The following is a 57,069-nucleotide window of genomic DNA, read 5'->3' on the forward strand; positions in this document are numbered from 1 at the left end:
GAAGCGGAGAAGATCCGGTCCCTCAGGACCCAACAGCGTGCATATGCAAACCCTCGAGCCGGCCACCGTTCCAATCCCCCGAAGAAGACGTACTTGCTGGCAGACTCTCACGTCTGCATCAATGTCAATGTTCCACCCATGAGCGCCACCCGAGAACATTCGTCTCAGTGTGACTTGGCAACGTAAACCTCGCTGTATACAGACGAGCGTTGCACATGCTCCTTAGAAAGGAGGTGATCCAGCCGCACCTTCCGGTACGGCTACCTTGTTACGACTTAGTCCTAATTACCGATCCCACCTTAGACAGCTCCATCCTTGCGGTTAGGCCACTGGCTTCGGGTGTTACCGACTTTCATGACTTGACGGGCGGTGTGTACAAGGCCCGGGAACGTATTCACCGCAGCGTTGCTGATCTGCGATTACTAGCGACTCCGACTTCATGAGGTCGAGTTGCAGACCTCAATCCGAACTGGGACCAGCTTTTTGGGATTCGCTCCACCTTACGGTATTGCAGCCCTTTGTACTGGCCATTGTAGCATGCGTGAAGCCCAAGACATAAGGGGCATGATGATTTGACGTCGTCCCCACCTTCCTCCGAGTTGACCCCGGCAGTATCCCATGAGTTCCCACCATTACGTGCTGGCAACATAGAACGAGGGTTGCGCTCGTTGCGGGACTTAACCCAACATCTCACGACACGAGCTGACGACAACCATGCACCACCTGTTTACGAGTGTCCAAAGAGTTGACCATTTCTGGCCCGTTCTCGTATATGTCAAGCCTTGGTAAGGTTCTTCGCGTTGCATCGAATTAATCCGCATGCTCCGCCGCTTGTGCGGGCCCCCGTCAATTCCTTTGAGTTTTAGCCTTGCGGCCGTACTCCCCAGGCGGGGCGCTTAATGCGTTAGCTACGACACGGAAACCGTGGAATGGTCCCCACATCTAGCGCCCAACGTTTACGGGGTGGACTACCAGGGTATCTAAGCCTGTTTGCTCCCCACCCTTTCGCTCCTCAGCGTCAGTAGCGGCCCAGAGATCTGCCTTCGCCATCGGTGTTCCTCCTGATATCTGCGCATTCCACCGCTACACCAGGAATTCCAATCTCCCCTACCGCACTCTAGTCTGCCCGTACCCACTGCAGACCCGAGGTTGAGCCTCGGGATTTCACAGCAGACGCGACAAACCGCCTACGAGCTCTTTACGCCCAATAATTCCGGACAACGCTTGCACCCTACGTATTACCGCGGCTGCTGGCACGTAGTTAGCCGGTGCTTTTTCTGCAGGTACCGTCACTTTCGCTTCTTCCCTGCTAAAAGAGGTTTACAACCCGAAGGCCGTCGTCCCTCACGCGGCGTTGCTGCATCAGGCTTTCGCCCATTGTGCAATATTCCCCACTGCTGCCTCCCGTAGGAGTCTGGGCCGTGTCTCAGTCCCAGTGTGGCCGGTCACCCTCTCAGGCCGGCTACCCGTCGTCGCCTTGGTGAGCCATTACCTCACCAACAAGCTGATAGGCCGCGAGTCCATCCTTGACCAAAATTCTTTCCAGCAACTCACCATGCGGTGGAAGCTCGTATCCGGTATTAGACGTCGTTTCCAACGCTTATCCCAGAGTCAAGGGCAGGTTACTCACGTGTTACTCACCCGTTCGCCACTAATCCACCCAGCAAGCTGGGCTTCATCGTTCGACTTGCATGTGTTAAGCACGCCGCCAGCGTTCGTCCTGAGCCAGGATCAAACTCTCCGTAAATGTTGAATTGCACGACCACCGAAGCAGCCGGCACATTTCGCGCACCATGCCACCGGAATAGGTGAACACGATGCAAGTTTGAAACTGACAGAACAAATCATTACTGACTTGCTTTGTTTTGTTTAAATGTTTTCCAAAGGAATCTCTTACAACATCAACCAACCGAAAAGGAAGGCATCAATTGCACGAGGTTTTTGGCATTTGACATTGTGCACGCTGTTGAGTTCTCAAGGATCGGATGCTCCTGCCTTTGGCCATCACGACCGCCCTGCAGGGCAACTTCTCTAACTTACCACTTCATCGGTTCTTGTCAAGTCGAACCAGGAGCTGATCTGAGTGGACCGGAGTCCGTCTGATCCTCACCGCTTCGATGACCCGAGAGCTGGGAAGTTCCAACCTAGTCTTGAAGTGAGACGATCTCAAGTGTGAATTTGACTCACGTGGAGATGCTCGGCTTTTGGCTGGGTATCAGTCCCACTTGAGGCCGGGAAGCTCTTCCGCTTCCCGCACCTTTGGGGTGACGAGTGATTACTTTACGCAGACCGCCAGGGGCTGGCAAATCATCGCTGCATCCCGGGCGTGTCGCCCGGATCCACGCGCTTCAGTCCCGATCGGCGTCACCGATGCCGAGGACGGCCGCTGAGCCGGAACCGGCCGCGACGACCGTCGCGACGGCGAGTGGGCTTCCGCCCCAGGCGGTGAACGAGTACTCGTCTCCGGCGGAGTCGACCGACCAACTGCGCTCGCCCGTGGTCGCGTCGATGCCGACGAGCGTGCCGTCGAGTGTGAGCAGGAGGGTCCGATCGCTGTATCCGACGAGGCTGCCCTCGGCGTCCTGCTCCTCGTATCGGATCTCACCGTTTCGAGCGCCGACCCCGGTGTATCCGCCTTCGCCGTCGCCGAGCATGATCGTGTCGCCCACGGTGTAGGCGCCGTCCCAGGTGCTCGTCAGTCCGCTGCGCCACTCGACCTCGCCGGATCGCGGGTCGAGGCGGCGGACCCGCTCCCCCGACTGGTCGGCGACGACCAACAGCCCGCTCGCGTCGAGCACCACCGGCAACGCCCCGGTCGCCTTCCAGCGCTCGGCGCCGGTGCGGTCGTCCACCCCGCGGATCGTGGTGTCGTTGCCGGAATAGTCGATCGCGACGAGTTCGCCGCCCACCTGCTGGTAGTACCAGGAGAGGTCGCCCTGCCAGTCGATGGTCGATCCGTCGTCGAGCGAGTACACCGCACCGTCGTAGAAGAGCTTGTCGCCCGCGGTGGTCGCCCGCTCGCCGGCGTCGCCGCTGACCTCCCAGACCGGGTCGGTCAGGTCCGTCGACCGATAGCGGCCCACCGTCCCGGTGCGGTCGGCCGTGGTCGACGAGATGAGCAGGTCACCCTCGAGACCCGGGACGAACGCCGCCGGCGCGGCGAAGTCGGCGAAGCCGATCCCCTCGACACTCGAGTGCTCTTGCGAGGTGGACACCACGTGTCCGTCGCGACGGCTCACGGCGACCATGAGGTCGCCCTGGCTCAGCACGATCGCGGCCGCATCCGGTGGGGAGACGACCACCGGTGCGTCGAAGCGGTCGAACTCCGGAGAGAGCTCGGTGACGCGACGGTCCCACAGGGTGTGGCCGTTCGCCGTGTTGACCAGGGAGACCACCGTCTCGCCCGGAGCGTCGTCGATGGTCGTCTGATCCAATGGCCGGTCGGTCGACCACACGAGCAGCGCGGTGTTGGGGCTCGCGGTGTACCCGTTCAGGTAGAGCTCGTCGCCCGCAGGCACCTCGTCGTCCAGCGGATGCGCGAGTTCCCACGTTCCGACGGTCGGTTTCGTCGGGAGGTCGCGGAGGAGCGCGAGCCCCTCGACGCGGTGGGGAACGGCCGCGACCACGATGAGCACGACCGCGACGATCGCAGCGACCACTGCCAGTGCGAGTCCGCCGATGAGGAACCATCGTCGGCGCGAGGGGGTCCGCTTGACCGTGGTGGGCAACGAATCAGGGTGCCAGAGGGCGCGGGGCGCGGTCTCGGTCGCGGTCTGTTCCCCCGGTGCCTCCCCCGCCGCGCTTGCCGAAGCCGGTTCGGCCGCAGCGGCTGTCGCCGGGAGTGGAGTCGACGCCTGCGTCGGCGTCGGGTTGGTGGACTCGGGGTCCTGGGCCGGTGCCGGCACCGCGCTCGGCGCGATCGACGTCGCGGTACCGGGGTTCGTGGGCTCAGTCGTGTCGAGGTCCGGCGACGGCAGTCGATCGGCTTCCGCTGCTGGGGCATCGGTCTCGACCTGGGGTGCATCGGTCTCGACGAGGTCGCCGTCGTCGGCCGGCGTGGGCCGGTCGTCCGTCGACTCCCGCTCGGGCTCGGCCGCCGGCTCCGGCTCGTCCGCCGCCTCGGCCTCGGCCAGGGTCTCCACCGTCGACAGCTCGCCCGTGCGCAGCGGCAACATGGCCCCACAACTCGGGCACACACCGTCGCGACGGTCGACGATCTCGGTCCCGCACGCCTCGCAGAGCTGCACTCGGAGCATCCCCTTCAGGTTCGATGACGACGACGATGCCGTCGTCGGCGGATCAGGCGGGCGCTCCGTCGAGGAACAGCCCGGCGAGGGTGCGCTTGCCGCGGCGCAGCACGGCCACCCCGCCCGTGAGGAACCGGTCGTCCAGGGTCGCGTCGACGTCGTCGATCTTGCGGTTGTTCACCGAGACACCTCCCTGGGCGACCGCGCGTCGAGCCTCACCGAGGCTCGAGCACAGCTCCGTGTCGACGAGCGCCTGGATGACGAGCGTCTCCGCTGCCACCCGCGCGTTCGGCAACTCCGTGACGGCCGACCGCAGCGTGTCCGCGTCGAGTGCGTCCAGATCGCCCTGACCGAAGAGCGCGGCCGACGCGGCGATGGCCGCATCCGTCGCGGCGACGCCGTGGACGAGCGCGGTGACGGCGTAGGCGAGGGTCTTCTGCGCCTCCCGCTTGAACGGTTCCGCCTCGGTCGCAGCCGCCAGTCGCTCGATCTCCACCCGATCGAGGAACGTGAACACCTTCAGCCGGGCGATGACGTCCGCATCGTCGGTGTTGACCCAGAACTGGTAGAACGCGTACGGGCTCGTCATGCTCGGGTCGAGCCAGACCGCGTTGCCTTCGCTCTTCCCGAACTTCGTGCCGTCCGAGTTCGTGATCAGCGGGGTCCCGATCGCGTGGACGGTCGCCCGCTCGACCCGGTGGATGAGGTCGGTGCCGCTCGTGAGGTTGCCCCACTGGTCGCTCCCGCCGGTCTGCAGGACGCAGCCGTATTCGCGGTACAGCTCGAGGTAGTCCATCCCCTGGAGGATCTGGTAACTGAACTCGGTGTAGCTGATCCCCGCCTCCGAGTTGAGGCGGGCGCTGACCGCGTCCTTCTTCAGCATCGTGCCGACGCGGTAGTGCTTGCCGATCTCCCGCAGGAAGTCGATCGCCGAGAGCGGTGCGGTCCAATCGAGGTTGTTGACCATGCGCGCGGCGTTCTCGCCCTCGAAGCTGAGGAAGCGTTCGATCTGCGCGCGGAGGGACTGCACCCACTCGGCGACGGTGTCCGGCGTGTTCAGTGTGCGCTCGGCGGTCGGTCGCGGGTCGCCGATGAGGCCGGTCGAACCGCCCACGAGCCCGAGCGGGCGATGTCCGGCCAGCTGCAGCCGACGCATGACGAGCAGCTGGACCAGGTTGCCCAGGTGGAGGCTCGCAGCCGTCGGGTCGAACCCGCAGTAGTAGGTGATCGGCGCTCCTCCGAGCAGCCGCTTCAGCTCTTGCTGATCCGTTGACACGTGGACGAGCCCGCGCCAGACGAGTTCGTCCCAGACGTCGTCGAAGGTCGGATCGTTGCGCTGGTCAGGAAGAGCGAGGTTCGACACGCTTGCAAGGCTATCAGCGCGGCATCGGCTGCTGGATCGGGCGCATCGGCCTCGGCGTGATCGCGGCGATCGTGACGTGCAGGAATTCCTCTCATTCTTCAGAGTTGTGGAAATACCTGCACGTTGCGAATAGGGTGATCGAGCCGAGCCATCGCCGAGAGGAGCGCCGTGTACGTGCTGACCGTCGATCAGATCGCGAGCCGGACCGGCCCTGATCGCGCCGCCGGTGTCATCGACGCGATCAACGACCGGTTCCCGGACCGCCTGCTCCTCCAGGCCGAACGCACGGCGGGCGACGAGTTCCAGCTCGCCACCGAGGACGCCGAGGTCGCGCTCGCCATCGCCTTCGACCTCCTCCGGGATCACGGCTGGAGCGTGGGCATCGGCCAAGGCGACGTCCGGCGTCCGCTCCCCGAGTCGACCCGAGCCGCGACCGGTCGGGCCTTCTACGCCGCACGGGAGGCCGTCACGCGGGCCAAGCGGGCGCCCTTCCGGTTCGCGCTCGAGGCGGCCGACCAGCAGGGCGGCGCCGATGTCGAAGCACTCATCGTGCTCCTGCTCCACCTCCGCGACCGGAGGACCGCCGGCGGGTGGGAGGTCGCCGACCTGCTCGCGGCCGGCGTGACCCAGTCCGAGGCCGCGGCACGACTCGGCATCACCGAGAGTTCGGTCAGTCGCCGAGTCGCGGCCGCCGGAGTCCGAGCCGAAGCCGCGGCGACCACCGCGCTCATCCGCCTCCTGGCGAAGCTCGACCAGGACGGCTCCGTGCACCACCCCGACGACCGAAAGGACGAGCGATGAACCTCGTCACGCTCACGCCCATCACCTGGCCGACCGTCATCGGCCTCCTCGGAAGCGCGCTCGTCTTCCTCCTGCTGGCCCGGGTGCTGAGCGCGCGTCTCGCGGATCGTCTCCTGGTCGTGGCGGCTGCCCTCATGGTGATCGGGGCCCTCCTGGTCGCGCTCGTCCCCTCGCTTCCGCCGACCGGTCCAGCACTCGTGCTCCTCGGCGTCTTCGTGCTCGCCGTCGCGGTCGCCGGTGGTGGTCCGGTCGCCTCCGTCGTCCTCGCCCTCGCGACGAAGGGCAGCGTCGCCCCCGGGATCCACGGCGGCATCCTCGTGGAGCGCCGGAACCCGAGCGCCCCGCAGGTCGTCGGACGTCCCATCGAGGTGCTGCGTGGCGGGACCGCGATCGGGATCCTCGAACGGCTCGCCCTCGTCGCCGCGTTGTTCTCCGGCTATCCGGAGGCGATCGCGGTCATCGTCGCGGTGAAGGGTGTCGGACGCTTCACCGAACTCGACTCGGCCGAGGCGCGCGAGCGGTTCATCATCGGCTCGCTCGCCAGTCTCCTCTGGGCTGCCGGGGTGGCGTCCATCCTGCTGCTCGCGCGAGGCTGAGTCGGCGGGTCAGTCCATCGCCCTGGGCGACCGGCGGTAGGGCGAGACGGTCGTCTCCCCCGGCAGCACGAACCGCCACGGGTAGGCGGCTCCCCCACCGACCCCGCTGACGCCCGTCCGCGGACCGGTCGCCGAGGCGAGCGGGCGCTCGGGCAGGAGCAGGTTGAAGGGCGGCTCGGCGAGGTCGTCACCCGACTGGTCGAGCGCGATCCCGAGCGCCACGGTGAGCCGCGCCGGTCCTCTGGCCAGGTCGCGATCCGGCACCCGTTCACCGCGTCGCATTCGCGCGAGCTCCAGGCCCGCGACGACCTCGCCGGCGCGCAGGAGGACGGCCGACGCCGTGCCGACAGGCGAGCACACGACGTTGATGCAGACGTGCATGCCGTAGCTGAAGTACGCGTACAGATGCCCGGGCGGACCGAACATCGGACTCGTGCGCGGGGTCGGACCACGGTGCGCATGGGATCCGGGATCCTCGCCGACCCCGAGATAGGCCTCGACCTCGGTGAGGCGGACCGACACGGTGCCCTCGGGCGTCGTGTGGGACAGCACCGCTCCGAGCAGCGCGGGCGCGACCTCGAGAGCCGATCCCGAGGTCAGCGCCCGCAGCGGACCGGCCGTCGTCATCGGACCCCGGCCCGTCTAGAGCGAGAGGGCCTGCGACAGCGCGCCCACCCGCCCGACGAGCGTCATGAGCTGGTCCTGGACCCGCTCAGGCGCAGTCCCACCGGCGCCGAGTCGGCTACCGATCGAGCCGTCGACGGTCAGGACGCTCCGCACGGCCGGCGTGAGATGTTCCGAGACACCCGCCAGTGCGGCGTCGTCCGGTTCGTCGAGCGCCAGCCCGCGCTCCTCGCAGTACCGCACGAGCTCGCCGCTGATCTCATGAGCGTCGCGGAAGGCGACACCTTGCTTGACGAGCCACTCGGCGACGTCCGTCGCGAGGGAGAACCCTTCCGGTGCCAGCTCGCGCAGCCGCGCCGTGTCGAAGCGGAGCGTCGCCACCATCCCGGTGAACGCCGGCAGCAACACCTCCAGCTGGTTCACGGAGTCGAACACCGGCTCCTTGTCCTCCTGCAGGTCGCGGTTGTACGCGAGCGGCAGCGCCTTCAGCGTCGCCAGCAACCCGGTCAGGTTCCCGATGAGTCGCCCGGACTTCCCACGGGCGAGTTCGGCGATGTCGGGGTTCTTCTTCTGCGGCATGATGCTCGAGCCGGTCGAGTAGGCGTCGTCGAGGGTCACGAACCCGAACTCACGGGTGTTCCAGACGATGATCTCCTCGGCGAACCGGGACAGGTTGATCCCGATCAGCGAGGTGATGAACGCGAACTCGGCCACGACGTCGCGGCTGGCGGTGGCGTCGATCGAGTTCTCGGTCGGCCGGTCGAGCCCGAGCTCGTGCGCGACGAGCACCGGGTCGAGGCCGAGGGAACTGCCGGCGAGCGCTCCGGAACCGTACGGCGAGGCGCTCGCCCGGGCGAGCCAGTCGCGGAGCCGCTCCAGGTCGCGGGTGAGCGGCCAGGCGTGCGCGAGCAGCTGGTGGGCGAGCAACACCGGCTGGGCGTGCTGCAGGTGCGTGCGGCCGGGCATCACCGCGTCCGGGTGTGCTTCGGCCTGGGAGACGATCGCGTCGATCAGGTGGATGACGTCGCGGGCGATCACCCGTCCGTGATCGATGAGGTAGAGGCGCACGAGCGTCGCGATCTGGTCGTTCCGGCTTCGTCCGGCGCGCAGCTTCCCACCGAGTTCCTTGCCGGCCCGTTCGACGAGCCCGCGTTCCAGCGCCGAATGGACGTCCTCATCGCTCTCGGCCGCGACGAACGTCCCGTCGGCCACGTCGGCGTCCAGGACGTCGAGAGCGGCGAGCATCCCGCGAAGCTCGTCCTCGTCGAGGTACCCAGCCGAGGCGAGCGCCTTGGCATGGGCGCGGGAACCCGCGATGTCGTATGCGGCGAGGACCCAGTCGAACTGTGTGGACTTGCTCAGACGGGCGAGTTCCGGCGACGGTTCGCTCGCGAAGCGTCCACCCCAGAGGGCCCCGGATTCGCCTGCTCGGTTCTGCTGATCTGCCACGATGGGCCTCCTGTACTGCTGACGCCCGGAGTGCTCCGGACTGGTCGGTCGGCCGCAGCCGGGGAAGGGTCAGGCCGCGGATCCGGCGTGCTGCTGCTCGAGCAGCCACACGAGCAGGGCCTTCTGCGCGTGGAGGCGGTTCTCCGCCTCGTCCCAGATGATGCTCTGCGCCCCATCGATGACCTCGGCCTCGACCTCGAAGCCGCGATCGGCGGGCAGGCAGTGCATGAAGACGGCGTCGGACGCTGCGAGCCCCATGAGCCTGCGGTCGACGCGGTAGCCGCCGAAGATGGCGACGCGTTGCGCCTTCTCGTCCTCCTTGCCCATCGACACCCAGGTGTCGGTGATCATCACGTCGGCATCCGCCGCCGCCGTGTCGGGGTCGGTGGTCACGAGCACGGAGCCGCCCGTCGTCGCGGCGATGCGCTCCGCGTCGGCGACGACGTCCGCAGCCGGGGCGAACTCGGCCGGGGCGGCGATGCGGACGTGCATCCCCGCCGTCGCGCCGGCCAACAGGTAGGAGTGGGCCATGTTGCTCGCACCGTCGCCGAAGAACGACATCGTCAGACCGGCGAGCTCGCCCTTGTGCTCGCGGATCGTGAGGAGGTCGGCGAGGAGCTGACACGGGTGGAAGTCGTCGGACAGCGCGTTGACGACGGGCACGGTCGTCCCGGCCGAGATCTCCTCGAGACCGGACTGGGCGTAGGTCCGCCAGACGATCGCCGCGACCTGACGTTCGAGGACGCGAGCGGTGTCGGCGGCCGTCTCCTTGCCGCCGAGCTGGCTGTTGGCCGTCGAGATGATGAGCGGTGACCCGCCGAGGTCGGCGATCCCCACGGCGAAGGAGACGCGTGTCCGCGTCGAGGACTTGTCGAAGATGACCGCGACGGTCTGCGGGCCTTCGAGCGGCTTGCGCGACCAGCGGTCGCGCTTCAGCTCGGTGGCGAGGTCGAGGATCTCGGCCTGCTCGGCCGGGCTGAGGTCGTCGTCGCGGAGGAAGTGACGGGTCATGGCTGGTGGTCCTGTTCGTGTGGGTCGATGGCCGGTCAGGCCTGGACGGCGTCGAGCGCCGCGCGGAAGAGGGAGGTGAACTCGTCGATCTCGGCGTCGCCGATGATGAGCGGCGGCGCGATCCGGATGCTCGTCGCGTTCGGGGCGTTGATGATGAGCCCACGGTCGAACGCAGCGGCCGACAGCTCCGCGGCCACCGGGGCGCTCAAGCCGATGCCGATGAGCAGTCCGTGTCCGCGGACCTCCTCGACGAGCGGGGAACCGATGACGGTGATGACGGCCCGCAACTGCTCACCGCGTGCGGCGGCGTTCTGCACGAGACCGGCGCGCTCGATCTCCTCGAGCACCGCGTTCGCCGTCGCGGTCGCGAGCGGGTTGCCACCGAAGGTGCTGCCGTGCTGGCCGGGTCCGAACAGCTCGGAGGCTGCGCCGAAGGTGACGAGGGCGCCGATCGGCATGCCACCGCCGATCCCCTTGGCGACGGTGATCGCGTCCGGGACGATGCCGTCACGCTGGAACGCGAACCACTCCCCCGTCCGACCGGCCCCGGTCTGGATCTCGTCGATGATGAGCAGCACGCCGTGCGCCTCGGTGAGCGCCCGGGCACGGGCGAGGTAGCCCTCCGGCAGGTCGATGACGCCGGCTTCGCCCTTGATCGGTTCGAGGATCAGCGCGGCGACCCGGTCGTCGATCGCCGCCTCGAGTGCCTCGATCGTGGTCGGGATGTGCTCGACGCCACCCGGGAGCGGGTGGAACCCCTCCTGCAGGGCGGGCTTGCCGGTCAGGGCGAGCGCCCCGAAGGTCCGCCCGTGGAAGGAGTTCTCCAGGGTGAGGACCCGGGTCCGCGATCCGTCGCCGTGGTTGAGTCGGGCGAGCTTGAACGCCGCCTCGTTCGCCTCGGCACCGGAGTTCGCGAAGTACACCCGACCGCCCTCGTCCGCTCCGGCGAGACGCTTCAATCGGGCCGCGAGCTCGAGCTGCGGCGGACTCGAGAAGTAGTTGGAGACGTGCGCGAGCGTGCTCGCCTGTCGCGTGATCGCACCGACGAACGCCGGATGCGCATGTCCCAGTGCGTTCACCGCGATGCCCGCGAGGAAGTCGAGGTAGCGGTTGCCCTCGGCGTCCCAGACATGGCATCCCTCACCGCGCGTCAGCATGGCGATCGGCGTGTTGAACGTGCGCATCATGTCGCGGTCGACGCGGCTCTTCCAGTCGCTCATGAGTCCTCCGGGACGACCTCGGTGCCTGAGCCGTTCTGGGTGAACACCTCGAGCAGGATGGAGTGGGGTACGCGGCCGTCGATGATGGCCGCCTTGGCGACCCCGCCGTCGACGGCGTCGAGGCAGGCGGTCATCTTCGGGATCATTCCCGATTCGAGCGAGGGCAGCATGGCTCGGAGCTCACTCGTCGTGATCTGCGAGACGAGCGAGTCGCGGTTGGGCCAGTCGCTGTACAGCCCGGCGACATCGGTCAGGATGACGAGCTTCGCGGCACCGAGTGCGACGGCGAGCGCCGCGGCGGCCGCATCGGCGTTCACGTTGAGCGTCTGGCCGGGCTGGTCGAGGTCGGGGGCGATCGAGGAGACCACCGGGATGTTACCGGCGTCGAGGTAGGCCTGCACCGAGGTCGGGTCGACGCTGACGACGTCGCCGACGAGCCCGATGTCCACGGTCTCGCCGTCGACGACGATCGAGCGACGACGCCCGCTGAACAGGCCCGCGTCCTCGCCGGACAGTCCTGCGGCGAGCGGGCCGTGTTCGTTGATCCGCCCCACGAGCTCGGGGTTGACCTGACCGGTGAGGACCATGCGGACGACCTCCATGGCTTCGGGCGTCGTGACCCGGTACCCGCCGCGGAACTCGCTGTGGATGTCGAGCCGCTCGAGCATCGCGGAGATCTGCGGGCCACCACCGTGCACGACGACGGGCTTCAGCCCCGCGTAGCGCAGGTAGACCATGTCCTCCGCGAACGCCTGCGCGAGCTCGTCGCTCACCATCGCGTTGCCGCCGAACTTGACGACGATCGTCTGGTCGCGGAAGGTCTTCAGCCAGGGAAGCGACTCGATGAGGGTGGCGGCCTTGATCGCCGCCTCCTCGGGAGAGTTGTCTCGATACTGGGTCATCATCAGCTCGCGTACGCGCTGTTCTCGTGCACGTAGTCGTGCGTGAGGTCGTTCGTCCAGATGGTGGCTCCCGTGTCACCGGCGTGGAGGTCGATGAGCACGTGCACGGCGCGCGGTGAGAGGTCGACGAGGTCGCGCGACTGATCCGGCTCGCCGGCGGTGCACACCTGGACGCCGTTCATGGCCACGTCGATCCCGTACGGGTCGAACTCGGCGCCCGTGGTCCCGACGGCCGCGAGCACCCGGCCCCAGTTCGGGTCGTTGCCGAAGATGGCCGCCTTGAAGAGGTTGCTGCGGGAGACCGCGCGGGCGACCTCGACCGCGTCGTCCTCGGACACCGCGCCGACGACCTCGATCGCGACGTCGTGGGCCGCGCCCTCGGCATCGGCCTGCAACTGCAGGGTGAGGTCGCGACAGACCTCCGTCAGCGCCTCGGTGAAGGCGGACAGCTCCGGGGTGACGCCGCTCGACCCGGACGCGAGGAGCGACACCGTGTCGTTGGTGGACATACAGCCGTCGGAGTCGAGGCGGTCGAAGGTGACACGGGTCGCGCTGCGGAGCGCCTGGTCGAGCTGCGCCGGCTCGAGCACGGCGTCGGTCGTGATGACGACGAGCATCGTCGCCAGCCCGGGCGCGAGCATGCCCGCACCCTTCGCCATGCCGCCGACGGTCCATCCGTCCGCGCTCCGCGCGGCCTGCTTCGGCTTCGTGTCGGTCGTCATGATCGCGGTCGCCGCGGCGAGGCCGGCCGCTTCGCTCGCACCGTCCTCGTCGGCGACCGCGCGGGTGGCGTCCCAGACGCCCGCGGTCAGCTTGTCGAGATCGAGCTGTTCGCCGATGAGCCCCGTGGAGCAGACGAGGACGTCGCCGGCCGAGATCGCGAGTCGCTCTGCGACGGCCTCCGCGGTCGCGTGCGTCGTCTGGAAACCGCGCGTCCCCGTGTAGCAGTTCGCGCCGCCCGAGTTCAGGACGATCGCCGAGACGATGCCGTCCTGCATGACCTGCTCGCTCCAGAGGATCGGGTTGGCCTTGCACCGGTTGCTCGTGAACACCGTCGCCGCGTGCTGCAGCGGACCGACGTTGTGGACCACCGCGAGGTCGAGGCCCCGGAGGTCTTGAGGCCGCAGGCGACGCCCGCCGCGAGGAACCCTGCTGCTGCTGTCACACTCACGGTGCCACTCCATTCACACTCAAGCCGGTCGTCTCGGGGAGCCCGAGCGCGATGTTCGCCGATTGGATCGCCGCGCCGGCGGTCCCCTTCACAAGGTTGTCGACGGCGGTCACGACGACGACCCGTCCCACCGTCTCGTCGACGGCGATTCCGATCAGCGCGGTGTTGGCGCCGAGGACGTCGGCCGTCCGGGGGAACGAGCCCTCGGGCAGCACCTGGACGAACGGTTCGTCGGCGTAGGCCGTCTCCCAGGCCTCGCGGACCGCTGCCGCCGTGGTGCCCGCGACGATGCGTGCCGTCGAGGTGGCCAGGATGCCGCGCGACATCGGGACGATGACCGGGGTGAACGAGATGGACGCGCGATCGGCACCGGCCGCCCGGAGGCTCTGCGTGATCTCGGGGATGTGCCGGTGGGTACCGCCGACGGCGTACGGGTTGGCCGTGCCGAGCACCTCGCTCGCGAGCAGGTTGACCTTCAGGCTCTTCCCCGCGCCGGACGGCCCGACGGCGAGCACGGAGACGAGGTCGAGCGGCTCGATCACCCCCGCGGCGATGCCGGGCGCGAGGGACAGGGCGACGGTGCTCGCGTTGCATCCAGGAGCGGCGATCCGCTTGGCGCCCACGAGAGCGTCGCGCCCCCGACCGGTGGACGTCTGGAGCTCCGGCACGCCGTAGGCCCAGGCGCCGAAGTAGTCGCCGCCGTAGAAGGCGTCCCAGTCGGCTTCGTCGACGAGCCGGTGGTCGGCTCCGCAGTCGACGACGAGGGTCTCCGGTGGAAGCGATGCCGTCACCTCACCCGACTTGCCGTGCGGCAGGGCGAGGAAGACGACGTCGTGTCCCGCGAGCACCTCCGGCGTCGTCGCTTCGAGGACGAGATGCCGGAGGGAACGGAGGTGTGGCTGGTGGTCGACGAGCGGTTGACCGGCGTTCGCGTGCGCGGTCACCGTCCGGACGTCGAAGTCGGGGTGGTCGGCGAGCAGCCGAAGCAGCTCGCCTCCTGCGTAGCCGGATGCTCCGGCCACCGCTACAGAGAAGGACATGGCTCTACCTTATTGAGTGGACGCTCGAGGGGCGGAGGCGGCGACTCCTGGACGACTGCACGGTCACCTGGACCGTGCGAGCACCTGGGTCGCCTATCGTCGCTCTGCGGTAGCGCGTGCGGACACGGGACGGCGGAGGGCGCGGAGCGTGATCGCCCGCGAAGAACCCTGTGCCTGGAAACGTGCCATGTCGAGAGCGTACTACGACGACGAGGATGCCGACGAATCCGCGCCCGGAGCAGCCCGCTCCGCGATGAGCGCGGCCTGCACCCGCGACCGTGCGTCGAGCTTCACGAGGATCCGGGACACGTGTGTCCGGGCCGTCGCCTCGGACAGCCCGAGCGCGGTCGCGATCCCCGCGTTGCTCAGCCCCTCGCGCAGCTGCTCGAGGACCTCACGCTCCCGCGGTGTCAGCGTGGCCAGACCGGGGTGCGCCGGAGCCGGTGCCGGCACGACCGGAGGTCTGGCCGCGGCGAGACGTTCGAGGACTCGGCGGGTCACTTCAGGGGCGAGCACCGCCTCGCCCGCGTGCACTCGTCGGATCGCATCGACGAGGCCGGCAGCGGAGACCGTCTTCACCAGGAAGGCGTTCGCCCCGGCCGCCAGCGCCTCGTCGACGTACCGGTCGAGCGCGAAGGTCGTGAGCATGATGATGCTCGGCGGTGGGGTGACCGCGGCGAGGATGGCCGGGATCGCGTCGATCCCGGAGGAACGCGGCATCTGGACGTCGAGCAACACGACATCCGGTCGGTGTCGCACGGCTTGCGCGACGACGGCCTCCCCGTCCGCCGCCTCGGCGATGACCAGGATGTCGTCCGGCTCGTCGAGCAGCGCTCCCAGACCCGCTCTGACGGCCGCATGGTCGTCCGCGATGAGGACCGTGATGGTCATGACGCCCCTCCTGCGGTGACGACCGCGGGGGTGGCCGGCGACACCGGGGTCGGCACGGTGAGCGCCGTCCGCCAGTCGGGACCGTCCGGCCCCGCGACGAGGTCGCCTCCGACCAGGCGTGCCCGCTCGGCCAGGCCGACGAGGCCGACCCCACCGGACCCGGCGAGCACCGAGGACGCGGTCGCCGTCGGCAGCGGGTTGCTGAGCGTGACGGACAGGGCACCGGGCGGGAGCGAGACCTCGACCCGCACGGAGGCACCCGGTGCGTGCTTCGCGGTGTTCGTCAGGCCTTCGACGAGCGTGCGGAGCCCGACGATCGAGGTCTGCGCGGGGACCTCGGCGAGCGCCGCGTCGTCCGGGGCCCGTACCTCCACCTCCAGTCCGTTGGCACGGGCGACCTCGACCGCGCGGCGGACCGACTCGGCCGTGAGTCGGTCTGGTGCCTGGGCCAGGTCGTCGGCCGACTGGTCACCGCGGAGCACGTCGATCATCGTGCGCATGTCGGCGAGCGCATCGAGACTGCTGGTCCGGACGAGTGCGAGGCTGCGCCGCAGCGCCACCGGATCGGTGCCGTCGCGTCGTTCCAGGGCCGCCGCCGACTGCATCGCGATCGCCGAGAGGTGACCGGCGATGACGTCGTGCAGCTCCCGGCTGAGCTCGAGCCGTTCACGGGTCACGGCGTCCTGCCGGAGCGCAGCCGCCGCCTGGGCGATCGTGTCCGCGCGCTCGCGCTGGCGTTCAGCCTCAAGACGGGGATACCGGACCATCCTGCCGTACCAGATCGAACTCGCCAGGATGACCGGGACGATGATGAGCGAGCCGAGGACCACTCCCCGACCGAGCCGGGTGACGGCCTGGACGTCGTCGGTGAACCAGATCACCGCGAAGACACCGACCGACACGACGGCCAGCGCGGTGCAGGCGAACGCGGCGATGTCCATGACCCGGGACCGCGAGTAGAGCGCCGCCGCATAGGCGAGGTCGGACACGACGATGAGCATCCCGAGGCCGCTGCCTCCGGTGGTGAGCGCCTCGGCGAGGGCGATCAGGACGCCGACGGCCAGCGTGGTCAACGGGCGTCGGCGGCGGAGCAGGTGCACCGCCAGGATGGCGACGAGGAACGCGAGGGTGAGGAGGAGCGGCGGTTCCGACACGGTCGTCCCCCAGGGGACATGGATCCCGAGGAGGGCGAACAGGAGTCCCATGGCCGCGCACACCGTGGTGATGACCGGCTCGCGGTGTCGATCCACCCATGCGCGCGGTCCTTCGAGAGCAGCCATGCCTCCATCACACCAGCTCGAGCCGCGCGGCGCGAGCGCCGGAGGGACGAGCCGGCGTACGCAGTTCCGCTGACCCCGTCGCCGGAGGATCAGCAGCACGGTCGATGTGGCACGGCATCCTCCCGCGACACCATCGGAACATGGACAGCTTCACTGAACTCTTCGGCACGAGCCCACTCATCTGGGCCATCCTCGGCGCGGAGGCCGCGTTCTGGATCCTCCTCTTCGGCGGGCTCGCGGTCCGCTACCTCCTCCGGCGGCGCCGGCTCAGCGCGATCATGTTGATCGGTGTACCGGTCGTGGACCTCGTCCTCCTGGTCCTGACCGCGATCGACCTCGCGTCCGGTGAGGAGCCGAACGTCACGCACCTCCTCGCGACCATCTACCTGGGCTTCACGGTGGCGTTCGGCCACGCGCTCATCACGAAGGCGGACGTCTGGTTCGCACACCGGTTCGCGGGCGGTCCAGCACCGCGGCCGAAGCCGAAGTCCGGGCCCGCGTACGTCCGGGCCGCCTGGTCGGAGTGGCGTCGGGTGGTCCTCGCCGTCGCGATCGCGGTCGCCGGGCTCCTCGCGATGCAGGCCATGGTCGGCTGGACCGTCCCCGCGTCCTTCGCCCTCGCGAACGAGGACGTCATCTGGGGCATGATCATCAAGCTCGTCGCGATCACCGGCATCTGGTTCGCCGCAGGCCCGGTGTACGCCGTCCTCTTCCGGAGCTCCGCGCCCGCGCCTGACACCACGGAGCGGGTTTCGGATTCCGTTCCGACATCTCAGGGGCGTCCCTAACGGCGATCTATCTCATATCTGAGATAGAGTGACGGCATGGAAGACACGGCAACGTTTGAACGAACGGACCCTGCGGCACCGCTCCGGCAGGTCGGAGCACTCATCCGCGGCGCCCGTCAGGGACGCAAACTCACCCAGGCCCAGCTGGCGGAACGCGTCGGCACGAGCCAGAGCGCGATCAACCGGATCGAGCAGGGCAGTCAGAACATCAGCATCGACCTCCTGAGCCGGATCAGCACCGCGCTCGAGAGTGAGATCGTCAGTTTCGGCGAACAGAAGAAGAACTCGCACCTCCGCGTCCAGGGCGGCCGACAGCTGCACGGGACCATCGCGGTGCGTTCGAGCAAGAACGCCTCGGTCGCGCTCCTGTGCGCCGCACTCATGAACCGCGGCCGCACCACGCTGCACGGCATCGCCCGGATCGTCGAGGTCGACCGCATCATCGACGTCCTGCGCAGCCTGGGCGTCTCCGTGGTCTGGTCGACCGACGGCCAGGACGTCGAGATCCACGTCCCGGACGACCTCTCACTCGAGAGCATCGACGAGGACGCCGGTCGCCGGACCCGCAGTGTGCTCATGTTCCTCGGTCCGCTGCTCGGCCGCTACGACACCTTCGCCCTCCCCTACGCCGGTGGTTGCGACCTCGGGACCCGCACCGTCGAACCGCACCTCATCGCACTCCGGCCGTTCGGCCTGTCCATCGAGGCGACCGCCGGCTGGTACCAGGCCACCGTCGCTCCCGACGTGCCCGAGGAGCTGAGCGTCGTGCTTACCGAGCGCGGCGACACCGTGACCGAGAACGCCATCATGGCCGCCGCGGTACGCGACGGCGTGACGACCATCCGCAACGCCAGCCCGAACTACATGGTGCAGGACCTCTGCTTCTACCTGGAGCTCCTCGGCATCACCATCGAGGGCATCGGGAGCACGACGCTCCGGATCACCGGCCGCAGCGTCATCAACGAGGACGTGGACTACTGGCCGAGTGAGGACCCGGTGGAGGCGATGAGTCTGCTCACCGCGGGGATCGTCACCGACTCGGAGATCACCGTCACGCGCGTGCCGATCGAGTTCATGGAGATCGAGCTCGCAACGCTCGGCGAGATGGGACTGCGCTACACCCGCTCCCCCGAGTACGCAGCCGCGAACGGCCGCACCCGTCTCGTCGACGTCACCGTGCACCCCTCGAAGCTGCACGCCCCGATCGACAAGATCCACCCCATGCCGTTCCCGGGGCTCAACATCGACAACCTCCCGTTCTTCGCGGTCATCGCGGCCTGCGCCGAGGGCGACACGCTCATCCACGACTGGGTGTACGAAGGCAGGGCGATCCACCTCACCGACCTGACGCGACTCGGCGCGAACGTCCGCCTGCGCGACCCGCACCGCATCGACGTCTCCGGGCCGACCCACTGGTCCGGCGCCGAGGTGAGCTGCCCTCCTGCGCTGCGACCGGCCGTCGTCATCCTGCTCGCCATGCTCGCCGCAAAGGGTACGAGCGTGCTCCGGAACGTCGACATCATCGCTCGCGGGTACGAGCAGCTGCAGGAGCGGCTCATCACCCTGGGTGCGTCGATCGAGACCTTCCGCGACTGAGTCCGTCCCGTCCGACGGACGCGGCCCCGCAGATCGTCGATCCGCGGGGCCGCTGTCGTCCGGTACGACCGGCTCAGTCCCGTATGCTCGCGCCGAAACGCTCGGCCGCCACTGCCGCGCCGGCGAGCTTCGCGTCGCTCGCCTCCGCCGCGGTGAGCGTGCGGTCCGGCGCGCGGAACCGCAGGGCGAAGGTCAGGCTCTTGCCGCCCTCGGGGACGCCCGAGCCGCGGTAGTCGTCGACGAGGCGGATGTGCTCGAGCAGTGAACCTGCTCCAGCGCGGACGGCATCGAGGACCGCACCGGCTGAGACCGTCGCGGGGACGAGCAGTGAGAGGTCCTGCGTCGCCGCAGGCAGCGTGCCGATGCCGACGGCCTCCGGCAGTGCGTCGCCGAGCGCGATGATGCGATCCAGGTCGAGTTCCGCGACCGCCACGACGCGCGGCAGGTTCGCCTCCTCGGCCACGGCCGGGTGGACCTCCCCCGCGTACCCCACCAGGACGTCGCCGACGTGCAGCGCCGCGGTCCGTCCGGGGTGCAGTGCCTGGTGGCTGCCCTGCGAGACGGTGATGTCGACGCCGGTCGCCACCGCGACGGCCTGGACGGCCTCGAGCGCGTCGGCGATACCGGCCGCGACCGCGGGCTGGCCCGGCTGCTTCGGGACGGCGTTGCCGACCGCGAGGAAGCCGAGATGACGCGGTTGAGCCGGGACGCCCGCCTCGAGCTCCTCGAGCTGGGCCTCGCTCGGACGGACCGCCGCCTGCGGGAGTTCGGCCTGGCCAAACGCACCGTGACGGGACGGACGGAACACCGCGCCGACCTCGAAGATCGAGAGGTCGGTCAGACCACGCGAGACGTTCCGGTGGGCCACCGCGAGGAGACCGGGCAGGATCGACGCGCGGAGGAATGGGGCCTTCGCGTCGAGCGGGTTCGCGAGCTTCACGGCCGGGAACTCACCTGGCTGCGGAGCGCCGAACCGCGCGTTCTCCTCGGCGGAGACGAACGGGTAGGCCAACACCTCGGTGGCGCCGCCGTAGGCGAGCGCATCGGAGACCCCACGTCGCAGCCGCTGCGAACGCGAGAGCCCGCGTCCCGGAGGCGCGACGGGGAGCACCGACGGGATGCGGTCGTATCCGAGGATCCGCGCCACCTCCTCGGCGAGGTCCTCCTTGCCGGTGATGTCGTGGCGCCAGCTCGGCGGCGTCACGAGCAGGCCGCCATCGGTCGCCTCGACGGCCGCGCCGATCTCGGCGAGCGCGGATCGTGTCTCGTCCGCTCCGAACGTGACGCCGATGAGGCCGTTGATGTAGTCGTCGGGGAGCAGGATCGGCTCGGGATCCGGCGCCGTGGTGACGGCGGAGCCGAGGTCGTCCGTCCGGCCGCCGGCCAGGTCGACGAGCAACTGCGCGACGCGACCGGCGGCCGCGACGGCGATCTGTGGATCGACACCGCGCTCGAACCGCTTGGACGCCTCGCTCGGCAGCTTGTGGCGACGCGCGCTCCGCGCGATGGACACCTGGTCGAAGTTCGCGGCCTCGATGAGGACGTTGCGCGTGGCATCGGTGATCTCGGTGTCGAGGCCACCCATCACGCCCGCGAGCCCGATCGGGCCCGAGTCGTCGGTGATCAGCAGGTCCTCGTCGTGGAGCTTCCGCTCCTGGCCGTCGAGCGTGACGAAGGTCTCGCCGGACCGCGCGCGCCGGACGACGATGCCGCCCGTGAGCTTGTCGAGGTCGTACCCGTGGATCGGCTGTCCGAGCTCGAGCATGACGTAGTTCGTGATGTCGACGACGAGCGACAGTGAGCGGATGCCGGCGAGCTTCAACCGCGCCACCATCCACGGCGGGGTCGGTTTCGTCGGGTCGACGTCGCGCACGACGCGCGTGACGAAGACGCTCGACCCGACGCGTCCGCGGATCGGCGCAGCATCCTCGACCGTGACGGGGAAGCCGTCGAGTGGTCCGGTGAAGGCTTCGGGAACGCTCGCCGCCGGGTCGCGGAAGGCCGCCCCGGTCGCGTGCGAGTACTCGCGTGCGACCCCTCGGATCGAGAACGCGTAGCCGCGATCAGGCGTCACGTTGAGCTCGACAGCAGCGTCGTCGAGACCGAGCAGGCTGATCGCGTCGGTGCCGACGGGTGCCTCGACCCCGATCGTCGAGAGGCGCAGGATCCCGTCGTGGTCCTCACCGAGACCGAGCTCGCGAGCCGAGGCGATCATGCCGTCCGACACGTGGCCGTAGGTCTTTCGAGCGGCGATCGGGAACGGACCGGGCAGCACGGCGCCGGGCAGGGTGACGACCACCTGGTCGCCGACGAAGAAGTTGCCGGCACCGCAGACGATGCCCCGTACGGCCCCGTCGGCGTCACCCTCGGCGACGCGGACCTGGCACCAGCGGATGGTCTTGCCGTTGGACTGCGGCTCCTCGGCGAACTCGAGGACCTCGCCGACCACGATGGGACCGGTCAGCTCGAAGCGGTGGACGTCCTCCTCCTCGAGCCCGACGCGCACGAGCGCGGCGTGGACGTCTTCAGGGGTGGTCCCCGGGGCGAGTTCGACGAACTCCCCGAGCCAGCTCAATGGAACACGCACGACTACACCACCATCCCGAACTGCTGGGAGAAGCGGACGTCGCCCTCCACCATCTCTCGCATGTCCTGCACGCCGTCGCGCAGCATCAGGCCGCGCTCGACGCCCATCCCGAAGGCGAAGCCCGAGTAGACCTCGGGGTCGATACCGGCGGACCGGAGCACGTTCGGGTTGATCATGCCGCACCCACCCCACTCGATCCAACGCGGTCCGTCCTTGAAGGTCGGGTGCCAGAAGTCGAGCTCGGCGCTCGGCTCGGTGAAGGGGAAGTAGCTGGGACGCAGGCGGACCTTCGCGTCGTCGCCGAAGACGCTCTTCACGAAGTGGTCGAGCGTTCCGCGGAGGTGCGCCATCGTCAGGCCCTTGTCGACGGCGAGACCCTCGAACTGCATGAAGACGGGCGTGTGCGTCGCGTCGAGCTCGTCGGTGCGGTAGACCCGCCCGGGGGCGAGCACGTACACGGGGAGTTCGCGCTCGAGCAGCGAGCGCACCTGGACCGGCGAGGTGTGCGTCCGCAGGACGAGGTGCGACTCCAGCGGCTCCACGAAGAAGGTGTCCTGCATCGCGCGGGCCGGGTGGTCGGCGTCGAAGTTCAGGGCGTCGAAGTTGAACCACTCGCTCTCGACCTCTGGCCCCTCGGCGATCTCCCACCCCATGCCGACGAAGATGTCGGACACGCGGTCCTGGAGCAGTGTGAGGGGGTGCCGGGCACCTGGCAGGCGTCGCAGCGGGACGGCGGTGACGTCGATCGCCTCGGCGGCGAGGCGTGCCTCCGTCTCGGCGGCGACGATCTCGCCCTCGCGCTCGCTCAACGCCTTCGAGACGCGCCCGCGAGCCTGACCGACCAGCTTGCCGAGCGCGGCCTTCTGGTCGTTCGGCACGCTGCGGAGCGATCCGTTGAGGGCGGCGAGCGGTGACGCTTCGCCGGCGTGGGCTGATCGGACCGCTTTCAGGGCGGCCGAGTCGGTGGCTGCGGCGATCGCTTCGAGAGCGGCGTCGACCGCGGCGTTCACCGCTGGTTCGGAGATTGGGGATGCGTCGGACACGAGAGCCAAGTCTACCCAGGCGGTCGGCCCGCATGGGCGACCGTCCCCGCCCCGACGGGTGCCCGATCGCCCGGGCTCCGTCGGGACGACGTCAGATGCTCGCGCCGGACGACTGGTTCCCCGCCTGGATGCCGAGGATCTTGGTCGTCGTGTCCTCGGTCACGGCCTGTTCCTTCGGCGTCCGTGGCGACCGTCGGGTACGCACCTCGACGATCTTCGCGACACCCGAGAGGATCAGGCAGAGCACGATGTAGATCGAGCCCATCACGATGATCGAGGGGATGATCGGGCTGCCGTAGAGCGCCTGCGAACCGAACTGCTTCGCGAGGTAGAGGAGCTCCTGATAGGTGATCAGGAAGCCGAGTGCCGTGTCCTTGAGAGCGACGACGAGCTGAGCGATGATCACCGGCAGCATCGCGCGGATCGCCTGCGGGAACAGGATGAGGCGCAGGACCGCGGACTTCCGCAGGCCGATGGCGTAGGCGGCCTCGCCCTGCCCCTTCGGCAACGACTCGATGCCCGCTCGGAAGATCTCGGAGAACACCGCGCCGTTGTACAGCGTCAGCGCGATGGCGACGGCGACGAACGGCGTCACGAAGGTGAAGCCGAGGGGCGGCAGCCCGTAGTACATGAGCATCATCAGGATGAGGACCGGGACCGCCCGGAAGAACTCGATGAAGATCGTGAACGGGACGCTGATGATCTTGTGATCCGACAGTCGGCCGATCGCCAGCACCAGTCCGAGGACGACGCTGCAGACGGCGGCGACCGCGAACGCTGACAGGGTCGCGCCCGTCGCCTGGAGGATCTGCTCCCAGACGCGCGGGAAGGTGAAGAGCTTCCACTTCGAGGCGGTGAACTGTCCGGTCTCGATGAAGCGGAAGACGACGAAGGCGAGGATGCCGGCGACGACGAGCACCGTCGCCGCACCGATCCAGCGATAGCGGACGATGGCCTTCGGGCCGGGGGTGTCGAACAGGACGGAGCTCATCGCGCGATCCTCCACTTCTTCTCGAAGGCCCGTTGGGCGAGGGACAGGAGCGACACGAGCGCCACGAAGATGAGGGCCACCCACAGCAGTCCGACGAGGAGCGGCTCACCGCGCTCGGACAGGTTCGCGCGGATCGCGCCCGCCTCGGCGACGGAGAAGCCGGCTGCGACCGTCGTGTTCTTGAGCAGGGCGATCAGCACGCTGAACAGCGGTGGCAGGACGGCACGGAACGCCTGCGGCAGGATGACGAGCGTCATGGTCTGTCCGAACGGCAGCCCGATCGCGCGTGCTGCCTCGGCCTGACCGATCGGCACCGTGTTGACGCCGGACCGCAGAACCTCCGCGACGTAGGTCGCGGTGTAGAGGCTCAGCCCGATGATCGCGAGCGTCGTGTAGCTCACTTCGGGGAGCCCGAGCTTCGGGTAGCCGAAGGCGAAGAAGAAGAGGATGAGGGTCAGCGGGGTGTTGCGCACCGTGTTGACGTACACGGTGCCGAAGAGGCGCATCGCCGGGACCGGCGAGACCCGCATGGCACCGACGATGGTGCCGAGGATGAGCGCGAAGAACCCCGACACCACGAAGAGCAGCAGGGTGTTGCGGAAGCCCGTGACGAAGAGGTCGAGGTTGTCGAGCAGGACGTTCATGTCGCGCACGCCTTTCGGGAGGGGGACGCCCGTGGCGGGCGCCTGGGCGGAGTCGACGGGACAGCTCCCCCGGACGGCCGCTGGTCGGCGGCCGCCCGGGGCGCTGCTTAGTAGTCGTCGACCGCCGGCTGGGTCACCTTGGTGCCGGAGGCGCCGAGGGTGGCGTCGTAGATCTTGGTCCAGGTGTCGCCGCCATCGGTGAACATCGTGTTGATGAAGTGGCGGAGGGCGTCGTCACCCTTCGGCAGACCGATGCCGTACAGCTCGGTGCTGAACGGCTCGCCCACGACCTTGAGGTCGTCGGGGAACTGCGCCGCGTAGCCGATCAGGATCGCCTGGTCGGTCGTGACCGCGTCGACCTTGCCGTCGTTCAGGGCCTCGACACACTGCGAGTAGGTGTCGAACTCCTCCGTCTTGGTGTCGGGGAAGTTGTCCTTGATGTTCTGGATGGGCGTGGAGCCCGTCGCCGAACACACGGTCTTGCCGGCGAGGTCGTCCTCGCCCTTGATGTCGTCGTTGTCCGCGGCGACGAGCAGGCCCTGGCCGGTCTCGAAGTACGGTCCGGCGAAGTCGATCTGCTCCTTGCGCTTGTCGGTGATCGAGTAGGTGCCGACGTAGTAGTCGATGTCACCGTTCACGATGGCCGACTCGCGGTTGGCGCTCGGGATCGCCTTGAACTCGATCTTGTCGGCGTCGAAGCCGAGCGACGCGGCGATCCAGGTGGCCATCTCGACGTCGAAGCCGGAACGCTCGCCGGTGGCGGCGTCGAGGTAGCCGAGACCGGGCTGGTCCTCCTTGACGCCGATGCGGACCTTGTCGGCCTTCACCATCGCGTCGTACGTGGGGCTGCCCTCGAGCTGGACGTCGGTGGCGACCTCGAAGAGTGCGCCGCCGTCGGACGCGCCGTCGGTCGATCCGGTGCCGGCGTCGCCGCCGCTGCACCCGCTGAGCGCGAGCGCTGCTGCAGCGACTCCCGCGGTGATGAACATGAGCCTCTTGCGCATGTTTTCCTTCCTTCCTTGGTGCCCGGGACGGGCCGATCGGTTGGTCAGTTCCGGGTCGCCGCGCGGGTCGCGCGATCCGGAGTCGGATGGGTCAGTGGGTGAGGAGCTTCGACAGGAAGTCCTTCGCCCGCTCGGACTGCGGGTTCGTGAAGAACGACTCGGGGTCGGTGTCCTCGAGGATCTCGCCGTCGGCCATGAACACGACGCGGTCGGCGGCCTTCCTGGCGAAGCCCATCTCGTGGGTGACGACGATCATGGTCATGCCCTCGCTGGCGAGCTGCACCATGACGTCGAGGACCTCGTTGATCATCTCGGGGTCGAGGGCCGAGGTCGGCTCGTCGAACAGCATGACCTTCGGCTTCATCGCGAGGGCGCGGGCGATCGCGACGCGCTGCTGCTGCCCGCCGGACAACTGTGCCGGCAGCTTGTCGGCCTGCACGCCGATGCCGACGCGCTCGAGCAGCACCTTCGCCGCATCGTCGGCGTCGCGCTTCTTCTGCTTGCGCACCTTGATCGGGCCGAGGGTGACGTTCTCGCGGATCGTCTTGTGCGCGAACAGGTTGAACGACTGGAACACCATGCCGACGTCGGCGCGCAGCTCGGCGAGCTGCTTGCCCTCCTCCGGCAGCTTCTTGCCGTCGATCCGGATCTCCCCCGAGCTGATCGTCTCGAGCCGGTTGATCGTCCGGCAGAGGGTGGACTTGCCGGACCCGGACGGTCCGATCACGACGACGACCTCACCCTTGTTGACGGTGAGGTTGATGTCCTTCAGGGCGTGGAACTCGCCGTAGTGCTTCTCGACGTTCTCCATGACGACGAGGGGCTCGCCGCGCCCTGCCTGGATCGGGTTGCTCGTGGTCTCGTATGCGCCGGCGGCACCATGCGAGGCTGCTGCATCGGGTTCCGTCGGGCCGGAGTTCGGGGACACTGTTGGCTCCATGTAACCCAAACTAGGTGACCGCGTGTTTCGTGCGCATGACGGAAGCGCTACGGTTACCGTTTCGTAACCTCGACGGTCGACGCCTCAGGCGCTCAGGCGTGCTGCGCGAACGCGCTCTCGAAGACGCACACCGACGCCGCAGTGGCCAGGTTCATGCTCTCGGCACGGCCGTAGATCGGTACCGTAACCGCACGGTCGACGAGCTCGAGGTGCTCGTCGGTGAGTCCCCTGGCCTCGTTGCCGAACACCCATGCCGTCGGCCGCGCGAGCACGCCTTCCGACCGGGCCACGAGGAGGTCCTCGCCCTTGATGTCGGCAGCGAGCGTCTGCAGTCCCGCTGCACGGGCTCGTTCCAGCACGGCGGGCAGCTCGACACCGACCGCGACGGGCAGGTGGAAGAGCGAGCCGGTCGTGGAGCGCACGACCTTCGGGTTGTAGAGGTCGACGGTCCGTCCACTCAGGACGACGGCGTCCGCGCCGGCGGCGTCGGCGGCTCGGATGATCGTCCCGAGGTTGCCCGGATCGCGGACCTCCTCCAGGACGACGACGAGCTGCGGCTCTCCGGCGAAGATGTCCTTGATCGAGGTCGGGAACTGCTGCGCGACCGCGATGAACCCCTGCGGGGTGACGGTGTCGGCCATCGACTCGAGGACCTGCTCGGTGACGAACTCGATCTCGAGTCCTGCATCGGTGGCCGCGGCCCCGATGTCGGTGTAGCGCTCGAGGGCCGTCGGCGTCGCGTACAGCTCGAGGATCAGGTCGGGCCGGAACTGCAGGGCCTCCGAGACCGCCTGTGGTCCTTCGAGGAGGAACAGGCCGGTCTCCTGTCTCGCCGGACGCTTGGCGAGTTTGGCGACGGAACGGACGCGCGGTGACCGCGGATTGTCAAGCACGCACCCATCCTATGGGTCGCACTCCGGACAGACGAAACGGCCCGATCCCTGGTGGGATCGGGCCGTTCGAACACGTCGTCCGGTCGGACGCAGGGCTTCCGACTACGCGGAGACCTTGGGCGCCGAGGTGTCGGCGGGCAGCGCGGCCTTGGCCGACGCGACGAGGGCCGCGAAGGTGGCGGGCTCGTGCACCGCGAGGTCCGCGAGGATACGGCGGTCGACCTCGATCCCGGCGAGGCCGAGACCCTGGATGAAGCGGTTGTACGTCATGCCGTTGGCACGCGAAGCCGCGTTGATGCGCTGGATCCAGAGGCGACGGAAGTCACCCTTGCGCGCACGACGGTCGCGGTACGAGTAGACGAGGGAGTGAGTGACCTGCTCCTTGGCCTTGCGGTACAGACGCGAACGCTGACCGCGGTAACCGGCGGCGCGCTCGAGGATGACGCGACGCTTCTTGTGAGCGTTGACCGCCCTTTTGACTCTTGCCATGTTCCTAGTTCCTTACGGGTAAACGGTCTAGCGACCGAGCAGCTTCTTCATGACCTTGGCGTCGGCGGGCGCCAGCACCTGGTCCTGGTTCAGGCGACGGGTGCGACGGCTGGACTTGCTCTCCAGGTTGTGTCGCATACCGGCCTGCTGCTTCATCAGCTTGCCGCTGCCGGTGACCTTGAATCGCTTCTTGGCCCCGGAGTGGGTCTTCTGCTTCGGCATGGGATTCCTCGTTTCTTATCGGTTCTCGTCGGTGGATGACTCCACCGGAGCAGCCTCGTCGGCTTCGTCGGCTTCAGCCGGACGTGCCTTGGATGCCGCACGTTGTGCGTTGGCTTCGGCTTTCGCCTCGGACTTGTTCTTGAGCGGACCGACGACCATCACCATGTTGCGACCGTCGACCATGGGGGTGGACTCGACGGTGCCCCACTCGGACACGTCCTCGGCGAACTTCTGGAGCAGGCGGACGCCCTGCTCTGGGCGGGACTGCTCGCGGCCGCGGAACTGGATCATGGCTTTCACCTTGTCACCGGCCTTGAGGAAGCCCTCGGCGCGCTTGCGCTTGGTCTCGTAATCGTGCTGGTCGATCTTGAGGCGGAACCGGACCTCTTTGAGGATCGTGTTCGCCTGGTTGCGCCGGGCCTCTTTGGCCTTCTGCGCAGCCTCGTACTTGAACTTGCCGTAGTCCATGATCTTCGCAACGGGCGGCTTGGAGTTGGGTGAGACCTCGACGAGGTCGAGATCCGCTTCCTGCGCGAGGCGAAGGGCGACCTCGATTTTGACGACGCCGACCTGTTCTCCGCCGGGACCGACGAGTCGGACCTCCGGGACGCGGATACGGTCATTGGTACGGGGATCGCTGATGCGGAGCTCCTCTGACTGGGTGGGATGCCACGCGACCAGGTCCGATACCTGCGACGCGACGAAATCGGTTCACCACACACCCGTACCCTCCGCCGGTGTTCAGAACACCTGTCGGAAGGCACCACGCCCGACGACCCGAAGCGGTGAAGCGACAGGCGGAGCGTGACAACCCGGTAACCTTGTGAAGCGGTCAAGCGCGGGTGGGAGAATCTCCTCTTTCGTACCGAGACATGTCTCGGAGCACCGCACGAGTCTAACAGAGGATCCACGTGAACAACACCACCAGCCCGTACGACCACGACGACGAGTCGGGAGGGGCCGATCAGGCCACCCGCGACATCGCCGACGTCCCCGCCGTCGAGGTCATCACCACCGCCGCCGTGCACCTCATGAGCGCTGCAGCGGTCAAGTGCGGGCTCGCGGACGCCCCCGACGCCCAGACGGACCTCGACGAAGCCCGCAAGCTCATCAACGCCCTCGCCGGGCTCATCACCGCAGGTGCCCCGGAGATCAGCGACATGCACGCCCGCTCGCTGCGCGACGGCCTGCGGTCCCTGCAGCTCGCCTTCCGGGAGGCGTCCACCATCCAGGATCCCATCGGCAAGGGTCCCGGCGAGAAGTGGACCGGCCCGGTCACCTGATCGCAGCGCGGCGCTCCGCCTCGCCGATCAGTCGGCGGGGCGGAGCGACACCGCGAGCGAGTCGACGCGCGTCGCGATGACCTCGTCCGCGGCCCAGCGCTGAGCGAGCCGCGCGAGCACCGCGTCGAGCTCCTGCTGGGTCAGTCCCTGCAGCAGGCCGAGCTCGACCACGAGCTCGGATCCGGCGAGCTTCGCCTCCGGATCCCCGGCTCGGAGACGCACACTCACGACCGCGAGCTCCTGCTCGATCGAACGCTCGAACGCGTCGCGCACCAGCGGGTCCGCGAAGCTGGGCGTCCACGGCTGCGACTGCGCGATCGCCCAGAGCGCCGGGCGGCGTACGGCGAACTCGGTGCTCGACGTCGGATCGAGGACCACGACGTCCGTCTGCTCGCTCGCGGCCGCCAGGGCGACCCGGACGCCGTCGGCCGGGATCGGCCTCGCCGTCCGGTTCCACGCGGACATCGCCTGCACCGAGCTGAACACCGGGAGCACGGTGCGGCCGTCCGGACCCGTCACCGTCACGATGGACAGCTCCTGCGACTTGTCGACGAGCTGGCCGTGCTCGTTCTCGCCGGCCTCACCGAGGTGGGCCACGAGCGGGATGAGCAGGCGGGAGTCCCGGAACGCGTCGACGACCTCGGCCTCCCCGACCTCGCCGGTCCGGAAGCGTCGGAGGGACTCGATCAGCCGCTCGGGCGCACTGCCGTCGTCACCGGAACTCGCGTTCGGCTGGAAGCTCCGACCAGCCCAGGGCTGGCCGGCCGAATCGGCGCCACCCACCGCATGGTGGGCATGCCCACCCGACGGACCGTGCCGGTCGGGCTCGGAGGATTCGTCAGCGGCCGGAGACATCCAGCGCCTCGGCCAGGGTGAACGCGCCGTTGTAGAGCGCCTTCCCGATGATGGCCCCTTCGAGCCCCAGGGGGACCAGCTCGCGCAGCGCGACCAGGTCGTCGAGGCTCGAGATGCCGCCGGAGGCCACCACCGGCCGCTCCGTGCGCTCGAGCACCTGTCGGAGCAGCTCGATGTTCGGCCCCTGCATCGTGCCGTCCTTCGTGACGTCCGTCACGACGTAGCGTGCGCAGCCCGCCTCCTCGAGGCGGTCGAGGACGGTCCACAGGTCGCCGGCGTCCTGCGTCCAACCGCGAGCGGCGAGCGTCGTGCCACGGACGTCGAGGCCGACCGCGATCGCCTCGCCGTACTGGGCGATGACGCTCGCGGCCCATTCGGGGTTCTCGAGCGCCGCGGTCCCGAGGTTGACGCGTGCGACGCCCGTCTCGAGCGCCTGCTCGAGGGAGGCGTCGTCGCGGATGCCGCCCGACAGCTCGATGTTGACGCCGCGCGCCTTCGAGATGACCTTGCGGATGATCGACCGGTTGTCGCCACGGCCGAACGCGGCGTCGAGGTCGACGAGGTGGATCCACTCGGCCCCTGGCGGGCCCAGTCCAGGGCCGCGTCGACGGGCTCACCGTAGTTCGTCTCCGAACCGGCCTCGCCGCGCGTCAACCGGACGGCCTTGCCGTCCACGATGTCGATCGCGGGGAGCAGCGTCAGTCCGGCCGTCGTGTTGAACTCGTTCATGATCCACCGTCTCTTCGGGAGCTGCGAGCCCCTCGGTTCCCGGCGCACAGCATGCCTCGTGGCACAAGCACCTGATCCTAGTCGGCTACAGGGTGCCGAGCCAGTTGGACAGCAGACGGATACCGGCGTCGCCCGACTTCTCCGGGTGGAACTGCGTGGCCGACAACGGACCGTTCTCGACGGCCGCGAGGAACGGCACGCCGTGGGTCGCCCAGGTGAGGCGCGGCTCGGGGAACGGCGGCATGACCTCGAGGGTCCACTGCTGTGCGGCATAGGAGTGGACGAAGTAGAAGCGCTCGTCGGCGAGGCCGTCGAAGAGCACGGACCCCGCGTCCGGCGACACCGTGTTCCATCCCATGTGCGGCAGGACGGGAGCCTCGAGTTCCGTCACCGCTCCCGGCCACTCCCCCAGGCCGTCGGCCTCGGACCCGCGCTCCAAGCCGCGCTCGAACATGACCTGCATCCCCACGCAGATGCCGAGGACCGGACGGCCTCCCGCGAGACGGCGGTCGATGACCTCGTCGCCGTGCGAGGAACGGAGGGCTCCGATCACCGCGTCGAAGGCACCGACCCCTGGCACCACGAGACCGTCGGCGGCCTGGGCGGCCTTGCGGTCACCCGTCAGTACGACGTCGGCGCCGGCGAGTTCGAGGGCCTTGACGGCGGAGTGCACGTTGCCGGAGCCGTAGTCGAGGACGACCACCGACGGGCGTGCACTCACAGCGCGCCCTTCGTCGACGGGATGCCCTGGACCAGGGGGTCGAACGCCTTCGCCTGCCGGAAGGCCCGCGCGAACGCCTTGAACTCCGCTTCGGCGATGTGGTGCGGATCGCGACCGCCGAGGACGTTCACGTGCACGGTGAGGCCCGCGTTGAAGGTGATCGCCTCGAAGACGTGACGCACCATCGAACCCGTGAAGTGCCCGCCGATGAGGTGGAACTCGAATCCGGCCGGTTCCCCGCCGTGCACGAGGTACGGACGACCGGAGATGTCGACCACGGCCTGCACGAGCGCCTCGTCGAGCGGGACCAGCGCGTCGCCGTACCGCGAGATGCCGGCCTTGTCGCCGAGCGCCTGACGGATCGCCTGGCCCAGGACGATACCGACGTCCTCGACCGTGTGGTGGACGTCGATGTCGACATCGCCCGTCGCACGGACGGTCAGGTCGGTCAGCGAGTGCTTCGCGAAGGCCGTGAGCAGGTGGTTGTAGAACGGGACGGAGGTCTCGATGCTGCTCGTGCCGGTGCCGTCGAGGTTCAATTCCAGCTCGATGCTGGACTCGCTCGTCGCGCGCTGGATCCGGGCCGTGCGCTGCTGGGTGGTCATGGGATCCAGTGTAACGAGCGCACCGATGCTGCACGCCGTGTGTCGACGGGTGGGCATCGTCGCGTCATGCGGCTGCACCAGGGCGTGCCGACGCCTATCGTTGAGAGGTCATGACTTCCACACCCAGCATCGCCCCGGCCGTCCCACTCGACGCGACGGAGATCGCCGCTCTCCGTGAACGGTTTCCGATCCTCGCCCGGGAGATGAACGGACACCCGCTCGTCTATCTGGACTCCGGAGCCACTTCGCAACGCCCGATCGAGGTCATCGACGCGGAGCGTGACTACGCGACGCACCAGAACGCCGCCGTCCACCGTGGCGCCCACATCCTGGCAGCCGAGGCGACGGAGCTCTTCGAGGACGCTCGCGCGACCGTCGCCGCGTTCATCGGTGCCGACGAACGGGAACTCGTCTGGACCTCCGGCGCGACCGCGGCCCTCAACCTCATCGCCGGGGCCATCGGGAATGCGAGCGCCGGCCTCGGTGGTGCTGCCGCCGCGCGATTCCGCCTCGGCCCAGGCGACGAGATCGTCGTCACGGAACTCGAACACCACGCGAACCTCATCCCCTGGCAGCAACTCGCCGCCCGCACCGGTGCGACCCTCCGTCACCTGCCGGTCGACGACCACGGCGTGCTGCGCTTGGACGCCGTGGACGACGTCATCGGCGAACGCACGCGCATCATCGCGTTCGCACACGTGTCCAACGTCACCGGGGCGATCGCGCCGGTCTCCGAGCTCGTCGCCCTCGCCGAACGCGTCGGCGCGCTGACCGTGCTCGACGCCTGCCAGTCCGTGCCGCACCTGCCCGTCGACGTCGCGTCCCTCGGCGTCGACTTCCTCGTGTTCTCCGGCCACAAGATGCTCGGTCCGAACGGCATCGGGGCCCTGTGGGGTCGCCGCCGGCTGCTCGACGCCCTTCCCCCTTCCTCACCGGCGGGTCGATGATCACGACCGTCACGCTCGACGGCGCGGAGTTCCTGCCCGCCCCGCAACGGTTCGAGGCCGGGACCCAGCCGGTGTCGCAGGCGATCGCCCTCGCGAGCGCCGTCCGGTTCCTGCAGGCGGTCGGCATGGACCGTGTCCACGCCACCGAGGCGGCCTACGGACAGCGTCTCGCGGCCGGACTCGACGCCATCCCCGGCGTCACTCTCATCGGGCCGCCGCCCGGGACACCTCGCGCCGGGCTGGCGAGCTTCGACCTCGCCGGTGTGCACGCCCACGACGTGGGTCAGTTCTTCGACGACCGGGGCATCGCGGTCCGCGTCGGTCACCACTGCGCGCAACCACTCCACCGCCGGTTGGGCCTCACCGCGTCCACCCGCGCCAGCAGCTACCTCTACACGACGGAGGACGAGATCGACGCGTTCCTCGAGGCGGCCGCCCTCGTCGGTCCGTTCTTCGGGGTGTCCCGATGAGCGGCCTGGAGAGCCTCTACCAGGAGCTCATCCTCGACCACGCCCGCCAGCGCCACGGATTCGGGTTGCGGGACGCGCCCGCCGCCGAGTCGCACCAGCTCAACCCCACCTGCGGCGACGAAGTCACCCTGCAGCTCCACCCCGGGCCCGACGGTCGTCTCGCACCGATCGCCTGGGAGGGGCACGGCTGCTCGATCTCGCAGGCATCGAGCTCCTGCCTGAGCGACCTCGCAGCGGGCCTCACGCCACGCGAGCTCCAGGCCCTGGTCGAGGAGTTCCGCACGGTCATCCGCTCGCGGGGCACGCTCGAGTTCGACGAGGAACGGTTCGGAGACGCCGCGGCGTTCAGTGGCGTCTCGCGCTACATCGCCCGCGTGAAGTGCGCCATGCTCCCCTGGGTCGCCGCCGAGGAGGCAATCACCCGCCTGCCGTGAGCAGACGCCCCGCCTCCGCCCGCCCGAGGGCTGGTCAGGCGGGGCTGATCGCAGCGAGGGCCTCGAGGAACGCGGTCGTCTCCGCCTCGGTGCCCGCGGTCACCCGCAGGTGGTTCGGGATGCCCACGTCGCGGATGAGGATCCCCCGCGCGAAGAGCGCCTCGAACGCCGCGTGCGGATCGGCGACGCCGCCGAACAGGACGAAGTTTGATCCGCTCCGCTTCGGGTCGTAGCCGAGACGTCCGAGCTCGACGACGAGGCGATCGCGCTGCGTCCGGATGTCGTCGACCATCGCCAGCATCTCGTCGGCGTGCCGGAGCGCGGCGGTCGCCGCCGCCTGCGTCAGGGCGCTCAGGTGGTACGGAAGCCGGACGAGCCTCAGCGCGTCGACGACCGCGGGGTCGGCGGCGAGGTACCCGAGACGGACCCCGGCGAAGGCGAAGGCCTTGCTCATCGTCCTGGAGACGATCAGGCGCGGACGCCCCTCCAACAGCGTCAACGCGCTCGCCTCGTCGTCATGTGCGAACTCCGCATACGCTTCGTCGACGATCACCATGCCCCGCGACGCCTCGTACACCGCGGTGATGGTCTCGAGCGACAACGGTGTTCCGGTGGGGTTGTTGGGCGAGCAGAGGAACACGAGGTCGGGATCCGCCTCGGCCACCTGACGCGCGGCGGTCTCGGGCGAGAGCTCGAACTCGGCGTCGCGCGTCGCGGGGATCCACCTGGTGCCGACGCCGGCGGCCAGGAGCGGATACATCGAGTACGTCGGCGTGAACCCGAGGAGCGAGCGCCCGGGACCTCCGAAAGCCTGCAGGATGTGCTGCAGTACCTCGTTCGACCCGTTCCCCGCCCAGATCTGCTCCGGGGCCACCCCGTGACCCAGGTATCCCGCCAGCGCCTCACGGAGTTCCGTGAACTCGCGATCGGGGTACCGGTTCACCGTGAGGACGGCCGACGCGAGCGAGGCGACGATGTCGTGCGCGACCGCCTCGGGGATCGGGTGGGTGTTCTCGTTGACGTTGAGCGCCACCGGCACCAGGGCCTGGGGAGCGCCGTACGGGCGCTGTCCTCGGAGGTCGTCGCGGATGGGGAGGTCGTCGAGAGCGGTCACTCCACAATGCTAGCCATTCCGACCAGCGCGCTCACTCCGCCCGACGCTCCCGACGAAGGACCTCGTGCCGCGGGCTCGCCGGGTTCAACAGCGAGTGGCGTCGCCCGTAGGCGAAGTACACGATGAGACCGATCACCAGCCAGACCCCGAACCGCAGCCACGTCTCCCAGTGCAGCTGCAGGATCAGGAAACCGGAGGCCAGGACGCCGAACGCCGGGACGAACGGCATCAACGGCAACCGGAAGGAGCGGGGCTCGTCCGGCTTCGTGTACCGGAACACGATCACGGACACGCAGACCACGATGAAGGCGGCCAGGATGCCGATGTTCGTCAGGTCGGCGACCTGCTTGATCGGGAACACACCGGCGAAGACGGCTGCCGCGCCGCCGGCGATCCAGGTCACCCGCTGCGGCACTCCTCGCCGGTCCGTGCGCGAGAACCAGCGCGGAAGGAGCCCGTCGCGACTCATCGAGAACCAGACGCGGGTGACACCCAACAGGAACGTCAGCATCACGGTGAGGATCGACAGGACGGCGAAGACGGAGATGATCGTCGCCACCACAGGGAGGCCGACGCTCTGGAACGCCGATGCGAACCCGGCCGTGGGGTCGATGTCGGTGTAGTTCTGCATGCCGGTCAGCACGAGAGTGGCCGCGACGTACAGGAGCATGGCGATGATGAGGGAGAGGATGATCGCCTTCGGCATGTGCTTCTTGCCGTCCTTCGCCTCCTCGGCCGCCGTGCTCATCGCGTCGTATCCGAAGACCGCGAAGAAGACCGTCGCGGCACCGGCGAACACCGGCCCGAAGCCGCTGGGCAGGAACGGGTCGTAGTTCTCCCCGTTGATGTAGAAGACCCCGAGGCCGATGATGAACAGGATGAGCAGGACCTTGATGCCGACCGCGATGAGCTCGAATCGACCGAAGGCCTTCGTCCCGCGGCTCAGGATGAAGGTCACGAGGAGACAGACGAAGATGGCGGGGAGATTGACGAGGCCGCCCTTCCCCTCGTCGGCGGTCGAGGTCATCCAGGCCGGCATGTGGATCCCGATGCCCGACAGGAAGGCGTCGAAGTAGCCGGAGATCCCGATCGCGACCACCGCGACGATCGCGATGTACTCGAGCAACAGGTCCCAACCGATGAACCAGCCGATGATCTCGCCGAGCGCCACATACCCGTAGGTGTACGCGGACCCGGCTCGCGGGATCATGCCGGCGAACTCCGCGTACGACAAGGCGGCGGCCGCGGAGGCGAGACCCGCGATCAGGAAGGAGAAGAGGACGGCCGGCCCGACGGCGGGCGATGTCTCACTCCCATGCGCGACGAGTCCGGCGAGTGAGAAGATCCCCACCCCGATGATGCCACCGACCCCGATGGCCGTGAGCTGCCAGAGCCCGAGGCTCTTGAACAGTTTCGAGCCGGAGGTCTCATCTTCGATCTCCGCGATGGGCTTCTTCCGGAGCAGCGAACGGCTCCGATCGTCTGTACTCATGCTTGCCTCCGACGATGCTGCGGGCGTCGTTGCACCGCGCCATCGACGATAGCTGAGAACCAGCGGGGAGTGACCCGCCGATTGTCGGCCTACTCGGCCGCGTACCGCTGCGGGATCGCCAGGCGCTGCCCCGGCTCGACGCCAGCGGTGCTGAGCTGGTTGAGGTTCATGATCTCTGCGATGACGTCTCGCGGGTCGGCGTCGGGGGCGATCGACTCGGCCAGCTGCCAGAGCGATTCGCCCGGGTCGACCGTGATGTACGTGAACGTGGCTCCCGCCGCCGCCGTGTTGGCCGCGGCACCGCCTGCGGAGAGTCCGACGACCGCGACGCCGATGACCAGCGGGATGGCGGCGAGCGTGGTGAACACGACGCGACCGCGCTTCGTCAGGCGGAGGCGACGTGTGGACGGTGCGTCCGACGTCGGTACCTGCGCCGTCCGTGCGGGAAGCGCCCGGTGGGACCCGATCAGTGCTGCGCTCATGTCAACCCTCCAAGAGTGTGCTCATCGTGTGATGAGGACTCGTACCCGACACTCGACCAGGAGTGCCGGATACGAACCTGTGTTCCGAATATATCTTCGATTGTTCGAATACTCAACCCTGTCTTCGTACCTGAGACGCGCGGGATCGGCGACACGCTCGAACAGATGTTTGTCTGGACGAGCTGGTGCGGATACAGTTTCGAGTGTTGGAAGCAGTACACCACCACCCACCGACATCGGTCACCGACAGCCGATCAGGGGAGGAGCGAAGATGGCAGCGAACACGGCGGGCGACGGAGCCCGGGAGCGCCAGATCGGCGGCACCCGGCGACGGAAGAGCCTGAGCGACAAGCAGCTGGCGATCCTCGACGTCATCCAGCGTTCGGTCTCGCAGCGCGGGTATCCGCCGAGCATGCGTGAGATCGGTGACGCCGTCGGGCTCGCCTCACTGTCGAGTGTCACGCACCAACTCGGACAGCTCGAGCTCAGCGGATACCTCCGACGCGATCCCAACCGTCCCCGCGCCATCGAGGTGCTCATCGACCTGCCGAGCGCCGTCGAGGGCAGCGATCCCGACTCCGCTCCCCCGGTCGGCGACGCCGCCATGGTTCCGCTCGTCGGTCGCATCGCCGCCGGCATCCCGATCACGGCCGAGCAGCAGGTCGAGGAGATCTTCCCCCTGCCCCGCCAGCTGGTCGGCAAGGGCAGTCTGTTCATGCTGAAGGTCGTCGGCGACTCGATGGTCGACGCCGCGATCTGCGACGGCGACTGGGTCGTCATCCGCGAGCAGAAGACCGCCGAGAACGGCGAGATCGTCGCGGCGATGCTCGACGAGGAGGCGACCGTGAAGGTGTTCCGCCAGCGCGACGGTCACACCTGGCTGCTCCCCCGGAACTCGGCCTTCGAACCGATCCTCGGCGACCACGCCGAAGTCCTCGGCAAGGTCGTCGCCGTGCTCCGGACGGTCTGACCGACCGGACCATTCCGCGGAACCGACGAGGGACGGGACGATCCGTGGATCGTCCCGTCCCTCGTCCGTGTAGGCCCCTCGACGTCAGCCGGTCGCACCGACCCGTGCGCGGACCGCACGCGTCGCCTCGACGATGTTGGCGAGGGAGGCGACCGTCTCCTCGTAGCCTCGCGTCTTGAGTCCGCAGTCCGGGTTCACCCAGACCTGGCGCTGCGGGATCCCCTCCAGTGCGATCTCGAGCAGCGCCGTCACCTCCGCGACGCTCGGCACCCGAGGCGAGTGGATGTCGTAGACGCCTGGGCCGATGCCGTGGTCGAAACCACTCGCCCGGATGTCGGACACGACCTCCATCCGAGACCGTGCCGCCTCGATGCTCGTCACGTCGGCGTCCAGTCGTCGGATCGCGTCGATCACCACCCCGAACTCGGAGTAGCAGAGGTGGGTGTGGATCTGCGTCTCGGCGTGCACGCCCGCGGTCGCCAGCCGGAAGGAGCCCACCGACCAGTCGAGGTACCGCCCCTGGTCGGCCCGCCGGAGCGGGAGCAGTTCGCGGAGTGCGGGTTCGTCGACCTGGATGATGCGGATGCCGGCCCGCTCCAGGTCGGCGATCTCGTCGCGCAGGGCGAGGGCGACCTGGTTCGCCGTCTCGGCGAGCGGTTGGTCGTCGCGCACGAAGGACCAGGCGAGGATCGTCACCGGGCCCGTGAGCATGCCCTTCACCGGCTTGGTGGTCAACGACTGCGTGTAGGCCGACCACTCGACCGTGATCGGCGCCGGCCGCGAGACGTCACCCCACAGGATCGACGGACGGGTGCATCGCGAACCGTAGGACTGCACCCACCCGTGCTCCGTCACCGCGAACCCGTCGAGGTGCTCGGCGAAGTACTGGACCATGTCGTTGCGCTCGGGCTCGCCGTGGACGACGACGTCGATGCCGAGGTCCTCCTGCAGCGCCACGACGCGCCCGATCTCCGCGCGCATCGTCTCGACGTAGGCCTCCTCGTCGAGCGTCCCGGCGACCCGCTGCGCGCGGGCACGACGGATGTCCGCGGTCTGCGGGAAGGAGCCGATCGTCGTCGTGGGGAGGAACGGCAGGCCGAGCGCCTGCTCCTGCGCCGTGGCGCGCTCCTGGTAGTCGTCTCGGGTGAAGTCGGCTGGTGCGAGCGCTGCCGTTCGTGCGCGGATGGCGGCATCGACGACGCCGGGCGCGGCCAGCCGATCGTCGAGCGCGGCCGACGCTGCGGTGAGCTCGGCCGCGATGGACGCACGCCCCCGGGTGAGGCCGCGTGCGAGGACCGCGATCTGATCCACCTTCTGGTCGGCGAAGGCGAGCCAGCTCCGGAGACGGGGGTCGAGCTTCGTCTCCACCGACACGTCGTGCGGGACGTGCAGGAGGGAGGTCGAGGTGGACACCGCGAGCTGCGGGAAGCGCTCCGCCGCGCGCGCCAGGAGATCGGCCGCGGCGGCCAGGTCGCCGCGCCACACGTTGTGGCCGTCGATCACCCCGGCGACGACGGTCTTCGACGCGAGTCCGGCCGACGACTCAGGCAGGCCTCCTCGGACGAGGTCGACACCGACAGCCTCGACCCCCGAGGCGGCCAGCACTGGGAGGGCGTCGCCCAAGGCGCCGTAGGGAGCCGCGACGAAGATCGCCGGGCGGTCGGACACGGCGGACAGGACGGCCGTCGATCGTTCGATCGCCGCGAGGACCGTCGACCTCGGCACGTCGAACGTCTCCGACACCAATGCGGGTTCGTCGAGCTGCACCCAGGGCGCGCCGGCAGCGGCGAGGCGCTGGAGGAGTTCCGCGTAGACGGGCAGCAACGCCTCCAGTCGATCGATCGGGGCGAATCCCGCTGAGGCCCCCTCGGCCGCCTTGGACAGCAGCAGGAACGTCACGGGGCCCACGATGACCGGCCGCGTCACGTACCCCTCGGCGAGGCCCTCGCGGAACTGCTCGACCACTCGGTCGTCGGAGAGCGCGAACGGCGTCGACTCGCCGATCTCCGGGACGAGGTAGTGGTAGTTCGAGTCGAACCACTTCGTCATCTCGAGCGGGGCGAGGTCGCCGGCGCCACGAGCGATCGTGAACGCCCCGGCGAGGTCGACCCGACCGTCGGCCCCGACGAGCGACGAGAAGCGGTCCGGGACGGCGCCGACGGTGAGCGCGGCGTCCAGGACCTGGTCGTAGAACGCGAAGCTCTCGGGGATCGCGGCGTTCGTCGGGTCGAGGCCGAGCCCCGCGAGGCGGGCACGCGTGGCGGCACGCAGCTCGGAGGCCGTCCGCTCGAGCGCCTCGGCGTCGATCCGGCCGGCCCAGAAGGACTCGACGGCGCGCTTCAACTCCCGGTTCGGCCCGATGCGCGGGTAGCCGAGGATGGTGCCGACGGGGAATGGGGAGGTGGGGTTCATCGTGCGTCCTTGCTGGTGAGTGGGTCGGGGATGGGATGGCGGATCGGTCGGTCGCCTTGCATGGGGATGCCGGCACGGTGCAACACGTCGAGCACCGTCCGATGCTGGTTGAAGGCGTAGAGATGGACGCCCGGCGCGCCGCCCGCGACGACGTCGCGGATGAGTCGTGCGGAGTACTCCGTGCCGATGTCGATCCGTCCCGCTTCGTCCGGCTCGACCTCGAGTGCGATGGCCAGGTCGCTCGGGAGCGCCTCGCCGCTGAGCTCGAGCACCCGACGCAGCCGCGCCGGACTCGTGATGGGCATCACGCCCGGCAGGATGGGCATGGTGACGCCGTGACGTCTCGCACGTTCGGCGAAGGCGAGGTAGTCGTCGGCATGGAAGAAGAGCTGGGTGATGGCGAGCGTCGCCCCCGCCGCCTGCTTGGCCAACAGGGTGTCGAGGTCCTGCGTCGTCGACCGGGAGCGCGGGTGACCGTTGGGGAACGCGGCGACCGCGATCCGAGGCCGACGGCGTCGACCGAGCTGCACCGCGCCCGGGAGGCCGGCCAGCGACCCCTCGGCGTAGGGCTCGTGCTCGGCACTGACCCGGCCGATGAGCTGCACGAGTTCCGCGGCGCTCCCCAGATCACCGAGGAAGGCGTCCCCCTCGACCGCGCCGGCGGGCGGGTCGCCACGGAGCGCGAGGAAACTGTGCACCCCGGCGTCGAGGAAGTCCTTGATGAGTCGGCTGGCCTGCGCGTGCGTCGAGCCGACGCACGTGAGATGGGCCATCGGATCCACCGAGGTCGACGTCCGGATGCTGCGCAGCACGTCGAGGCTCGCCGTTCGCGAGGAACCACCGGCGCCGAAGGTGACCGAGATGAACTCCGGGCCGGCGGCGGCCAGGTGCTCGACCGTCCGTGCGAGCGCGAGGCCGCCGTCGAGCGTCTTCGGCGGATACAGCTCGAACGAGAAGGGGGTGCGCCCGGGACAGGCGGGCTCCGTCGTGATCATGAGGTCTCGTCTCGGTGGCAGCGGATCGAGAGCCGGCGACCACGCAGCACGCAGCGGTTCCGCTGGTGTGTCGTGGGCGGGTGCCGGGCTCGGCTGTCGCTCCGATTCCGCCGGTGAGGGCGGGTACGATGCGCACGACGATAGCAACGCCCGACGATCCGCGCGACGGACATCCGTCCGACAGCGTCATCCTGCGACACATTCCCCCGGCGGCGCTCCGGTCCTACGCTGATGCCATGACCGTGGGCACCAGGCACCGGGGCGCCGAGCGCCGAGTACTCGGTTCGCGCGTCATCGCGTCCTGCGTGGCGGTGGTGATCGCCCTGTCCGGGTGCACGACCGCCGGTTCGCCCGTGCCGCGGGCGACACGCGCAGCCTCAGCGGTGGACCTCGTGGTCGAGTTCCGTCAGAACCGGGACCAGTACGCGAGCGACGCCGCGATCGTCCGTGTCGGCAACGGCGGCGACCACGACATCACGATCGTCGGACTCGAGCTGGCGGGGTCGGCGTTCACCGCGCCGACCGTCCGGGACCGATCCTCGACGGTCCGCGCTGGACAGACCACGGACCTCGCCGTCGAGCTGCCCCCGATCGACTGCGACGCACACGACGGGGACGCGCAGGTCGATCTCCTGCTCCGACTCGACGACGGCGCGGTCCTGTCCGCCGCCGACCTCCCCGATCCGACGAACGCGCTGCAGCGGATCCGTGCCTCGACGTGCACGGTGGCGGCGGTGCAGCGTATCGCCGAGGTGGCGGCCGCACCCGGGATCCGCCTCGAGGGAGTCGGGTCCACCACGGTCGCCGTCCTGACGATCACGGCCGTACCGACCGGCGCTCCAGGCAGGCTGGAGCTCGTCACACTGCGGTCGACGGTCCTGCTGCGACCGGCGCCGACCGACGGCGGCGGTGACCCGCCCCAGGACTGGCCGCTCAGCCTGAACGTCGACGCCGCCGACGGGCCGCAGTCCGTCGAACTGCGGATGGTGCCGACGCGGTGCGACCCGCACGCCCTGGCGGAGGACAAGGTGGGGACCCTCTTCCCACTCGTCGTGCGGATCGACGACGGCCCGGAGGCCGTCATGACCCTGCCGCTCGACGCCGACACGGCGGAGGCACTCAAGGATGCCGTCCGCGCGCGCTGCGCGTGAGGAGTCGGGTCAGCCGGCCACGGCGGGTGCCGGGACGACCTCGGCGAACGGCGCGAGGGCGGCGGCGAGCTCGGCACCGACCAGGGCGTGCACGATCGTGCCACGCTCGTCGTAGTCCGTCGACAGCACCTTGCCGCGTTCGTGCAGCAGCGTGACGAGGTCTCCGCGGTCGAAGGGCACGATGACGTGGACCTCGTTGCTCGGCGACGGGATCAGCGTCTCGATGCGCTCCATGAGCTCGTCGATCCCGAGACCGGTGCGGGCCGACACGAAGACGGCGTCCGGGACGAGACCGCGGAGCACGAGCAGCTGGCCGTCGTCCACGAGGTCGGCCTTGTTGAACACGACCAGCTCGGGGATGTGCCGAGCTCCGACCTCGCCGATGACATCGCGCACGGTGGCGATCTGGCCGGCAGGGTCGGGGTGCGCGGCGTCGACGACGTGCACGATGACGTCGCTGTCGGCGACCTCTTCGAGCGTCGAGCGGAAGGCCTCGACCAGCTGGTGCGGCAGGTTGCGCACGAACCCGACCGTGTCGGCCAGGGTGTACTCGCGTCCGTCGGAGGTCACGTTGCGGCGGACCGTCGCGTCGAGTGTCGCGAAGAGCGAGTTCTCGACCAGGACGCCGGCCTTCGTGATGCGGTTCAGCAGGCTCGACTTGCCGGCGTTCGTGTACCCCGCGATCGCGACCGACGGCACCGTGTTACGACGACGGTTGGCCCGCTTGGCCTCGCGCGCCGGCTTCATCGCCGTGATCGACTTGCGCAGTTTCGCCATCCGGGTGTGGATGCGGCGTCGGTCGAGTTCGATCTTCGTCTCACCGGGGCCCCTCGAACCCATACCGGCGCCGGCACCACCGACCTGGCCACCGGCCTGACGGCTCATCGACTCACCCCAGCCTCGGAGGCGGGGCAGGAGGTACTCGAGTTGGGCGAGCTCGACCTGTGCCTTGCCCTCTCGGCTCTTCGCGTGCTGGCTGAAGATGTCGAGGATGACCGCCGTGCGGTCGATCACCTTCACGCCGACCGCGTCCTCGAGGGCGCGACGCTGGCTGGGTGCGAGTTCCGTGTCGGCGATCACCGTGTCGGCGCCGAGCGCCTGGACGATGGACTTCAGTTCCTGGGCCTTGCCGCGACCGAGATAGGTGCTCGGGTCGGGGTGCGGTTTGCGCTGCAGGAGCCCGTCGAGGACGACGGCGCCGGCGGTCTCCGCAAGCGCTGCGAGTTCGCGCAGGGAGTTCTCCGCGTCGTGGAGCGCACCCTGCGGGTAGACGCCGATGATGACGACGTTCTCCAGCCGGAGCTGCCGGTACTCGACCTCGGTGACGTCCTCGAGCTCGGTCGAGAGCCCGGCGACGCGACGGAGGGCCTGTCGGTCCTCGCGGTCGTACTGCTCGCCGTCGTCGGAGCTGCCGCCCGAGGCATCACCCGTCTGCAACGCCGCGGCACCGCTGCCGAACAGGGTGTACCCGCTCGATCGGGACGCGGCGCTCGTGAGCACGCGCGCGACGACGTCGTCGGGATCGGTGGCCGAGGCGCCGTCCACCACCGCCTCGACATCGACATCGGTGTCGTCTGCGTGGTCCTGGGGTGCGTCCATCGGTGGTCTAGGCATCGCGTTAACCCTACTTCCTCCTGGTCCGGTACCGTTCCTGTATGTCGAACGAGCACTACTTCACCGCCGAACCCGCGAGCGAGTTGCAGCTCAAACCGATCACCGCACGTCTCGGCGGCGTCGACCGTTCGCTCGTCTCGGCGGGTGGCATCTTCAGTCCGGGTCACCTCGATCAGGGCACCCAGGTGCTGCTCGCGAACACCCCTCCTCCCCCGCCGGCGGGCGACCTCCTCGACATCGGCTGTGGCTGGGGTCCGATCGCCCTGTCGCTCGGGCTCGCGTCGCCGGACGCGACCGTCTGGGCGGTCGACGTCAACGAACGGGCGCTCGACCTGACCCGGATCAACGCGGAACGCCTCGGGCTCGCCAACATCCGTGCCGTCCTCCCCGACGACGTCCCCGACACGGTCCGCTTCGCGACCATCTGGTCGAACCCGCCGATCCGCGTCGGCAAGGACGAGCTGCACCGCATGCTGATGCACTGGTTGCCGCGGCTCGAGGACGAGGGTGACGCCTGGCTCGTCGTGCAGAAGAACCTCGGCTCCGACTCACTGCAGAAGTGGTTGCAGGAGCAGCTGCCGACGTCGTTCCACGTCGGACGTGCGGCCATGGCCAAGGGCTTCCGCGTCCTGCACGCCAGGCGTCGGGAGCTCCGTTCGGCCTGACCGGCTCAGGCCAGGGTGATCGTCCCGGAGTAGACGAGCGTCGCCGGGCCGGCCAGCACCACGTGCTCGCCGTCCGTGCCTGGCACCATGCGCACCCCGAGCACGCCGCCCGGCACCTCGACGCGCCAGTCGTTCGGAGCCGCCGCGCCCGCCCAGTGGCGGAACGCGAGTGCCGCGGCAGCCGTCCCGGTGCCACAGCTCAGGGTCTCGCCGCTCCCGCGCTCGTGGACGCGCATGCGGATCCGGGCCACGCCGTCGGCGATGAGCGGCTCACCCGGGACGACCAGCTCGACATTGGCACCGTGCGGCGGTACGGGGTCGAGCTGTGGGACGTACTCCAGCTCCGCTCCGTCGAGTTCGGCGGCGTCGGCGACCGCGACGACGATGTGCGGGTTGCCGACGTCGATCCCGATCCCCGGGCGGGCCACGGGCAGCCCCTTCACCCGGACGAGCGTCTCCCGCTCGTCGAGGCTCCAGCGGCCGAGGTCGACGGCGTAGCCGAGCGGGTCGTAGCCGACCATTCGGACGCCGGCGCGGGTGCCGATGGCGAGCTGTTCGCCAGGTGCCAGCTCCACGAGCCCGCTCTCGAGCAGGTAGTGCAGGAACACCCGGATGCCGTTGCCGCACATCTCCGCGACCGAACCGTCGGCGTTGTGGTAGTCCATGAACCACTCCGCGGCAGGGTCTTCAGCGAGCACGGCCGCCCCGGCATCGAGGTGCGCGGACCGGACGGCGCGGATGACGCCGTCGGCCCCGATCCCGAAATGCCGGTCGCAGAGCGCCGCGATCTGGCCAGGATCGAGGGCCTCCTGGCCGTCGGGATCGGAGAAGAGCACGAAGTCGTTGCCCGTGCCGTGGCCCTTCGTGAAGGAGAGTGTCGACGCCATCCGACCAGTCTACGGGCGCACTCGGTGGGCCAGCTCACTGGCCTCGGTGCTGCCGCCCTCCACCCAGGTGATCGCCGGATAGCGCTTGAACCAGCTGACCTGACGGCGCGCGTACCGCCTCGTCAGACGCTGGGTCTCGGCGATCGCCTCCGCTTCGGTGAGCTCCGACCGCAGTTGCGCCACCGCTTGGGCGTACCCGATCGCACGGCCGGCGGTGACGCCCTGCTCGAGGCCGTGCTCGAGCAGCTCGGCAGTCTCCGCGACGAGTCCTGCATCCCACATCATCTCGACGCGCCGGTCGAGGCGCTCGACGAGGACCTCTCGCGGCGTCGAGACCCCGATGACCTCGACCGGCCGCCATGGGACGGGGCGTTCCGGAAGCGCTGCACCGTGGCCGCGCTCGGCCAACTCGTGGACTTCGAGTGCGCGCACGACCCGGCGGGCGTTCGCCGCATCGATGCGGTCGGCGGTCGCGGGATCGGCCAGGCGGAGCCGCTCGATGAGCGCCGGGAGCCCCTCCTCCTCGAGTTCCCGTTCCAGGCGCTCGCGCAGGGCGCGGTCTCTCGGGGGGAACCGGAAGTCATGGATGACGCTCGAGACGTACAGCCCGGAACCGCCGACGAGGATCGGCGTCACCCCACGCGCTGTGAGCTCGTCGATCACCGCGCGAGCCGTCGGCTGGTACCAGGCGACGGACGCCTCCTCCGTGACGTCCAGGACGTCGAAGAGGTGGTGCGGGATCCCGCGCCGCTCCTCCATGGGCAGCTTCGCGGTCCCGATGTCCATGCCGCGATAGAACTGCATGGCATCGGCGTTGACGATCTCGGCTGGACGCCCCGCCTCGCGGAGAGCGGTCGCCAGCTCGAGCGACAGCGCGGACTTCCCCGTCCCGGTCGCTCCGACGACCGCGAGGAAGCCGGTCACCGACGTTCGCCGTCGCTCGGGTCGTAGATGGGCGACGTGGTCACGCCGACGGTCGGCGCCCCGATGCGCAGGCCCGGCAGGCCGAGCGAGACCCGGCCAGGCTCCGCCGCACCGGCCGGCGTCGGCACGCCGCAGGAGTCGGCCTGAGCTCGATCCCACGCGTCTCCGGCACGCGTCCGACGGACCCGCAGGGGTTCACCACCGGGTGCGTCGGCGATGAGGTGGAAGGACGCGGCCTCGGTGATGGTCACGGTCACGACATCGCCCGGTCGCGGCACCTCGGAGCCCGCCGGCACCTCGAAGTGGACGAGCCGGGAGTCCTCGGCCCGCCCGCTCAGTCGATGCGTGGCGTCGTTCTTGCGACCCTCGCCGACCGCGACGAGCAACTCCACCTGCCGGCCCACCTGGCGCTGGTTCTCCTCGAGACTGATGCGGTCCTGCAACGCGATGAGGCGCTCGTACCGTTCCTGCACGACGGCCTTCGGGACCTGATCGGGCATGGTGGCCGCCGGAGTCCCGGCACGGATCGAGTACTGGAAGGTGAAGGCGCTGGCGAACCGTGCGGCCTCGACCACGCGGAGGGTCTCCTGGAAGTCCTCCTCCGTCTCGCCGGGGAACCCGACGATGATGTCGGTGGAGATGGCCGCATGCGGGATCCTGGCACGGACCCGATCGAGGATCCCGAGGAAGCGCTCGGACCGGTAGGAGCGACGCATGGCCTTGAGGATGCGGTCGGAGCCCGATTGCAGCGGCATGTGCAGTTGCGGCATCACGTTCGGCGTCTCGGCCATCGCGTCGATCACGTCGTCGGTGAAGGCGGCCGGGTGCGGGCTCGTGAACCGGACGCGCTCCAGGCCCTCGATCGTGCCGGCCGCCCGCAGGAGCTTGCCGAACGCCTGACGATCCCCGAACTCGACACCGTAGGAGTTCACGTTCTGCCCGAGTAGCGTCACCTCGATGGCGCCGTCCTCGACGAGCGCGCGCAGCTCACCGAGGATCTCGCCCGGGCGACGGTCCTTCTCCTTGCCGCGGAGCGACGGCACGATGCAGAAGGTGCACGTGTTGTTGCACCCGACGGAGATCGAGACCCAGCCGCTGTAGCTGGAATCGCGTTTGGTCGGGAGGGTGGAGGGGAAGGTGTCGAGCGACTCCAGGATCTCCAGCTGGGCCTCGTCGTTGTGCCGGGCCCGCTCCAGCAGCGACGGCAGTGAGCCCATGTTGTGCGTCCCGAAGACGACGTCCACCCACGGGGCCTTCCGGAGGATGACCTCTTTGTCCTTCTGCGCCAGACAACCGCCGACGGCGATCTGCATGCCGCTGCGCTGCTTCTTGATCGATGCCAGGTGGCCGAGGTTGCCGTACAGCTTGTTGTCGGCGTTCTCTCGGACCGCGCAGGTGTTGATGACCACGATGTCCGCCTGCTCGCCGTCCGCCTTGATGTAACCGGCGGCCTCGAGTGACCCGCTGAGCCGCTCGGAATCGTGCACGTTCATCTGGCACCCGTAGGTGCGGACCTCATAGCTCCGCTGCCGACCTGACTCGTCGATCGCGGCGGGTGAGGCGCTGATGACCGTGGGCGTCTCGACGATGCTGCTCATACCGGCAGTCTACGCGCGGCCTGAGATGCCTCCGGTCAGCGGAAACTCACGCCGGAACGCTTCGACCCCGACAGGGCACGCGAGCACGCCTCACGGATGATCACCGAGCCGTATCCGCGTCTCGCGAGATAGGCCGACAGACGTCGCTCGGCCGTCGCCTGATCGAGGGAGCGCAGTTGACCGGCGCGCTTCTCGGCGACGACCAGCGCTCGTCGGAGCTCGTCGTCGTCGTCGATGGCTTCGAGGGCCTCGGAGACGATCGAGGCGTCGATGCGTCGCGAGGAGAGTTCGCGGCCGATCACCGCACGGGACTGCCCCTTGCGGGTGTGCAGGCTCTCGACGAGTTGACGCGCGAGTTCGGCGTCGTCGAGATAGCCGCGTCGGCGGAGCTCGGCGAGGACGTGCTCGACCTCGTCGGGTGCGGCGTCGTGGCCGCGGAGGAGTTCCGCGATCTCCCACTCGGAACACCCGCGGCGGGCGAGTCGTCGCACCGCGAGCAGGTCGAGTTCGGCCAGCCGGACCTCCGGATCGACCGGAGCCTCGACCTCATCGGCTTCGGCTCGGTCGTCTGCGTCGTCTTCCGGCGCCTCGACGGCCGCGGTCCAGGCGAGCGTCCGCGGGGCGGGCTCAGGTGGTGTCGTCGGGCTCGTCGCCGTGGGGGCATCGCTTGACACGTCGCGCGGCGGGGTGGTCTCCGTCTCGGTGCGCTCGGTGGGCGTCCGCCGCAACGGAGCGACGGGACGCACGACGGGCGCGGCCACGACCGGTGCGTCGTCGGTCTGCCCGACGAACCAACCGTCGGGCTCGGCAGCTGCATCGGGCGCCGGACGGCGCCCGAACAGCGAGGTCACGGGGCCACGTGCTCCGACGACTCGTCGGCCGGACCGGCGGGAGGGAAGGAGACGACCATGGTGACCTCGCTGTTCGGGGCGCGCGTTACGCGCTGCGCTTCGCGGCGGACTTCGGTGCGCCGGCGGCTGCGAGCTGCGGGGCTCCACCGGTCGCCGCCTCGAGCGCGGCGGCCTCGGCAGCAGCGACCTCGGCTGCGGCGGCATCCGCGGCCTTCTTGGTGGCGGCACCCTCGGCACCGACACCGAGCTTGCCGAGGATCCGGCGCTCGATCTCAGCGGCGATGTCCGGGTTCTTCAGCAGGAAGTTCCGGGCGTTCTCCTTGCCCTGACCGAGCTGGTCGCCCTCGTAGGTGTACCAGGCGCCGGCCTTCTTGACGATGGCGTGCTCGACACCGAAGTCGATCAACGACCCTTCGCGGGAGATGCCCACGCCGTACAGGATGTCGAACTCGGCCTGCCGGAAGGGCGGAGCCATCTTGTTCTTGACGACCTTCACGCGCGTGCGGTTACCCACGGCCTCCGTGCCGTCCTTCAGCGTCTCGATGCGACGGATGTCGAGTCGGACCGAGGCGTAGAACTTCAGGGCCTTACCACCGGCGGTCGTCTCGGGGCTGCCGAACATCACACCGATCTTCTCGCGCAGCTGGTTGATGAAGATCATCGTCGTGTTCGTCTGGTTCAGGCCACCGGTCAGCTTGCGCAGGGCCTGCGACATGAGGCGGGCCTGCAGACCGACGTGCGAGTCACCCATGTCGCCCTCGATCTCGGCGCGGGGCACGAGCGCGGCGACGGAGTCGATCACGATGAGGTCGATGGAACCCGAGCGCACGAGCATGTCGGCGATCTCGAGCGCCTGCTCACCCGTGTCGGGCTGGGAGACGAGCAGCGAGTCGATGTCGACGCCGAGCTTCTTGGCGTATTCGGGGTCGAGTGCGTGCTCCGCGTCGATGAAGGCGGCGATGCCGCCGGCACGCTGGGCGTTCGCGATGGCGTGCAGCGTGAGCGTCGTCTTACCCGAGGACTCAGGCCCGTAGATCTCGACGATGCGGCCTCGCGGGAGCCCTCCGATGCCGAGCGCGACGTCGAGGGCGATCGAGCCGGTTGAGACGACCTCGACCGGTGCGCGCTCGTCGCTGCCGAGGCGCATCACCGAGCCCTTGCCGAACTGACGGTCGATCTGGGCGAGTGCGGTTTCGAGGGACTTCTCGCGTTCAGCTGGACTTGGCATGGTGTGCTTCTCTCTGCTCGGTGTCGGGTGCCTATAGACTGTCGCCGCGTGTTCCGGGACCCGCTTCTGCTGAAGGTCGGGGCCCGAGGGCGACAAGGCGTCGGTCGTTCCTGATGTCTCCAACGGTACGCGCCACCACCGACATGCACCGGTGGACGGCTCGATCCGTGCAGAACGCACTCACGAATGATCCTGTGGAGGACACTAGCACCACTAGAACGGATGTTCGATACCGATCGGGCGGCGTGTCGAAGACCGCTTCGCCCGTGACGTGGGACGCGCTACGCGCCCGGCTGCAGTCGTCCGACGCCGTGGCGTCGCTCCTCCGGCACGTCGGTCGCGGTACACAGCGCGATCCAGACGTCGCGGGGCGGGACACCGGCGCGCAACGCCTCCTCGGCGGTCTTCGAGCCGAACTCGGTGAGTCCGAGGTCACCGGTGAGCACCGCTCCGTACGCCGCGCCGAACTCGTCGGCGACGGCCGTCCTGAACTCACTCAGCTTCATTCCTGCTCCTGTCCCTTCCTCCGTCGTCCGTCCGGACGCGGAAACGCCCCGGGAGAGGGATCCCGGGGCGTTCTCCTGCCGTGCTCGCTCGATCAGCGGGAGACGAGTTCGTCCAGCTCGTTGACCAGTTCGTCCGGAACGGTGTCCGGGATGTTCGGGGAGAGACCCTCGATGACCGCGAGGCGGTCTCCGACCTCTCGCATGATGACGGAGATGGGGGTGTCGAGGGCGTCGGCCACCGAGGCGAGGATCTCGCTCGATGCCTCCTTCTGGCCTCGTTCGACCTCGCTCAGGTATCCGAGTGCGACGCTCGCCTTGCTCGCCACCTGGCGCAGCGTGCGACCCTTCTGCAACCGGAAGTCCCTCAGCACGTCGCCGATCTCTTGACGGACTAGAACCACGTGACCCTCCCTCTGTGCTCTACGACCTCGTGTCGTACAGCGCTCTGCTTCTGCAACGCGGATTCACGTTGTCCCAGCTGATCGCCGTCTCGTTCGTGGATGGCCAACATTACAACCACCGTATGCCGAACAGTAACCAGGATCACTGGGCTTTTCTTGTGAATACGTCATCTGTAACGCGATGGAAACGGACGGTATTCCGCCGATCGGAGTCGGCGTTCACTCGAGTGCGCCGAGTTCGCGCACGAGGGCTTCCAACGCCAGCTCCACGGTCCGGTGTCGGATCTCCTGACGGCCTCCGTCCAGGGTGAGCGGCACCACCCGTCCACCCGCTCGCGTCACGATGCCGACGAAAACGGTCCCGACGGCCTGGCCGTCCTGCGGATCAGGTCCTGCGACGCCGGTCGTGGCGATACCGACGTCGGCTGGAAGCCCGTCGATCGCCAGGGCACGGCGCACGCCGTCGGCCATCTGGAGGGCCACCTCCGGGTGCACGGCGCCATGGAGCGCGAGGAGGCCGGCGTCGACTCCGAGCAACGAGTGCTTCAGGCGGGTGTCGTACGCGACCACACCGCCTCGGACCGTCGCGGAGGCGCCGGGGACGCTGATGAGCGCCGCGGCCAGCAGCCCGCCGGTCAGGGACTCCGCGACACCGATCGTCAACCGGGCGTCGATGAGGGCGTGGACCGCCGAGGCGGCACCGGCGTCGGCCGACTCGACAGCATCGGACGTCATCGCTTGACCTGCCGGTCGGCGCGCGACCCCCGGGCGGCGGTGACGACGTAGTCGATGCCGCTCGCGATGGTCAGGAGCACGGCGATGGTCATGAACACCGCGTTGACCCAGAGCACCCAGCCACCGAGGAGCACCCAGAACGGCGCGAGGGCGAGCGAGATCGCGACCGCCTGCGCGAGGGTCTTGAGCTTCCCCATCCACGCGGCGGCGACGACATGGTCGGAGATGACGATGAAGCGGTGGACGGTGATGCCGATCTCGCGCACGAGCACGACGATCGTGACCCACCACGGCAGTTCGCCGAGGATCGACAACGCGACGAGCGCTCCACCCGTCAGCACCTTGTCGGCGATCGGGTCGAGGATCTTGCCGAGGTCCGTCACGAGGTTGCGACTGCGGGCGATGTGTCCGTCGATGCCGTCGCTCGCGATCGCCACGACGAAGAGCAGGGCGGCCCACCACCGCAGTGCGCCGTCGGAACCGTCGTCCGCCAGCAGCATCCACATGAACACGGGCGCGAGCACGATCCTCGCGACCGTGATCGCGTTCGGGAGGTTCCAGTTCGAGATGCGCGGCGCAGCAGCCGACGCGTTCGATGCCGTCATGTCTACTCCCGACCGGTGAGACTCCAGGCGTCTTCGTCAGAACCGCCCTCGACCTCAGGATAGTCCTGGAACTGGGCCTCGACCGGGTCCGCACCGTAGCGGTCGGGCTCGACGCCGCCGGCGGCACCGACGACCGGGGCTGCCGCGGCGGCTGTCGAGGCCGCCGCCGCAGGGGCCGGAGCGGTCGGACCGTCGTCCTCGCCGCGCAGACGGGCCAGGACCCCCGGCAGCTGCTCGGCGGTGACGAGGACGTCGCGGGCCTTCGAGCCCTCGGACGGGCCGACGATCTCGCGGGACTCCATGAGGTCCATGAGCCGGCCGGCCTTCGCGAAACCGACCCGGAGCTTCCGCTGGAGCATCGAGGTCGATCCGAACTGCGTCGACACCACGAGCTCCGCTGCGGCGAGCAGGAGTTCGAGGTCGTCGCCGATGTCCGCGTCGATCTCCTTGCGCTCAGCGACGGCCTGGACGTCCTTCCGATACTCCGGCCGCGCCTGGTTCGTGACGTGTTCGACGACCCGCTGGATCTCGTTCTCGCCGACCCATGCACCCTGCACGCGGATGGACTTGTTCGCACCCATCGGCAGGAACAGGGCGTCGCCCTGACCGATGAGCTTGTCGGCGCCCGGCTGGTCGAGGATGACCCGCGAGTCGGTGACGCTCGTGACGGCGAAGGCGAGGCGGGAGGGGACGTTCGCCTTGATGAGGCCGGTGACGACGTCGACCGACGGACGCTGCGTCGCGAGGACGAGGTGGATACCGGACGCACGGGCCAGCTGCGTGATGCGGACGATGGAGTCCTCGACGTCGCGGGGGGCGACCATCATCAGGTCGGCGAGCTCGTCGACGACGACCAACAGGTACGGGTAGGGCTTCAGCACGCGTTCGCTGCCCGCGGGGAGGACGATCTCGTTGGCCACGACGGCCTTGTTGAAGTCGTCGATGTGCCGGTACCCGAAGCTCGCGAGGTCGTCGTACCGCATGTCCATCTCCTTCACGACCCACTGCAGCGCTTCCGCCGCCTTCTTCGGGTTCGTGATGATGGGCGTGATGAGGTGCGGGACGCCCGCGTACGGCGCGAGCTCGACGCGCTTGGGGTCGATGAGGACCATGCGCACCTCGCTCGGCTTCGCGCGCATGAGCAGCGAGGTGATCATGGAGTTCACGAAGACCGACTTGCCGGAGCCGGTCGAGCCGGCGACCAGGAGGTGCGGCATCTTCGCGAGGTTCGCGACGACATAGCCGCCGCCGACGTCCTTGCCGACGCCGATCGTCATCGGGTGGTTGCTGTTCGTGGCCGCCGTCGAGCGCAGGATGTCGCCGAGGGTCACGATCTCGCGGTCGGTGTTCGGGATCTCGATACCGATGGCGCTCTTCCCCGGGATGGGCGAGAGGATGCGGACCTCGTTGGACGCCACGGCGTAGGAGAGGTTCTTGCTGAGCGCCGTCACGCGCTCGACCTTGACGCCTGGGCCGAGCTCGATCTCGTACTGCGTCACGGTCGGGCCGCGGGAGAAGCCCGTGACCTTCGCGTCGACGCCGAACTGGTCGAGGACGCTCGTGATCGCGGCGACCGCTTCGTCGTTGGCCGCGCTGTGCGTCTTCGCGGGCTCCCCCGCCGCCAGGGTCCCCGCGGACGGGAGACGGTACGGCGTGTCGTCCTGGCCCTGCTGCGCCATCGGGCGCGCCGAGAAGTCGATCTGGTCGGGTGCACCGAGGAGCGCCGGGTCGAGGTCTTCGATGACCTCGGTTGCGCCGGGGATGCTGTCGTCGTGCAGACCCGTCTGCGGCTTGATCTCACCCGTGTTGAACCGTTTGACGGCGCTCTCCGCCGCTTCGAGGTCGCCGAGGAGCTCGGAGCCGAAGGCGTCGTGCACCGGTGCGGCTTTCGGCGACGCGGCAGGCGCGGCCACCGGTTCGAGCGGCGAGTCGAACCCGCCGGACGGCTTCTCGAGGCCGAGGAGCTCGGTCATGTTGTCGCCCATGAGCGGGTCCTCGAACGTCGGGTCGTCCTCGCGACGGCTCGTGTTGCGACGCCACCACGGCAGGGCCGCCGGCTCGTCCTGCTCCTCGTCGAGGTCGTCGAGTCGCTTCGTCCGCGCGCTCTTCGGCTCTGCGGGCTCTCCCTCAGGTGCCTCCGGCTGTTCGCCGAACATCCAGGTGGAGAACTGCCGCACGCGGGCACCGACGCGGTTCGGGGGCGTCTTGGTCACGATGAAGAGGCTGAGGAGGATCAGCAGCGAGATCAGGACGGTCGCGCCGATCGGGGTGATGATCGCGGCGAGCGGAGCGCCGAGGATCCACCCGAGGAGACCGCCGGCCTGCGCCAGCGCGGGCAGGCCCTGGCTCGGGTTCGGCTGACCGCCGTGGATGTGGCAGAGCGCCGAGATGCTGATCAGGAGCAGACCGAGGCCGATGCTGATGCGGCCGTTGTCGTCGACCGAGGCCGGGTGCCGGAACAGCCAGACCGCGAACACGATCATGATGACCGGGAGTACGAAGGCGAGTCGGCCGAAGAGGCCGCCGAACGACCATGCGTCGAAGGTCTGGGCGATCGGGTCGGCCGCGCCGAACCACTCGACGACGGCACCGACGACGGCCAGCAGGAAGAGCAGGAAGGGGAAGCCGTCGCGACGGTCCTCCTTGGCGATGCGCTCGGGACCGAGGGCGCGGACCGCTCCTCCGACGCCGTGCGCGAGACCGAGCCACATCGAGGTCAGCACACTGCGCTGCTCCTCGGCGGCCGGATAGGCGACGGTCTTCTGCTGCTTCGTCGTCGACGCGCCCGCCTTGGGGCCGGGCTTGGTGTTCGTCTTCGTGCTCGTTGTGCGCGACGAAGCGCCACTCGGCGAGGAAGCGCTGCGCGAACGGCTGGTCGAGTTGGAACGTGCGGCCATGCGTTCACGGTACTCGTCGCCACCGACGCAGCCCTGCAAGCTGGCGGGGTGTCCACGATCCGCGATCCGCCGGGCGGTCAGCGCAGATTCAGGACCATCGTGTCGCGGGTCCCCCGCCGGTCGACGGTCGCGAACCCCTCGGTGCGGTACAGGGAGACGGCGTGGTTCGCCCGCTCCACGCTCAGGCTGATGCGCTGGTACCCGGCTGCTCTGGCGAGCTGCACGGTCGAACGGAGCAACTGCCGTCCGACGCCCTGGGCGCGGTGGATCGGGCTGACCCCGAGGATGAGTTCGGGGACACCGCCCGCCACGTACCCGAACCCGGGTGCATCGGATGGGAAGAGGCGATACCAGCACGCGCCGACGGGCGCTCCGTCCTGCCCGACGGCGACGACCCCGGCGTCGCCGGGTCGACGCCAGCCGTGCACATACCGGGTGTGCTGCGCATCGGCGAGGACGGCGGACCGGGGACGGGGCGCGACGGCGTTCCAGTTCGCCGCCTCGACCATCATGTCGGTGAGGACGCGCACATCAGCCACCGCGGCTTCGCGGATCGAGTAGACCGCCATGGACGGATGGTACGCCACCGGTGTTTCGAGCAGATGACGTGTGAGGGGTCGCCAGAGCTCAGTACCGGATGGCGTCGATCACCTTCACGCGGACGGCGACGAGCGCCGGGAGGAGCCCGGCGATCGCCCCGACGGCCGTGGCGCTGACCAGTCCGAGCACCGCCGCCTCGATGGGGAACGGCGGGAAGTCCGTCACGAGCCCCTGACCGATGAACTGCTCGACGATCGGACTCTTCACGACGGCGACGGCGAGCATGACACCGATGACCCCGGCGACGAAGGTGGCGACGACACTCTCCATCATCACGGCGAAGAACACCCGCGGCGCGGTCGCCCCGAAACTGCGTCGGATCCCGATCTCGCGGATCCGCTGGCGGACGGTGACGAGCGAGAGGTTGATCAGCCCGAGGGCCCCGAGCAGGAGGATGAGTCCGGCGACGGCACCGACCACGAGCTTCAACGACAGGAGCGGGTCCTCCCCCGTCTGGCCGAAATCGTTGCGGAACACGTCGACGCTGTACGCGTCACCGAGTTCGGCACGCAGGTCGGACTGGATCCGCTGGGTGAAGGCCTCGGCGTCCGCGTTCGGGACCCAGAACTCGAACTGCGGCAGCTGACCGGGCTGGCCCATGCCCTCCTCGGCGCCGGCCACCGGACCGATGAGCGCCGTCCCCGCGGGCAGGATCGACAGCTGCGGTTCGGTGTCCCACTCGTTGCTCGCGTACACCCCGACGATCACGGCTGTGACCGGGTGTTCACCGTGGACCGTGACCGTCGGGTGCGCCTCGATGGGCGGCGACCCGAGGCGCTGCCAGAACGCCGGGTTCACGACGATCGCGGGTGCGAGGCGGTCGCCGTCGTCCTCCTGGAACCAGGTGCCCTCGTCGAGTCTGATGCGGTGCATCTCGCCGTACGGGACGTCGACAACGGTCGCCGGCACCGCCACCGTCCCATCGGCGAACTGCACGTTGAGCTGAGTGCTGCCGGATTGCGAGACGTACCCGATGCCGTACCGCTCGGCGAGGTCGTGCACCGCCGTGATGTAGGTCTCCGGGTCGGGTTGCTCCGTTCCGGTGCCGTAGGCCGACGCCATGAGCGTGGCGGGTCGGCCACCGTAGCGTTCCTGCGACTCGGTCT

At 69.0% G+C, this 57,069-nt stretch carries 50 protein-coding genes, 1 rRNA gene and 3 pseudogenes (1 of these 54 only partly in view); 10 read left to right on the plus strand and 44 right to left on the minus strand.

Annotation, left to right across the window (positions count from 1 at the left end; all coding sequences use genetic code 11):
• Positions 1–226: 226 nt before the first annotated feature.
• From FGL15_RS00520 to tyrS, 3 genes are all read right to left on the minus strand, one after another.
• Positions 227–1,747, minus strand: a 16S ribosomal RNA gene (locus FGL15_RS00520).
• 601 nt (positions 1,748–2,348) lie between these two features.
• Complete coding sequence (locus FGL15_RS00525; RefSeq protein ID WP_138944572.1) at positions 2,349–4,256, minus strand: PQQ-binding-like beta-propeller repeat protein; 1,908 nt, start codon at positions 4,254–4,256, stop codon at positions 2,349–2,351.
• 43 nt (positions 4,257–4,299) lie between these two features.
• Positions 4,300–5,610, minus strand: a complete 1,311-nt coding sequence (tyrS, locus tag FGL15_RS00530) for a tyrosine--tRNA ligase (protein ID WP_138944573.1) — start codon at positions 5,608–5,610, stop codon at positions 4,300–4,302.
• A gap of 168 nt (positions 5,611–5,778) precedes the next feature.
• On the opposite strand from tyrS, the gene FGL15_RS00535 reads away from it, so the two are divergent.
• Positions 5,779–6,411, plus strand: coding sequence for a DNA-binding protein (locus FGL15_RS00535; protein ID WP_138944574.1), 633 nt, complete (start codon positions 5,779–5,781; stop codon positions 6,409–6,411).
• The gene (locus tag FGL15_RS00540) at positions 6,408–7,007 is read left to right on the plus strand and encodes a hypothetical protein (protein ID WP_138944575.1); all 600 of its coding nucleotides are present in this window, start codon (positions 6,408–6,410) and stop codon (positions 7,005–7,007) included. Before FGL15_RS00535 ends, FGL15_RS00540 begins: the two co-directional genes overlap by 4 nt.
• A gap of 9 nt (positions 7,008–7,016) precedes the next feature.
• On the opposite strand, the gene FGL15_RS00545 is transcribed toward FGL15_RS00540, so the two are convergent.
• From FGL15_RS00545 to FGL15_RS00585, 9 genes and pseudogenes are all read right to left on the minus strand, one after another.
• Positions 7,017–7,634: a DNA-3-methyladenine glycosylase gene (locus FGL15_RS00545; RefSeq protein WP_138944576.1), complete on the minus strand. Its 618-nt coding sequence runs from the start codon at positions 7,632–7,634 to the stop codon at positions 7,017–7,019.
• A gap of 15 nt (positions 7,635–7,649) precedes the next feature.
• Entirely contained in the window at positions 7,650–9,080 is a 1,431-nt protein-coding gene (argH, locus tag FGL15_RS00550) for an argininosuccinate lyase (RefSeq protein ID WP_138944577.1), read from the minus strand.
• Between the two features lie 69 nt (positions 9,081–9,149).
• Complete coding sequence (gene argF, locus FGL15_RS00555) at positions 9,150–10,091, minus strand: ornithine carbamoyltransferase (protein WP_064294412.1); 942 nt, start codon at positions 10,089–10,091, stop codon at positions 9,150–9,152.
• 35 nt (positions 10,092–10,126) lie between these two features.
• Complete coding sequence (locus tag FGL15_RS00560; protein ID WP_138944578.1) at positions 10,127–11,311, minus strand: acetylornithine transaminase; 1,185 nt, start codon at positions 11,309–11,311, stop codon at positions 10,127–10,129.
• A complete protein-coding gene (gene argB / locus FGL15_RS00565) occupies positions 11,308–12,213 on the minus strand; it encodes an acetylglutamate kinase (protein ID WP_138944579.1) in 906 nt (301 codons plus the stop codon). The genes FGL15_RS00560 and argB overlap by 4 nt, the downstream gene beginning before the upstream one ends.
• A 2-nt stretch (positions 12,214–12,215) precedes the next feature.
• Positions 12,216–13,384 (minus strand): annotated as a pseudogene (gene argJ, locus FGL15_RS00570) (bifunctional glutamate N-acetyltransferase/amino-acid acetyltransferase ArgJ).
• On the minus strand, positions 13,381–14,424 hold the full coding sequence (argC, locus tag FGL15_RS00575; RefSeq protein WP_138944580.1) for an N-acetyl-gamma-glutamyl-phosphate reductase: 1,044 nt from the start codon (positions 14,422–14,424) through the stop codon (positions 13,381–13,383). Before argC ends, argJ begins: the two are co-directional and overlap by 4 nt.
• 201 nt (positions 14,425–14,625) lie before the next feature.
• Positions 14,626–15,315 carry a response regulator transcription factor gene (locus FGL15_RS00580; protein WP_138944581.1) on the minus strand — a complete coding sequence of 230 codons (690 nt, stop codon included), beginning with the start codon at positions 15,313–15,315 and terminating at the stop codon, positions 14,626–14,628.
• Positions 15,312–16,595 carry a sensor histidine kinase gene (locus FGL15_RS00585; RefSeq protein WP_138944582.1) on the minus strand — a complete coding sequence of 428 codons (1,284 nt, stop codon included), beginning with the start codon at positions 16,593–16,595 and terminating at the stop codon, positions 15,312–15,314. Before FGL15_RS00585 ends, FGL15_RS00580 begins: the two co-directional genes overlap by 4 nt.
• 140 nt (positions 16,596–16,735) lie before the next feature.
• Between FGL15_RS00585 and FGL15_RS00590 the strand changes: the two genes are divergently transcribed.
• The gene (locus FGL15_RS00590; RefSeq protein ID WP_138944583.1) at positions 16,736–17,383 is read left to right on the plus strand and encodes a hypothetical protein; all 648 of its coding nucleotides are present in this window, start codon (positions 16,736–16,738) and stop codon (positions 17,381–17,383) included.
• Between the two features lie 36 nt (positions 17,384–17,419).
• Complete coding sequence (locus FGL15_RS00595) at positions 17,420–18,979, plus strand: UDP-N-acetylglucosamine 1-carboxyvinyltransferase (protein ID WP_138944584.1); 1,560 nt, start codon at positions 17,420–17,422, stop codon at positions 18,977–18,979.
• Positions 18,980–19,052: 73 nt separating this feature from the next.
• On the opposite strand, the gene pheT is transcribed toward FGL15_RS00595, so the two are convergent.
• From pheT to infC, 10 genes are all read right to left on the minus strand, one after another.
• The gene (pheT, locus tag FGL15_RS00600) at positions 19,053–21,566 is read right to left on the minus strand and encodes a phenylalanine--tRNA ligase subunit beta (protein ID WP_138944585.1); all 2,514 of its coding nucleotides are present in this window, start codon (positions 21,564–21,566) and stop codon (positions 19,053–19,055) included.
• 2 nt (positions 21,567–21,568) lie between these two features.
• A complete protein-coding gene (pheS, locus tag FGL15_RS00605) occupies positions 21,569–22,609 on the minus strand; it encodes a phenylalanine--tRNA ligase subunit alpha (RefSeq protein ID WP_137243214.1) in 1,041 nt (346 codons plus the stop codon).
• A gap of 91 nt (positions 22,610–22,700) precedes the next feature.
• Complete coding sequence (locus FGL15_RS00610; RefSeq protein ID WP_138944586.1) at positions 22,701–23,600, minus strand: amino acid ABC transporter permease; 900 nt, start codon at positions 23,598–23,600, stop codon at positions 22,701–22,703.
• Positions 23,597–24,244, minus strand: a complete 648-nt coding sequence (locus tag FGL15_RS00615; RefSeq protein WP_124769498.1) for an amino acid ABC transporter permease — start codon at positions 24,242–24,244, stop codon at positions 23,597–23,599. Before FGL15_RS00615 ends, FGL15_RS00610 begins: the two co-directional genes overlap by 4 nt.
• Positions 24,245–24,351: 107 nt before the next feature.
• Positions 24,352–25,248, minus strand: coding sequence for a glutamate ABC transporter substrate-binding protein (locus FGL15_RS00620; RefSeq protein ID WP_137243216.1), 897 nt, complete (start codon positions 25,246–25,248; stop codon positions 24,352–24,354).
• A 91-nt stretch (positions 25,249–25,339) separates the two neighbouring features.
• Positions 25,340–26,059, minus strand: coding sequence for an amino acid ABC transporter ATP-binding protein (locus FGL15_RS00625; RefSeq protein WP_079707380.1), 720 nt, complete (start codon positions 26,057–26,059; stop codon positions 25,340–25,342).
• 221 nt (positions 26,060–26,280) lie between these two features.
• Positions 26,281–27,081 (minus strand): RNA methyltransferase, encoded by an 801-nt coding sequence (locus tag FGL15_RS00630; RefSeq protein WP_138944587.1) that lies wholly within the window; start codon positions 27,079–27,081, stop codon positions 26,281–26,283.
• A gap of 102 nt (positions 27,082–27,183) precedes the next feature.
• Positions 27,184–27,570: a 50S ribosomal protein L20 gene (gene rplT / locus FGL15_RS00635; protein ID WP_064294422.1), complete on the minus strand. Its 387-nt coding sequence runs from the start codon at positions 27,568–27,570 to the stop codon at positions 27,184–27,186.
• A 27-nt stretch (positions 27,571–27,597) separates the two neighbouring features.
• Entirely contained in the window at positions 27,598–27,792 is a 195-nt protein-coding gene (gene rpmI, locus FGL15_RS00640) for a 50S ribosomal protein L35 (protein WP_056012069.1), read from the minus strand.
• Positions 27,793–27,807: 15 nt separating this feature from the next.
• The gene (infC, locus tag FGL15_RS00645) at positions 27,808–28,473 is read right to left on the minus strand and encodes a translation initiation factor IF-3 (RefSeq protein ID WP_370282203.1); all 666 of its coding nucleotides are present in this window, start codon (positions 28,471–28,473) and stop codon (positions 27,808–27,810) included.
• 230 nt (positions 28,474–28,703) lie between these two features.
• Here infC and FGL15_RS00650 point away from each other — a divergent pair, with 230 nt between their 5' ends.
• Positions 28,704–29,075: a DUF1844 domain-containing protein gene (locus FGL15_RS00650; protein WP_056012072.1), complete on the plus strand. Its 372-nt coding sequence runs from the start codon at positions 28,704–28,706 to the stop codon at positions 29,073–29,075.
• 27 nt (positions 29,076–29,102) lie between these two features.
• Here the strand turns inward: FGL15_RS00650 and FGL15_RS00655 are convergent, their stop codons facing one another.
• The 4 genes and pseudogenes from FGL15_RS00655 to hisB form a co-directional block, all read right to left on the minus strand.
• Positions 29,103–29,930: an SseB family protein gene (locus FGL15_RS00655; protein WP_124769499.1), complete on the minus strand. Its 828-nt coding sequence runs from the start codon at positions 29,928–29,930 to the stop codon at positions 29,103–29,105.
• Positions 29,914–30,659, minus strand: a pseudogene (priA, locus tag FGL15_RS00660) (bifunctional 1-(5-phosphoribosyl)-5-((5-phosphoribosylamino)methylideneamino)imidazole-4-carboxamide isomerase/phosphoribosylanthranilate isomerase PriA). The gene FGL15_RS00655 and the pseudogene priA overlap by 17 nt, the downstream one beginning before the upstream one ends.
• A gap of 85 nt (positions 30,660–30,744) precedes the next feature.
• The gene (gene hisH / locus FGL15_RS00665) at positions 30,745–31,380 is read right to left on the minus strand and encodes an imidazole glycerol phosphate synthase subunit HisH (RefSeq protein ID WP_138944589.1); all 636 of its coding nucleotides are present in this window, start codon (positions 31,378–31,380) and stop codon (positions 30,745–30,747) included.
• Complete coding sequence (hisB, locus tag FGL15_RS00670; RefSeq protein ID WP_079707070.1) at positions 31,377–31,985, minus strand: imidazoleglycerol-phosphate dehydratase HisB; 609 nt, start codon at positions 31,983–31,985, stop codon at positions 31,377–31,379. Before hisB ends, hisH begins: the two co-directional genes overlap by 4 nt.
• Before the next feature lie 110 nt (positions 31,986–32,095).
• Between hisB and FGL15_RS00675 the strand changes: the two are divergent.
• Both FGL15_RS00675 and sufU read left to right on the plus strand, forming a co-directional pair.
• Positions 32,096–33,402, plus strand: a pseudogene (locus tag FGL15_RS00675) (SufS family cysteine desulfurase).
• On the plus strand, positions 33,399–33,836 hold the full coding sequence (gene sufU / locus FGL15_RS00680; RefSeq protein WP_138944590.1) for a Fe-S cluster assembly sulfur transfer protein SufU: 438 nt from the start codon (positions 33,399–33,401) through the stop codon (positions 33,834–33,836). The pseudogene FGL15_RS00675 and the gene sufU overlap by 4 nt, the downstream one beginning before the upstream one ends.
• Before the next feature lie 34 nt (positions 33,837–33,870).
• On the opposite strand, the gene FGL15_RS00685 is transcribed toward sufU, so the two are convergent.
• The 3 genes from FGL15_RS00685 to FGL15_RS00695 form a co-directional block, all read right to left on the minus strand.
• Positions 33,871–34,950: a histidinol-phosphate transaminase gene (locus FGL15_RS00685; protein ID WP_138944591.1), complete on the minus strand. Its 1,080-nt coding sequence runs from the start codon at positions 34,948–34,950 to the stop codon at positions 33,871–33,873.
• A gap of 31 nt (positions 34,951–34,981) precedes the next feature.
• Positions 34,982–36,442 (minus strand): amino acid permease, encoded by a 1,461-nt coding sequence (locus FGL15_RS00690; RefSeq protein WP_138944592.1) that lies wholly within the window; start codon positions 36,440–36,442, stop codon positions 34,982–34,984.
• Positions 36,443–36,531: 89 nt separating this feature from the next.
• Positions 36,532–36,924: a LysM peptidoglycan-binding domain-containing protein gene (locus FGL15_RS00695; protein ID WP_079002676.1), complete on the minus strand. Its 393-nt coding sequence runs from the start codon at positions 36,922–36,924 to the stop codon at positions 36,532–36,534.
• A gap of 271 nt (positions 36,925–37,195) precedes the next feature.
• On the opposite strand from FGL15_RS00695, the gene lexA reads away from it, so the two are divergent.
• Entirely contained in the window at positions 37,196–37,894 is a 699-nt protein-coding gene (lexA, locus tag FGL15_RS00700) for a transcriptional repressor LexA (RefSeq protein ID WP_071262299.1), read from the plus strand.
• A gap of 84 nt (positions 37,895–37,978) precedes the next feature.
• Here the strand turns inward: lexA and metE are convergent, their stop codons facing one another.
• On the minus strand, positions 37,979–40,306 hold the full coding sequence (metE, locus tag FGL15_RS00705) for a 5-methyltetrahydropteroyltriglutamate--homocysteine S-methyltransferase (RefSeq protein WP_138944593.1): 2,328 nt from the start codon (positions 40,304–40,306) through the stop codon (positions 37,979–37,981).
• Complete coding sequence (locus tag FGL15_RS00710; RefSeq protein WP_138944594.1) at positions 40,303–41,301, minus strand: methylenetetrahydrofolate reductase; 999 nt, start codon at positions 41,299–41,301, stop codon at positions 40,303–40,305. The genes metE and FGL15_RS00710 overlap by 4 nt, the downstream gene beginning before the upstream one ends.
• Positions 41,302–41,537: 236 nt before the next feature.
• Here FGL15_RS00710 and FGL15_RS00715 point away from each other — a divergent pair, with 236 nt between their 5' ends.
• Positions 41,538–42,452: a hypothetical protein gene (locus FGL15_RS00715; RefSeq protein ID WP_138944595.1), complete on the plus strand. Its 915-nt coding sequence runs from the start codon at positions 41,538–41,540 to the stop codon at positions 42,450–42,452.
• Positions 42,453–42,461: 9 nt separating this feature from the next.
• Here the strand turns inward: FGL15_RS00715 and hflX are convergent, their stop codons facing one another.
• Complete coding sequence (gene hflX, locus FGL15_RS00720; protein ID WP_240773685.1) at positions 42,462–44,066, minus strand: GTPase HflX; 1,605 nt, start codon at positions 44,064–44,066, stop codon at positions 42,462–42,464.
• Between the two features lie 41 nt (positions 44,067–44,107).
• On the opposite strand from hflX, the gene FGL15_RS00725 reads away from it, so the two are divergent.
• A complete protein-coding gene (locus FGL15_RS00725; protein ID WP_138944596.1) occupies positions 44,108–44,731 on the plus strand; it encodes a class I SAM-dependent methyltransferase in 624 nt (207 codons plus the stop codon).
• A 5-nt stretch (positions 44,732–44,736) separates the two neighbouring features.
• On the opposite strand, the gene dapF is transcribed toward FGL15_RS00725, so the two are convergent.
• From dapF to FGL15_RS00785, 12 genes are all read right to left on the minus strand, one after another.
• Positions 44,737–45,618, minus strand: a complete 882-nt coding sequence (gene dapF, locus FGL15_RS00730) for a diaminopimelate epimerase (protein ID WP_138944597.1) — start codon at positions 45,616–45,618, stop codon at positions 44,737–44,739.
• 9 nt (positions 45,619–45,627) lie between these two features.
• Positions 45,628–46,542 (minus strand): tRNA (adenosine(37)-N6)-dimethylallyltransferase MiaA, encoded by a 915-nt coding sequence (gene miaA / locus FGL15_RS00735; RefSeq protein ID WP_138944598.1) that lies wholly within the window; start codon positions 46,540–46,542, stop codon positions 45,628–45,630.
• Positions 46,539–48,140, minus strand: coding sequence for a tRNA (N6-isopentenyl adenosine(37)-C2)-methylthiotransferase MiaB (gene miaB / locus FGL15_RS00740; protein WP_138944599.1), 1,602 nt, complete (start codon positions 48,138–48,140; stop codon positions 46,539–46,541). The genes miaA and miaB overlap by 4 nt, the downstream gene beginning before the upstream one ends.
• Before the next feature lie 35 nt (positions 48,141–48,175).
• On the minus strand, positions 48,176–48,991 hold the full coding sequence (locus tag FGL15_RS00745; protein ID WP_168223263.1) for a regulatory protein RecX: 816 nt from the start codon (positions 48,989–48,991) through the stop codon (positions 48,176–48,178).
• Positions 48,992–49,076: 85 nt separating this feature from the next.
• Positions 49,077–50,219, minus strand: coding sequence for a recombinase RecA (gene recA / locus FGL15_RS00750; protein ID WP_079707085.1), 1,143 nt, complete (start codon positions 50,217–50,219; stop codon positions 49,077–49,079).
• A 281-nt stretch (positions 50,220–50,500) separates the two neighbouring features.
• The gene (locus tag FGL15_RS00755; protein ID WP_138944601.1) at positions 50,501–50,725 is read right to left on the minus strand and encodes a DUF3046 domain-containing protein; all 225 of its coding nucleotides are present in this window, start codon (positions 50,723–50,725) and stop codon (positions 50,501–50,503) included.
• A 92-nt stretch (positions 50,726–50,817) separates the two neighbouring features.
• Positions 50,818–51,126: a helix-turn-helix domain-containing protein gene (locus FGL15_RS00760; RefSeq protein ID WP_056012120.1), complete on the minus strand. Its 309-nt coding sequence runs from the start codon at positions 51,124–51,126 to the stop codon at positions 50,818–50,820.
• A 219-nt stretch (positions 51,127–51,345) separates the two neighbouring features.
• Positions 51,346–51,861, minus strand: coding sequence for a CinA family protein (locus tag FGL15_RS00765; RefSeq protein ID WP_085513021.1), 516 nt, complete (start codon positions 51,859–51,861; stop codon positions 51,346–51,348).
• Entirely contained in the window at positions 51,858–52,466 is a 609-nt protein-coding gene (gene pgsA / locus FGL15_RS00770) for a CDP-diacylglycerol--glycerol-3-phosphate 3-phosphatidyltransferase (RefSeq protein WP_138944602.1), read from the minus strand. Before pgsA ends, FGL15_RS00765 begins: the two co-directional genes overlap by 4 nt.
• Before the next feature lie 2 nt (positions 52,467–52,468).
• Positions 52,469–55,363, minus strand: coding sequence for a DNA translocase FtsK (locus FGL15_RS00775; protein ID WP_138944603.1), 2,895 nt, complete (start codon positions 55,361–55,363; stop codon positions 52,469–52,471).
• Positions 55,364–55,440: 77 nt separating this feature from the next.
• Positions 55,441–55,932 (minus strand): GNAT family N-acetyltransferase, encoded by a 492-nt coding sequence (locus FGL15_RS00780; protein WP_086473880.1) that lies wholly within the window; start codon positions 55,930–55,932, stop codon positions 55,441–55,443.
• A gap of 58 nt (positions 55,933–55,990) precedes the next feature.
• A protein-coding gene (locus FGL15_RS00785) for an ABC transporter permease (RefSeq protein ID WP_138944604.1) crosses the window boundary here: on the minus strand, positions 55,991–57,069 show its 3' portion. Its footprint extends 160 nt past the window's final position; 1,079 of the gene's 1,239 nt are visible here — the last part of the coding sequence; the start codon falls outside the window, past its right edge — the gene reads right to left on this strand; it ends in the stop codon at positions 55,991–55,993.

This window comes from Plantibacter sp. M259, from assembly GCF_006065115.1.
Classification (GTDB): Bacteria; Actinomycetota; Actinomycetes; order Actinomycetales; family Microbacteriaceae; genus Plantibacter; species Plantibacter auratus.

Bases quoted from the DNA above. Each gene is read 5' to 3' on its own strand.
- FGL15_RS00610 (WP_138944586.1), bottom strand. From the start codon at position 23,600: ATGAGCTCCGTCCTGTTCGACACCCCCGGCCCGAAGGCCATCGTCCGC.
- FGL15_RS00615 (WP_124769498.1), bottom strand. From the start codon at position 24,244: ATGAACGTCCTGCTCGACAACCTCGACCTCTTCGTCACGGGCTTCCGC.
- rplT (WP_064294422.1), bottom strand. From the start codon at position 27,570: ATGGCAAGAGTCAAAAGGGCGGTCAACGCTCACAAGAAGCGTCGCGTC.
- hflX (WP_240773685.1), bottom strand. From the start codon at position 44,066: ATGCCTAGACCACCGATGGACGCACCCCAGGACCACGCAGACGACACC.
- FGL15_RS00775 (WP_138944603.1), bottom strand. From the start codon at position 55,363: ATGGCCGCACGTTCCAACTCGACCAGCCGTTCGCGCAGCGCTTCCTCG.
- FGL15_RS00585 (WP_138944582.1), bottom strand. From the start codon at position 16,595: ATGGCTGCTCTCGAAGGACCGCGCGCATGGGTGGATCGACACCGCGAG.
- FGL15_RS00655 (WP_124769499.1), bottom strand. From the start codon at position 29,930: ATGTCTCCGGCCGCTGACGAATCCTCCGAGCCCGACCGGCACGGTCCG.
- FGL15_RS00625 (WP_079707380.1), bottom strand. From the start codon at position 26,059: ATGGAGAACGTCGAGAAGCACTACGGCGAGTTCCACGCCCTGAAGGAC.
- FGL15_RS00710 (WP_138944594.1), bottom strand. From the start codon at position 41,301: ATGATCACGACGGAGCCCGCCTGTCCCGGGCGCACCCCCTTCTCGTTC.
- argF (WP_064294412.1), bottom strand. From the start codon at position 10,091: ATGACCCGTCACTTCCTCCGCGACGACGACCTCAGCCCGGCCGAGCAG.
- miaB (WP_138944599.1), bottom strand. From the start codon at position 48,140: ATGAGCAGCATCGTCGAGACGCCCACGGTCATCAGCGCCTCACCCGCC.
- FGL15_RS00695 (WP_079002676.1), bottom strand. From the start codon at position 36,924: ATGAGCGCAGCACTGATCGGGTCCCACCGGGCGCTTCCCGCACGGACG.
- FGL15_RS00620 (WP_137243216.1), bottom strand. From the start codon at position 25,248: ATGCGCAAGAGGCTCATGTTCATCACCGCGGGAGTCGCTGCAGCAGCG.
- FGL15_RS00560 (WP_138944578.1), bottom strand. From the start codon at position 11,311: ATGAGCGACTGGAAGAGCCGCGTCGACCGCGACATGATGCGCACGTTC.
- FGL15_RS00595 (WP_138944584.1), top strand. From the start codon at position 17,420: ATGGAAGACACGGCAACGTTTGAACGAACGGACCCTGCGGCACCGCTC.
- FGL15_RS00755 (WP_138944601.1), bottom strand. From the start codon at position 50,725: ATGAAGCTGAGTGAGTTCAGGACGGCCGTCGCCGACGAGTTCGGCGCG.
- sufU (WP_138944590.1), top strand. From the start codon at position 33,399: ATGAGCGGCCTGGAGAGCCTCTACCAGGAGCTCATCCTCGACCACGCC.
- FGL15_RS00580 (WP_138944581.1), bottom strand. From the start codon at position 15,315: ATGACCATCACGGTCCTCATCGCGGACGACCATGCGGCCGTCAGAGCG.
- FGL15_RS00765 (WP_085513021.1), bottom strand. From the start codon at position 51,861: ATGACGTCCGATGCTGTCGAGTCGGCCGACGCCGGTGCCGCCTCGGCG.
- rpmI (WP_056012069.1), bottom strand. From the start codon at position 27,792: ATGCCGAAGCAGAAGACCCACTCCGGGGCCAAGAAGCGATTCAAGGTC.
- dapF (WP_138944597.1), bottom strand. From the start codon at position 45,618: ATGGCGTCGACACTCTCCTTCACGAAGGGCCACGGCACGGGCAACGAC.
- hisB (WP_079707070.1), bottom strand. From the start codon at position 31,985: ATGACCACCCAGCAGCGCACGGCCCGGATCCAGCGCGCGACGAGCGAG.
- FGL15_RS00780 (WP_086473880.1), bottom strand. From the start codon at position 55,932: ATGGCGGTCTACTCGATCCGCGAAGCCGCGGTGGCTGATGTGCGCGTC.
- FGL15_RS00590 (WP_138944583.1), top strand. From the start codon at position 16,736: ATGGACAGCTTCACTGAACTCTTCGGCACGAGCCCACTCATCTGGGCC.
- FGL15_RS00690 (WP_138944592.1), bottom strand. From the start codon at position 36,442: ATGAGTACAGACGATCGGAGCCGTTCGCTGCTCCGGAAGAAGCCCATC.
- recA (WP_079707085.1), bottom strand. From the start codon at position 50,219: ATGCCAAGTCCAGCTGAACGCGAGAAGTCCCTCGAAACCGCACTCGCC.
- argC (WP_138944580.1), bottom strand. From the start codon at position 14,424: ATGTCCTTCTCTGTAGCGGTGGCCGGAGCATCCGGCTACGCAGGAGGC.
- metE (WP_138944593.1), bottom strand. From the start codon at position 40,306: ATGAACCCCACCTCCCCATTCCCCGTCGGCACCATCCTCGGCTACCCG.
- pgsA (WP_138944602.1), bottom strand. From the start codon at position 52,466: ATGACGGCATCGAACGCGTCGGCTGCTGCGCCGCGCATCTCGAACTGG.
- FGL15_RS00715 (WP_138944595.1), top strand. From the start codon at position 41,538: ATGACCGTGGGCACCAGGCACCGGGGCGCCGAGCGCCGAGTACTCGGT.
- FGL15_RS00725 (WP_138944596.1), top strand. From the start codon at position 44,108: ATGTCGAACGAGCACTACTTCACCGCCGAACCCGCGAGCGAGTTGCAG.
- argB (WP_138944579.1), bottom strand. From the start codon at position 12,213: ATGACCCAGTATCGAGACAACTCTCCCGAGGAGGCGGCGATCAAGGCC.
- FGL15_RS00545 (WP_138944576.1), bottom strand. From the start codon at position 7,634: ATGACGACGGCCGGTCCGCTGCGGGCGCTGACCTCGGGATCGGCTCTC.
- lexA (WP_071262299.1), top strand. From the start codon at position 37,196: ATGGCAGCGAACACGGCGGGCGACGGAGCCCGGGAGCGCCAGATCGGC.
- FGL15_RS00525 (WP_138944572.1), bottom strand. From the start codon at position 4,256: ATGCTCCGAGTGCAGCTCTGCGAGGCGTGCGGGACCGAGATCGTCGAC.
- FGL15_RS00540 (WP_138944575.1), top strand. From the start codon at position 6,408: ATGAACCTCGTCACGCTCACGCCCATCACCTGGCCGACCGTCATCGGC.